Here is a 57671-nt window from a genome sequence, read left to right on the forward strand (position 1 = left end):
GATCCGTCCGCCGGCCGCATTCGATCCCAAAAGCTGGGAAGGCGAGTTCCGCATCGGCATGTGCGACAATCTCGAATCGGCTTTTTTCGGCCCGCTGGCCGCTCGTCTGCGGCAGTTCTCGCCCGGTTCGCGGCTGATCGGAGTCGCCTCGGACCGGCGTGACGTTTCGCGCATGCTGGATGACGGCGCGTTCGATTTCAGCGTCGCGGTGCATGGCGATCCGGCCTCCTGGCACGTCCGCGCACCGCTCTTCACCCAGTCGTCCGTCTGCGTCTACGACCCCGCGCAGATCAAGCTCAATGCGCCGCTCGGCCTCAACGACTACGCGGATGCGCCGCATGTGGCCGTCTCCTTCGAGGGCAATTCCTCGACCAGCATCGACGTTGCGCTCGCCCGTCACGGGAAAACCCGCAATGTCGTGGCGACTGTGCCGCGTTTTTCGGCGCTGCCGACGGCACTTCGGGCGATGCCGGCCATCGCCACTATTCCGGAATCGATCGCCCGCTGCATGGCCCAACTCCATAATCTAACGATCGACCTGCCGCCGATCAACCTGCCCGCCGAGCCGGTGAGCATGCTCTACCGGCGCGTCGACCATGCGGACAGCCGTGCCTCATGGTTCCGCACCCTCTTCGTGGAGGTCGCCGGCGCGGCGCTCGAAGCCTCCGGCTGCAAGATGGGAATCTCGCGGATCGCAGCTTAAGCCCGGATGGGCCAGTATCGCGATATGCCTAACATTCCGAGATGGCAATCAACGCATTGACCCGGCAATTTCATGCTCGCCTACCGCCATTCGAAATGGCACGTTGGAGGCGGGCGTCAAGTTTGATGCATGACCCTATCAGGGAGGTCACGACATGAGAGACTTCGAATTACCCGGCCGTTCGCTCGCCGTCGGCCGCACTGCGATGGCCGCAACCTCACAGCCGCTGGCGACGCTCACCGCCATCGACACCCTGCGCAATGGCGGCAATGCCGTGGATGCGGCGGTCGCCGCCTGCGCCGTGCAATGCGTGGTCGAGGCGGGTTCGACCGGCATCGGCGGCGATTGCTTCGCTCTCCTGTCGCTCGGCGGCACGGACGAGGTGCTGGCCTATAATGGATCAGGCCGCGCACCGGCTGCCACAACCGTCGCACATCTCCGTTCGCTCGGCGTCACCAGCCTCACCCGCACCTCGCCGCATACGATCACCGTGCCGGGCGCGGTGGATGCCTGGACGCGGCTGGTGGCCGATCACGGCCGTTTGAAGATGGCCGATATCCTTGCGCCGGCGATCAAGCTGGCGCGAGATGGATACGTCCTGCCTCCGCGCACGGCGCACGACCTTGCCGCCCAGGCGGAGTTCTTGAAGGGCGACCCGGCCGCGAGCCGCGTCTTCCTCATCAACGGTGAAGCGCCGCCGGCCGGTTCGATCCAGTATCAGAAACAACTCGCCGATACGCTCGAAGCCATCGGCCGGGAGGGCAGGGATGCCTTCTATCGCGGCCCGATCGCGGAAGGCATGGTGAGCTACCTGAACGGCATCGGGGCGCTGCATACGCTCGAGGATTTCGCCAACGCCCGTGGTGAATACGTAACGCCGATCAAGACGACATTCCGTGGCCACGAAATCCACGAATGCCCGCCGAACGGCCAAGGCATCATCGCGCTGATGATCCTCAACATCCTGTCGCATTTTCCCGGCAAAGGCGATCCGCTGGCGCCTGAACGCCTGCATATCGAGGTCGAGGCGACGCGTCTGGCCTATGCAGCGCGTAACCGTTTGCTCGCCGATCCGGCCAAGGTCGATGTGCCGGTCGATTACCTGCTCTCGGACGAACTCGCCAGTGAATTGGCTGGTATGATCGATCCCGAAAAAGCGATAGAGAACCTGCCGCCCTTCGACGAAGTGCCGCACAAGGACACGATCTATCTCTCGGTCGTCGATGGCGACCGCAATGCAATCAGCTTCATCAACTCGATCTTTTTCGTTTACGGCAGCGGCCACATGGACCCCAAGAGCGGGGTGATGTTCCACAACCGGGGTTTCAGCTTCTCGCTCGACCCGGACCATCCGAACGCGATCGCGCCGGGCAAGCGACCGATGCACACGATCATCCCCGGCATGGTGACGAAGGATGGCCGCGCGATTATGCCCTTCGGCGTCATGGGCGGCCAGTATCAGGCGATGGGCCACGCCCATTTCCTCTCGAAGGTCTTCGACTACGGCATGGACCTCCAGAGCGCCATCGACCTTCCGCGCCTTTTCCCGCTGCCCGGCACCAATCAGGTCGAAATGGAAGCCCGGCTGCGCAGCACGGTCAGCCCAGAGTTCACCAAGCGTGGTTTCGAGGTGAAGGCGCCAGAATCGGCGATGGGTGGTGCCCAGGCGATCTGGATCGACTGGGAGACTGGCGTGCTGAGGGGCGGCTCCGACCCTCGCAAAGACGGCATGGCGCTCGGCATCTGAGCCTGCCCTCCAACCCGATCAAGATATTTTGCGGAATATAACGCTAGTCAAAACCTCGCCAGCGAGATATCCAAAGGAATATCTCGCTCAAGGATTGGAGAGGAAATCATGAACATTGATCTGCATTCCTGGATCAGGCTCGCGGTGACGTCGGTCGCCGCCGCCTTCGTATCACTCGCCTCCTTTGCTGCTCCCGCAGGAGCGCAAGAAAAAGTTACCGTCTTTGCGGCAGCCAGCATGAAGAACGCACTCGACAACGCCAACAAGGGATGGGCCGCCCAGGGTGGCAGGGAAGTCATCGTTTCCTACGCCGCAAGTTCGGCGCTCGCCAAGCAGATCGAAAGCGGCGCGCCTGCCGATATCTTCATTTCGGCCGATCTCGACTGGATGAAGTATGTTTCCGACAGGAAGCTCGTCAAGGAAGACACCAGGTTCAACTGGCTCGGCAACAGCATCGTGCTGGTCGCCGCCAAGGATGCCGCCAAGCCGGTCGACATCGGGCCGGGCTTCGATCTCGCGGGCCTGCTCAAAGGTGGCAGGCTTGCCATGGGTGAGCCGAATGCGGTTCCGGCAGGCAAGTACAGCAAAGCCTCGCTCGAAAAACTTGGGCTCTGGTCGTCGGTCGAAAAGAGCATAGCAACTGCCGAAAGCGTCCGGGCGGCACTCGCGTTCGTCTCGCGCGGCGAAGCGCCTTACGGCATCGTCTACCAGACGGATGCGGCGGCCGATCCGGGTGTTGCCATCGTCGGCACCTTCCCAGCCGACACCCATCCGCCGATCATCTATCCGATCGCTATCCTGTCGGAATCGAAGTCCACGGATGCGGCCGCCTATCTCGACTATCTGAAGTCGGCCAAGGCAGCGCCGTTCTTTGAAAAGGAAGGTTTTACGGTTCTGAAGCAACCGTAAGGACTCCCGCAAGGGGTCATCGAAACGATCCCTCTCCGGGCTGCGTTTCGCTTGCCGTCGGCGGTTCTCAAGAGGGAGCCGGTCCGGTCAGCCTGACCCGAATCTCGATTTCAACCCATCTCACACGATCGTTTGTTCTCGAATCCCGAACATTCCGTTTGGAAATCAGACCCTAGCGACCTCGATCAGGCTCCCCATCTCCATGACCGGAAGCAAACAATGCGCTTCCCCAATACCACTTAGCGGACGCCGGCTCCCAAACGGCTCCGTCCATCAATTGAGGAATACGACAATGAAAACCGTTCTATCCACACTTGCCGCTGCCATGATCGCTTCGGCTTCCTTCGCCGGCGTCGCCCTTGCAGAAGGCGATTACTATCAGGGTGCGACTAAGGGACAGGCAGCGGTGCAGACCAACGACAAGGTCGACAATGTCAGGACCGGCAGCATCGACCAGGTTCGCACCAACGATAATCGCGGTGACCAGCCGATCTTCAGGCATGAAAGCCGCGACAACCGCTAACCGGCACAAACCGCAGCTCATTCAAGATACCGAACATCGTCCGCCAGGCAGGTCGCAAACTTGAGCCCCGGACGAACTCTGAAAGGACTAGGACAATGAAGACTTCCATCTCCGCTATCGCCGCCATGATCGCCGCCGCTTCCTTCGCAGGTTCGGCCCTCGCCGAAGGCGACTATTATGAAGGCACCTCGAAGACCCATGCTTCCGCCAGGGTCAACGGCGGCAATGTGGACAGCGTCCGCACCGGCAGCATCCAGATCCGCGACAACGATCGCCAGGAAAGCCAGTCGATCTTCGGCGACACGACCCGCGACAACCGCTAACCCGTCGCGCACGAGAACCGAGGCTCCACGGGCCTTCGTTCAGCAAACCATCTTGTAAATGCGATGGTGTAGGGAGAGCAGCGGTAGACCCGGCGCTCTCCCACCGCCGTTTCCCGAATCCTCCAGTAACTTTTCCGCCAGGACCTAGCCATTAGACCCGTCCCGATATATCCAATGCGATATATTGCATGGCGGCTACGGATGGGGATCGGCGTTTGGACTGGCTGGCATTGAGCGACGAGGAATGGACCGCGATCAGGCTCAGCCTGAAGGTTTCCGCCGTCGCGATGATCGTCAGCCTGCCGTTCGGCATTTTCGTCGCTTACCTGCTCGCCCGCGGAAAGTTCTGGGGCAAGTCGATCTTGAACGGCATCGTCCACTTGCCGCTCATCCTGCCGCCGGTCGTCACCGGTTTTCTGCTGTTGATACTGTTCGGACGACGAGGCGTCATCGGTGCCTTTCTCAGCGAATATCTCGGCATCGTTCTCTCCTTCCGCTGGACAGGTGCAGCACTTGCCTGCGGCGTCATGGGCTTTCCGCTGATGGTACGCTCCATCCGGCTGTCGATCGAGTCCGTCGACCGCAAGCTGGAAGAGGCGGCCGGCACACTCGGCGCAGGACCCGCCTGGGTTTTCATCACCGTGACGCTGCCGCTTATCCTGCCGGGCGTGATCGCCGGCATGATCCTCGCATTCGCAAAGGCGATGGGCGAGTTCGGCGCGACGATTACCTTCGTCTCCAATATTCCCGGTGAAACCCAGACCCTTTCCGCAGCGATCTACACGTTCACGCAGGTGCCGGGCGGAGATGCCGGCGCGATGCGGTTGACGCTGGTCGCGATCGCCATCTCGTTTGCCGCGCTGCTTGCCTCGGAGTTCCTGGCCTATCTGATTGGCAAGAGGGTCCATATCGAATGACCCTCACCGTCAAGGCACGGCAGACGCTGGGAGAGTTTGTCCTCGATGCGGGCTTCACCTCGGATGGCGGCGTGACCGCCCTGTTCGGACCTTCGGGCTCCGGCAAGACGTCGCTCGTGCGAGTGATCGCGGGACTGTCGAAGCCGGAACACGGGCGGTTGGTGGTCGACGGCGAAACGCTGCTCGATACTGAAAGCCGCATTTTCGTGCCGAAGCACAGACGGCGGTTCGGCTACGTCTTCCAGGAGAGCCGGCTTTTCCCTCACCTCTCGGTGCGTCAGAACCTCGCTTATGGCCGCTGGTTCGCGCCGAAGACAGCGGCGCCGGAAAATTTCGATCGGATCGTCGAACTATTGGGTATCGGCCTGCTCCTCGACCGGCGGCCGGGGAAGCTTTCAGGTGGCGAAAAACAGCGCGTCGCGATCGGGCGGGCGCTGCTCTCTGCTCCGCGTCTCCTTCTGATGGATGAGCCGCTCGCCGCGCTCGATGACCTGCGCAAGGCCGAAATCCTGCCCTATCTCGAACGCCTGCGCGACGAGACCTCGACGCCGATCGTCTATGTCAGCCATTCGGTTTCGGAAGTGGCGCGGCTTGCCGACAACGTGGTGATTATGAAGGACGGCCAGGTCGAGGCCGTCGGCACGCCGTCGGAGGTCCTCTCAATGCCATCGACGGAACGCCGCGATGCCGGGGTCGTGCTGACTGGCACGGTCGAGACGATCGATATCCCGCATCGGTTGGCGACGATCCGGCTTGCGCAGGCGCAGATCGTCGTGCCGAATGCTCGGGTCGAAGAGGGGAGAAGCGTCCGGGTGCATATCCCCGAACGCGACGTCATGGTCGCCACCCAGCGGCCGGAGGGGTTGAGCGCCCTCAACATCCTGGAAGGCGCGATTGCGGCGATCGAGCCGGACGGCGACGGCATGGTTCGCATCCGCATCCGCTGCGGCGGGGACATGGTGCTCGCCCGCATCACCGCGCTTTCGGCGGACCGCCTCGACCTGAGGCTCGAAAAGCCGGTATTTGCGGTGATCAAGACGGTGGCTCTGGAGCGGTAGCGTGGACTGATCTTCAGCGAGTTGTGAACTATGGATTACAAATGATCCAAGTTCGCAAAACGGCAGCTTTCTCAAAGTGGTTCGGGGAACTTCGCGACGATAATGCCCGAATGCGAATAGTTGCACGCATTCGCCGTACGGAGATTGGCAATCTTGGCGATGTGAAGCCCCGTCGGCGAGGGGTAGGAGGCGCGTATTGCTTACGGTCCCGGCTACCGGCTCTATTTCACTCAGCAGGGCCGAGAAATCGTTGTCCTGCTCTGCGGTGGGGACAAGAGCATCCAAAGCAAGGACATCGCTTCGGCAAAACAGATGGCGAAGGAGATATGACAATGCCTATCGAAACGGCGAAATGGGACGTTCAGGATTATCTGAAGACGTGTGAAGCGTCTTCTGAAACAAATTTTGCACACGCGTACATTTTGTCATCCGGGTGTTAAGGAGCGTCGCTAGACCGCTTCCTGTTGATGATCTTCAGCGCTTCCGCAGCTCCGGCCGATAGGCCTCTCAGGGTTCGGAAGAAGCCATTTCGCTCTTCGGGGAGTAAACCATGACTGTTCTTCCGATACTCAAGTCCGCCACGCTTGCGGCAGTTCTCTTCGCCTCGACCGCGGTCTTCGCCTCCGCCAAGGATGTAACCATTTCCGTCTGGTCCGGCGGTTCCGGGCCGAACGATAACTATCGTACCGATGCGTTCGACATCGCTGCCGATATTCTCGAACGCGAAGCCGCCATCCGCGGCGAGCAACTCAACATCATCGTACAGAAGACGCCGTATTCCGGCTGGGAGGATTTCAAGCAGGCCCTGACGCTCGCCGCCGAGGCCAAGAAGGCTCCGAACATTGTCGCCACCGGCCATGAAGACATCGGCCCCTGGGCGCAGGCCGGCCTCATCGTTCCGGTCGAGAATTTCATCGACCTCGATAGCTGGCCGATCAGCGATATCTATCCGAACCTGATGGAGATCACCTCCTTCAACGGCGCCGTCTACGGCATCCCGCAGGACGCAGAATCCCGGCCGTTCTTCTTCTGGAAGCCCTACATGAAGGCGATCGGTTATAGCGATGCGGATATCGAAGCTCTGCCGGCCAAGGTCGAAAAGGGCGAGTACACGCTGAAGAACGTCCTGGAAGACGCCAAGAAGATGCAGGACAAGGGCCTCGTCCAGGCCGGCTACGGCTTTTATCCGCGCACCAATAACGGCCCGGACTACTGGCAGTTCTACACGTCCTTCGGCGGCGTGATGGAAGAGGAAGGCAAACTCGTCTTCGACAAGGCTGCGATGAAGCGCACCTACCAGTATTTCGCCGATCTCGTGAAGGCCGGCGTCACCAAGAAGAACCATATCGGCATGCCGGGCGACCAGTGGTGGAAGGAAGTCGCCACCGGCAAGGCCGGCATCTGGCACGGCGGCACCTGGCATTATGCCCGTCTCGTCAACCAGGAAGGCCTGAAGGACTTCTTCGCCAACGTTCAGTTCACGCTGGTACCGGCCGGTGAAGGCGGCAAGGCCAACACGCTGACCCATCCGCTGGCCTACCTGCTGATGGCCGGCCATACCGAAGAAGAGACCCAGATCGCGGCCGACCTGATCAAGATCGCCTCTGAGCCGCGTATCAATGCGCTGCATGCGATCAAGTCCGCCCATCTCGGCATCTCGCCTTCCGAAACCAAGGTCGACCTCTATGCGGCCAACCGCTGGGCTTCGGAAGCCACCGAACGTCTTCTGCCGCATGCCAACGCCATGCCGAACAATGCCGATTTCGGCAAGTACTGGACGATCATGTGGAAGAATTTCGAAGCCTCCTGGACGGGTGCGAAGACGGCCGATGTCGCAGTCAACGATGCCGAAGCCGAGCTGAAGTCGGCGCTCGGCGCAGCGATCATCATCCGCTGATACCAAGCGGCTTATCTCGCTCGCACAGGGCAGGATAAGTCGTTGACTGTTCGGGCGAGACTCCTCGCCCCAAACTGTGGGCGGCGCTCGCTCCGCCGCCCATACCCCATCCGTCTCCCAAGGCTTCACCCATGCGAACGTCACGAACGCTCGGACTGGTGATGATTGCACCTGCTGCAGTCATGATCTCCCTGTTCTTCCTGATGCCGGTCATCCTGACCGCCATCTTCGCCATGACCAATATGAGCACCGCGACCGGCATTTCCGGCGGGGCCTGGCAGGTCACGCAAGGCGCCGTCAACCGCCTGAAGACCGCCATGCCGGAGCTCGCCAACGGTATTGCCGAGCCGCGCTTCGTGGTCGACGAGGAAGGGCTTGCAGCGCTGGAGGCCTTGAAGCTCAAGGCCGGGTTCACCACCGAACTGCGCACCAGCCACATGGGCGAGGTATTTCCCTCGCGGCGGGAGGCGGAGCGCGTGATCAAGGCGCTGAAGGACCGACCCTCGACCCGCGAGGTCAAGCAGATTTCCGACCTCTTCAATCGCTCGGTTCTCAATACCCGTTTCGAGACCCGCGACGAGCTGATGGCGAGCCTCAAGAAGCTCGGCTTCACGCTGACGCCGGCCGAACAGGATACGGTCGCCAAAGCCACCTATACCGGCTGGGTCTGGACGACGGAAAACTTCCGGATCATTGGCAATTCGCCGGACATGGCGCAGATCTTCTTGAACACCGCCTTCTATGTCTCGGTGACGCTGCTCCTATTCAACGTCAGCTACGCGCTCTTCCTCGCTATCACCACCCATTACATGCCGGCTTCGACCGCATCCATCTTCCGCGCCATCTGGCTGCTGCCGCGCATCACGCCGGTCGTCATCTATGTGCTGCTGTGGAAATGGCTGACCTGGGACAGCGGTTTCATCTCGATGTTCGTGGGCCAGTTCGGTTATCCGCCGAAAAACTACCTGCTCGACAGCGCCTATAACGCCTGGTTCTTCGTGATCCTGATCAACGGCTTCATCGGCGCCTCGATGGGCATGCTGGTCTTCTCTTCCGCGATCAAGGCGATCCCGCAGACTCAGTTCCATGCAAGCGAGGTGGACGGCGCCAGCCGCTGGCAACAGGTCCGCCACGTCATCCTGCCGCAGCTGCGCTGGCCGATCCTGTTCGTTACCTGCTACCAGACGCTGTCGCTCCTGGCGTCCTTCAACGAAATCCTCCTATCGACCCGCGGCGGGCCGGGGAAGGCGACGGAAGTCTGGTCTCTCGCCGCCTTCCACACCGCGCTCAACAACTATACCGGCAATCTGGAATACGGCCTGGGCGCCGCTATGGCGCTGGTGCTGGTGGTGGTCGGCATCGTGCTGTCGCTCATCTACCTGCGCATCTTCCGTTACGATACGCTGATCTCCAAGCCGCTGATCGAGGATTGACCATGGTCGAAAAACCACAAATTTCGTCAAGCATGGTCTCGGCGAATTTCTCGAGCCTCCCCGTGATCTTGCTGCTCGGCCTTTTCAGCCTGCCGCTGCTGGTAATGTATGCCTATCTCTTCATCGACACGATCAGCGATACGGAAGTCGGCTCGCTGATTCCGAGCGAGTTCACCCTCCGCCATTGGAGCTTCCTCTGGGAGACCAAGACCGGCAAGCCGAACATCTGGCTCGTCACGCTCAACACCTTCATCTTCGCAAGCTGCATCACCGGCGTCATCCTCATCGTCTCGTCGATGGCGGGTTACGTGCTCTCGCGCCTCAACGTGCCGGCGCGTGGCTTCTTCCTCGCCGGCGTCATGGTGCTGCACGCCTTTCCGTCGGTGACGCTGATCATCGCCATCTTCATCGTGCTGCAGTGGATCGGCCTCTACAATTCGCTGATCGGGGTGATCCTGGTGAAGGCTGCGGTCGAACTTCCGCTCGGCATCTGGCTGATGAAGGGGTTCTACGACACCGTGCCCTGGGAGATCGAGATGGCCGGGACAGTTGACGGCGCGTCGCGCTTCACGGTCTGGCGCCGGCTCGTGCTGCCGCAGATCAAGCCGGCGGTGATGGCGCTCGGGCTCTTTTCCTTCCTCACCGGCTGGAGCGAGTTCATCATGCCGCAGGTGCTGGCGCCAGGCGCGAAGGTGCAGGTCCTGTCGGTCTATCTGGCCAGCCTGATCATCGACGACAACAATTTCGATTTCGGCACCTTCAAGGCCGTCGGCGTCTTCTACGTCGTGCCGGTGCTGATCCTGTACGTCTTTTTCCAGAAGCATCTCATGAACATCTATGGCGGAGGCAGCAAGGGCTGATGCGTATCCTGCTCGACAAGTTTTCCAAGAGTTTCGGCTCCACCAATATCATCGAGGACATGAACCTCGAGGTCGGTTCCGGCGAAATGCTGGCCCTGCTCGGGCCTTCCGGCTGCGGCAAGTCGACGACGCTGTTTGCCGTCTGCGGCATCCACCGGCCGACCTCCGGCCGCATCCTGTTCGGCACACGGGATGTCACCGACCTGCCGAGCCAGGAGCGCAATGTCGGCGTCGTCTTCCAGTCCTATGCGCTTTATCCGCATATGACGGTCGAGGAAAACATTGGTTTCCCGCTGATGGTGAGGCGGATAGCCTCGGCAGACATCAAGAAACAGGTCGCCGATATCGCAGACCTCGTCCATATCGGCGATCTCCTGGGCCGGCGCCCCGCTCAGCTTTCCGGCGGCCAGCAGCAGCGCGTGGCGCTCGCCCGCGCCTTGATCCGCCGCCCGGATGTGCTGCTCCTCGACGAACCGCTCGCCAATCTCGACGCGAAACTCCGCCTCGAAATGCGCTCGGAAATTCGAAGGCTGCAGAAGGAGACCGGTATCACGGCGATCCTTGTCACCCATGATCAGGTGGAGGCGATGTCAATGTGCGATCGCATCGCCATCATGAAATCGGGCGAAATCGTCCAGATCGCCACCCCGTCGGAAATGTACAAGGATCCGCGGACATCCTTCGTCGCCAGCTTCCTCGGAAACCCACCGATCTCCTTCCTAAAGGGCAAGGCTCAGCAGGGGGCTTTCGTGCTCGGCGAAAATGGCCTGTGCCTGCCGATCGCCGCGCTTTCGGGCATTCCGGACGGCACGACGCTCAGCCTCGGCGTCCGCCCGGAGCATTTCGGGACGGCGGGAGGCATACCGGTCGAAGGCAAGGTCGTGTTTGCGGAAACGCAAGGACGCGAGAACCTCTACGACGTCGTTCTGCCGGACGGTTCCGTGCTGCGGTCGATCCAGCCGGTACGCGACGACGTGAAGCCGGGCGACAGCGTGCGCTGGAACCTCGACAGCGCCTCGACCTTCGTTTTCGCCGAAGACGGCCGGAGATTGTGATGGACGCTTTGACGCGCGACTTTTCCGCCTTCTTCGGCAAGTTCGGCTGGCCGGAAAACAAGGGCCGGTTGCCGTTCTGCATCGGCCATCGCGGCGCGAGCGGCCATGAGCGGGAAAACACGCTCACCGCCTTTCGCCGCGCCGCCGAACTCGGCGCCGAAATGTGGGAACTCGATACCCAGATGACATCCGACGGCGTGGTCGTCGTCTCCCATGACGACCATCTGCAGCGCGTCTTCCAGCAGGATCTGCATATCTCGCAGATGACCTTTGCCGAGCTGCGCGAGGCTGTGCCGGATGTGCCGAGCTTCGCGGAAGTCGCCGCACTCGGTCGCGAGACCGGCTGCGGGCTGTATGTCGAGCTGAAGCGTCCGGGAACCGGCCCTCTCTGCTGGCAACACCTGAGGGACATGAACCAGCGCTTCGCCTGCCTCGGTTCCTTCGATGTCGCACAAGTGCGCGAACTCCGCGACGTGGGTTGCGACTATCCGCTTTCGGTGTTGATCCGCGTCGGCCACGATCCGCACGCGGCAGGTGAGACGACCGGCGCCGATATCCTGCATCTCTGCTGGGAAAAGGCGAGCGACACGCCGCAGGAATTCGTCACCGAGGAACTGATCGACAGGGCTTTTGCGGACGGGAAGGAAATCGTGCTCTGGCACGAGGAGCGGCCGGATGTGCTCAAAGACATCATGGCTCTGCCCGTGCTCGGCATCTGCACCGACCTGCCGGATTTGATGCGTCCCAAAGAGACGAACGGCATGTCTCGCGAGCCCCGCCGCGTCACCTCCTTCGACGTCGCGCGTGCGGCGGGCGTTTCCCGAGCCGCGGTGTCGCGCGCCTTCACGCCGGATGCGAGCGTCTCGGAAAAAACCCGGCAGAAGGTGTATCAGGCGGCCAAGGAGCTCGGCTACCGGGTCAACTATCTCGCCCGCAGCCTCACCAACAAGCGCTCCGATTTCGTTGGCCTGGTGGCGGCCGGCCTCGACAACCCGTTCCGCACCCAGCAGCTCGAAAACCTGGCCCGGGCACTGATCGCCCGCAATTACCGGCCGATCCTGTTGCCGACCTCCAAGGAAGCGGACAGCGCCACCGTCATCGGCCAATTGCTGCATTACGCCGTTTCCGGCGTCATCATCACCTCGGATGCACCGCCCTCGCATATTTTCGAGGAATGCGCGGTCGAGGGCGTGCCGATCGTGCTGGTCAACAAGGGCGAGGATTTTCCCTTCGTCGATCGGGTCGTCTCCGATGACCGGATGTCGGGTTACACCGCCGTCGATCATCTCGTCGAAGCGGGTGCCAAGAAGCTCGCCGTCATCGCGGGCACGGCCGTTTCCTATTCCTCGCGCCGCCGTGCCGAGGCCTTTCAGAGCCGCTGCCAGATGCTCGGGCTCGACGCGCCGCTGATCCCGGTCGCCATCAACGACTACGCCCATGGCCAGGAGGCGGCACAGGCGCTGATCGACATGGGCATCGACGGGGTCTTTTCGGTCAACGACTACATGGCCTGCGGCGTACTCGACGGACTCGCAAAGGCTGGGCGGAACTACGGTTCGGTCAAAGTCATCGGTCATGACGACATCCCTCAGGCAAGCTGGTCGGCCTATGACCTCACCACATTCGTACAGCCCTGCGACGTGCAGGCGGAGCAGGTGATCGATCTCCTGACCAGCCGCATGTCAGAACCGGACGCCGTCGCGCGGGTAGAGTTCACACCGGTGACGCTGATCAAAAGAAGAAGTGCATAAATGGCATCTGCATTCGATCTCTCCTCCCTGCAAGCCCGCGCCAGGAGCGCAATCGAGGTTGCCCGCCGGGTCGGCATGGAGGCTGCCGCCTTCCGCGCCGAGGCTCTTCCCGAAACGCTCGGTGTCGAGAACAAGGGCCTGCAGGACTTCGTCACCGTCGCCGACAAACGGGCCGAAGAAGCGATCCGCGCAGCACTGCTCGGCGAATTCCCCGACGATTCCTTCATGGGCGAGGAGGGTGGGGGGCATTCCGGAGAACGCGGTACCTGGGTGGTCGATCCGATCGACGGCACCACCAATTTCATCCGAGGCTTTCGCCATTGGGGCGTCTCGATCGCCTTCGTCTCCAGCGGCAAGATCCTGGTGGGCGTGATCTATGACGCCGCGCAGGATCGGGTTTTCCACGCGATCCGCGGTGAGGGCGCCTTCAAGGAAGGCAAGCCGATCGCAGCAGCCAAGACCAGCGATCCCAACCACGCGATCGCCATTCTCGGCCATTCCCGCCGCACCGATTTCGAGGACTACCTCGCGATCTCCCGAAAACTCTACGAGCGCGGCATCGATTACCGCCGCATGGGGGCCGCCGCGATCGGCCTCATCCGCGTTGCCGAGGGTGTATCCGATCTCTATTACGAACGGCACCTCTCATCCTGGGACATGCTGGCCGGGGTGCTGATCGCCTCGGAGGCCGGCGCAACGATCGCCGTGCCGCCGCTGGGGGAGTTGCTTTCACGCGGCGGGCCGGTGGTCGCCTGCTCGCCTGGGCTTACTGGCGAATTCGCCTTCCTGATGGAAATGGAAGGCCTGTTCGTGGCGGCTGAATGAGGTGAAGATAGCAGGTGGATTGACCGCGCACATGTCGAGGTCGATGTATAGAAGGGATCCGTTCGGGTTCCTGATACCTCTGCTAAGTGATTTTGATGCCATTCGAAGACAAAAAGAAAAGCCGCGTGACGCTTCTCGACGTGGCGCGGCGCGCCAATGTCTCCCGCGCCACTGCCTCGCTGGTCATCCGCAAGAGCCCGCTGGTCGGCGCTGATACGCGGGCGCGGGTCGAGGAGGCGATGCGCGAGCTCGGTTATGTCTACAACATGGGTGCTGCCCGGCTCAGGGCCGAGCGCAGCCACACCGTCGGCGTCATCGTGCCCAATCTGACGAACCCGTTCTTCGCCGAACTGCTCTCGGGCATCGAGGCGGTGATCGATTCGGCCGGCATGGTGGTGATCCTTGCCAATAGCGGCGATCTCGTCGAACGGCAGGACATGGTGATGCGGCGGATGCGCGAGCATGGCGTCGATGGCGTCATCGTCTGCCCGGCGGCCGGCACCGAGCCGGCCTTCCTTCACCAGCTCGCAGAATGGGATCTGCCCCTGGTGCAGGTGCTCCGGCAGATCTCCGAGGAAGTCGACTATGCTGGTGCCGATTATGCGGCGGGCATGCGCCAGGCGGTTGATTACCTTGCCTCGCTCGGTCACCGGACGATCGCTTTTGCCGTCCAGGGGCCGATCCATTCCGCCTATCGCGAACGCGTCGAAGGGTTTTGCGACGCCATGCAGTCGCGCGGGCTCGATCCGAACCTGATCGTGCGCGTACCGACCCAGATCGGTGAAATCGCCGATGCGGCGCATCTTCTCTTCGGCCAAGTCGAACAGCCGTCAGCGGTGATCTGCTTCAATGACGTGATCGCGCTCGGCCTTTCCGCCGGCCTCTACGACCGGGGCGTTCAGGTAGGCCAGAATTTTTCGCTGATCGGTTTCGACGACGTGACCGACGCGGAGGCGATGCGGCCGAGGCTCACTTCCGTTTCCACCGCACCGGTGACGATCGGCGCGAATGCTGCCAGGCTTCTCCTCGATCGGTTGGCCGATCCCACTCGCCCGGCTCGAAGGGTTGTTAATGAAACGATTTTGCATATCCGCCAATCCTGCGGGCCGATGGCCATTTCGGCCTGACAACAATCCGCCAGCTTCCGGTTGACGTCCGGGCGAAAAGCTTTTAGATCGATCTAAATGGAAAGGCGCCGCAGAGGAGCGGCCTCTTTCGACATCGTTGGGGAGGTCCCAAGTTGTATAATTTCAATTTCGAACCCGTGTTTGCGGGTTTCGACCAGCTTCTGCTCGGCGCCTGGCTGACGATCCAGCTTTCGGTGGCGGCAATGATCATCGGCCTGATCGTCTCGATCGCCTGCGCTGCGGGCAAGACCTCGGGCATTGCGCCGCTGCGCTGGGTCATCGACGCCTATATCGAGATCATCCGCAACACGCCGTTCCTGGTGCAGATCTTCTTCATCTTTTTTGGCCTGCCGTCGCTCGGGATTTTTCTGACGCCGAACAGTGCGGCGCTCGTGGCGCTCGTAGTGAATTTCGGCGCCTACGGTACGGAAATCATCCGCGCCGGCATCGAATCGATCCAGAAGGGACAGATCGAGGCGGGCACCGCGCTCGGCCTCTCGAAACTGCAAATCTTTCGCTACATCATCATGAAGCCGGCTCTGCGCACCGTCTATCCGTCGCTGACCAGCCAGTTCATCTACCTGATGCTGACCTCCAGCGTCGTCTCGGCCATCTCGGCCGACGACCTCGCCGCCGCCGGTAACAATCTGCAGTCGCAGACCTTTGCGAGTTTCGAGGTCTATATCGTCATCACGATCATGTATCTCGTCATGTCCGTCGGTTTCTCGACGATCTTCTCGGCGATCGAGAAGGCCGCCTTCAAATATCCGCTGAGCCGATAGGAGCCTGACCATGCCATTGATCAGGCCTTTCGGCATCAACGAATTCTGGATCATCGTGCTTGCGGCGCAGTGGACGATCGCGCTGTCGGCGATCGCATTTGCGGGCGGCGGCATCGGCGGGCTGCTGATCGCGCTCATGCGCGTCTCGGATGCGAAATGGCCGCGGCTGATCGCCACCGGCTTCATCCGCGTCTTCCAGGGAACGCCGCTGCTCATGCAGCTCTTCCTGGTGTTCTTCGGCATGAACATCCTCGGGTTTGCCATCAATCCCTGGCTTGCCGCAACCGTCGCGCTCACCCTGCATGCCAGCGCCTTCCTCGGCGAAATCTGGCGTGGCTGCATCGAAGCCGTGCCGCCGGGCCAGCGGGAAGCCGCGACCGCGCTCGGCCTGCGCTACTATAACAGGATGCGCTACATCGTGCTCCCACAGGCCTCGAAGATCGCAGTGGCGCCGACGGTCGGCTTCCTGGTACAGCTGATCAAGGGCACTTCGCTTGCGGCGATCATCGGTTTTACCGAGCTCACCCGCCAGGGCCAGATCATCAACAATGCAACGTTCAGCCCGTTCATGGTGTTCGGCACGGTGGCAGCGGTCTATTTCGTCCTCTGCTGGCCGCTTTCGGTGCTGGCGCGACGCATGGAACTCAGATTTTCCCGCGCAACGGCACGTTGACGGGACCCGAGCCGGAGGGAGGAAAACCGGCGCAACAGAAAAGGGTAGGAAAATGAATATTTCTAGACGCATGGTTATGGCCGTCATCGGCGCAGGCCTGATGATGGGTGCCTCCGCCGCATCGGCCCAGACCGTCGAAAGCATCAAGTCCGCAGGCACCGTCAAGATCGGCATGCTGGTCGACTTCCCGCCATTCGGCATCATGAACACGTCGAATGAGCCGGACGGTTATGACGCCGACGTGGCAAAGCTGCTTGCCAAGGAATTCGGCGTGAAGGTGCAGATCGTTCCGGTCACCGGCCCGAACCGCATTCCTTACCTCCAGAGCAACCAGGTGGACCTGCTCGTCGCCTCGCTTGGCATCACGGAGGAGCGCGCCAAGAGCGTCGACTTCTCCCAGCCCTATGCTGGCATCTCGATCGGCGTATTCGGCGCCAAGGCGACCGAGGTCTCCAAGCCGGAAGACCTGTCCGGCAAGACGATCGGCGTCGCTCGCGCCTCGACCCAGGATACCGGCGTCACCAAGATCGCGCCGAAGGATGCCAAGATCCAGCGTTTCGATGATGATGCCAGCGCCGTCCAGGCCCTGCTGTCCGGCCAGGTTCAGCTGATCGGCGTCTCGAACGTCGTCGCAGCCCAGATCGAAAAGGCAGCTCCGGGTCGTTTCACCCAGAAGCTGCAGCTCAGCCAGCAGGTGCAGGGCATCGCTGTGCGCAAGGGCTCGGCGGAGTTGTTGACGGCCGTCAACGCCTTCATCGCCAAGGTCAAGGCCAATGGCGAGCTCGGCAAGATCCATGAAAAGTGGCTCGGCGCTCCGCTGCCGGACTTCGTCGCCAACGCCAAGTAAGACCAGAACTGACGATCGAAAGGGAGTTCCTCGCAATGACTGAGGTGAACGCAAACGCATCGGCCGCGGCCACGCGAGGAACTTCCGAACTCGCCGTCAGGATGGAAGGCGTCAACAAGTGGTATGGCGGCTTTCACGCGCTGAAGGACGTCGAATTGTCGGTCAATCGGGGGGAGCGGATCGTCATCTGCGGCCCTTCCGGCTCCGGCAAGTCGACCCTGATCCGCTGCATCAACCAGCTGGAAACGATCCAGAAGGGCACGATCGTCGTCGACGGACATGACCTGACCGCCGGCGGCAAGAATGTCGATATCGTCCGCCAAGAGACCGGCATGGTCTTCCAGCAGTTCAATCTTTTCCCGCATATGACGGTTCTGGAAAACTGCACGCTGGCGCCGATGAAGGTGCGCGGCATTTCCAAGGTCGAGGCGGAAAAGACCGCCCGCAAATACCTGGAGCGGGTGCGCATTCCCGAGCAGGCGGAGAAATACCCCGCCCAGCTTTCCGGCGGCCAGCAGCAGCGCGTCGCGATCGCCCGCGCACTCTGCATGAACCCGAAGATCATGCTGTTCGACGAGCCGACCTCGGCGCTCGACCCGGAAATGGTCAAGGAAGTGCTCGACACCATGATCGACCTCGCCAAGGAGGGCATGACCATGCTCTGCGTCACCCACGAAATGGGCTTTGCCCGCCAGGTTGCCGACCGGGTGATCTTCATGGACCGCGGCGAGATCCTCGAAACAGCGGCGCCGGAGGAATTCTTCGGCAATCCCAAGAACGAACGCCTGAAAATCTTCCTCGGGCAGATATCCTGAGGGCTTACGGCCATTCATAGAAATACGGAGTTCCGGACGTGAAACCAGATATCCTGCTTGTGGAACCGATGATGCAGTTCATCGAGGACCAGCTCGACGCCGCCTATACGGTGCATCGGATGTACGACCCGGCGCAGAAGGAAAGCCTGGAAGCGGCGTTGCCGAACATCCGCGCCGTTGCGACAGGCGGCGGCTCCGGCCTCTCCAACGAGTGGATCGGGAAGCTGCCGGCGCTCGGCGTCATCGCCATCAACGGTGTCGGCACCGACAAGGTGGACCTGAAATTCACCCGCAGCCGCAATATCGACGTGACCACCACGCCCGGCGTACTGACCGATGACGTGGCAGACATGGGCATCGCGCTGATGCTCGGCGTGCTGCGCCATATCGCCAAGGGCGACGCATTCGTGCGCGCCGGCAAGTGGGGCAGGGAAGGTTTTCCGCTGGGCAACAGCCCCAAGGGCAAGCGCCTCGGCATTCTGGGCCTCGGCCAGATCGGCAAGGCCTTCGGCCGCCGCGCTGAAGCCTTCGGCATGGATGTGCGCTTCTGGAACCGCTCACCGGTCAAGGACACCGCCTGGAAATCCTGTGCCTCGCCGGTAGCTCTGGCGGAAGACAGCGATGTGCTCTGCGTCATCGTTGCCGCAAACGCCGCGACCCAGAATATCGTCAATGCCGGGGTGCTGAAGGCGCTGGGGCCGAAGGGCATTCTAATCAACATCGCGCGCGGCAGCGTCGTCGATGAGGATGCCCTGCTCGCCGCCCTGAACGACGGCACGATCGCCGCCGCTGGCCTCGACGTCTATCTCAATGAACCGCGCATCCGCGAAGATTTCTTCACCGCGCCGAACACGGTGCTGATGCCGCATCAGGGCAGCGGTACGGTCGAGACCCGCGTTGCAATGGGCGAACTGGTGCTTGCCAATATCGCCGCGCACTTCGCCGGCGAAAAGCCGCCGACCACCGTCAACTGAGCCGGAGAAGCAGAATGATCATCCGTCAGGCCTTTTTCGAAGGCGCGATCCACACCGGCCAGGAAGACGCCTTCAAGACCTATGTGGCCGAGAAGCTGATGCCGATGTGGCTCGCTTTTCCGGGCATCAAGGAAGTGCGCGTGCTTTATAATATCGAACGCGACGAAGGTGCTCCGTCTTACCCGATGGTGCTGTCGACCATGTACGAAAGCCGCGAAGCACTGGCCGCGGCCCTGGAATCGCCGGTTCGCTACGAAAGCCGGGACATGACCAAGGGTCTGCTCGAAATGTTCGACGGACGCATCCATCATCACGTCTTCGATCTGGTCCCGAGCTGAATTCGTCGTCGGCCCGTCAAGCCCGGCAGTCTTTGTGCCCGATCCAGGGGCGCGATAAGCGGGCGTATTCGGCTTGAACGGTTCGATCAGGTTCCCCGACGGCTCTTCGAGCAGGATCTGTTTGCCGCCGGTCCCCTGGATGATCTCGTTGCGGAAGCCGCAGCCCGCCAGTTTCAGCCGCTCAACCATCCCTTCCCGGTTCTCGACGGTGCGATGGATGCGGGTCCAGCCGCTAGGCGTTTGCTGCTCTCCGGACGGCATGGGCGCGCCCCGCCACTCCCCGGGTTCGGCTGACTGAGATAGAGATACATGTCACCCCGCGAGATTTCCGCGAAGGGCGGGGCGGGTGGATATCCGAAACGGAAAGCCTGATACTCCCGCGACAGAGGGCAAGCGTCATCCGCCTTCCTCAGCAAGGGCCGCCGGACGCCTGCGGTGGACGCACGGCAACGGCATAAAGGTGTGGGGAAAGCCCGAAACTGCGGGTGAAGATGCGGGTCATATGGCTCTGGTCGGCAAAGCCGCTGGCCAGCGCCGCCTCCGCAAGTCCCGCCCCGCCGGCGATCAGTTTTCGCGCCAGCTGGACACGCCGCTGGATCAGGTAGGCGTGTGGCGTGAACCCGGTCGCCTTGTCGAAAGCGCGCAAGAGCTGGAATTGACTGAGGCCGGCAAGGCCTGCCAGAGTGGCAAGGCTGACCGCTTTGGCCGGATCGTCATCAATCCGCTCGCGCGCCGCCCGAATCCCTTGCGAAACCGGTTTCGGCTCCGGCACCTCCCGCATCGCCTCGGCCAGCAGCGTCAGCAGTAATTCCTGTCCGCGGAGTTCGGCGCCGGATTGCTCGGTGGTCATCGCCGTAAAGAGCTGCCGCATCGTCGCGACATGCGGCGGTTGCCGCAGCACCGGATCGGCAAACTCGAAATCGCCGGGCCGGCCCTGGCGGATATCCGCGACCGCGACCGCAATCACGTCCGGCTCGAAATAAAGCATCTGCCAGAAACGGCCCTCGTCCCCGATCGGCGCGCCGTCATGCACTTCGCCCGGGTTGACGGTAATGACGTCGCCTGGTCCGGCTTCCACCGGACCCCGTCCGCTTGCGGATTTCTGGGCTCCGCTCTCGATTACGCCGATGCCGAACTGGTCGTGGGTGTGACGGGCGAAATGGTGGTCGGAGCGAGCCACGACCGCCTGCACGCCGGCCATGCGGCATCGAAACATCCGAAACCCGTTTTGTCCCTTCGCCCGCATCCGCCCCTCACGTTGGGATGAGCATACCTTGATTGGAAAAAATCCCCAAGGCAGCTTGTAGACCGCCTCGGGCGGTCCAAGCCGACTAGCGGGCTCCTCGTAGAGAAGGTCGAGCCTGGCAGTCTTACAGGACGGTGCGCACCCGCCACAATTCGGGAAACAGCTCGACCTCCAGCATTTTCTTGAGATACGAAGTTCCCGACGTGCCGCCGGTGCCGCGCTTGAAGCCGATCACCCGTTCCACCGTGGTCACGTGATTGAACCGCCAGCGGCGGAAATAATCCTCGAAATCGACCAGTTTTTCCGCGAGTTCGTAAAGCTCCCAATGGGTGCCGGGTGAGCTGTAGACCTGTTTCCAGGCCTCCAGCACCTGCTCGTTCTCAGGGCGTTTCGCGCGCCAGGCGGTTCGTCTTGCGTCCTCGCCGATATCGAATCCGCGTCGGGAAAGCAGCATCAGGGCCTCGTCGTAAAGGCTCGGGCGGGCGAGGATGCCCTCCAGCATCTCGATGATATCAGGCCGATGCGCGTGAGGCCCGAGCATGGCAATGTTGCGGTTTCCGGCAAGGAACTCGATCGCCCGGTATTGATAGGACTGGAAGCCGGACGACTGGCCGAGCGAGGCGCGGAACTCCGTATACTCGCTGGGCGTCATGGTGCGCAGCACGTCCCAGGCATTGTTGAGCTGTTCGAAGATGCGGGCGACGCGGCTGAGCATCTTGAAGGCCGGCTGCGGATTGTCGTCGCGGATCGCTGAGATCGCCGAGGCGATCTCGTGGATCGCAAGCTTCATCCACAGTTCGGAGGTCTGGTGCTGGATGATGAAGAGCAGTTCGTCATGCGCCGCCGAAATCGGTGCCTGCGCGTCGAGCACTTTTTCGAGATGCAGATAGTCGGAATAGGACATCTTCTCGCGAAAGGACATTTCCGCGCCGTCTTCGCTGGGATCGTAGGGTTTCGAGCTCATGATGTCCGATATGTCTTTCGCCAGTTAGAATTCCACTTCCAACTCGACGATTTCGTCCGGTTCTGCAAGCGCGCCTTCGGTCCATTCGAGCATGAGCGGCCAGGCGAGAACCGTCTCCGCGTATGCCGCGAGCCTCGGCGAGAGTTCGACCGCGTAGGTGCGGAAGCGGGTGCAGACCGGCGCATACATGGCATCGGCGACAGTCGGATTTGCGCCGAACAGCCAAGGGCCGCCGCTTGCCTCCAGGCATTCGGCCCAGATCGTCTTGACCCGCTCAACATCCGGGCGCGCGCCGGAAAAGATCTTGAAGCGCTCGTGCCGGGCCTTGAGGTTCATCGGCAGGGCAGAGCGAAGATTGTGGAAACCGGAATGCATCTCCCCTGAAACCGCGCGACAGCGGGCGCGGTCGGCGATGTCGGCTGGCCATAGGCCGGCATCAGGCCTGATCTCGTTCAGGTATTCGGCTATCGCCAACGTATCCCAGACGATGACGCCATCATGGGTCAGCCGCGGCACCAGCACGGAGGGCGACAGGAGCAGCAGTTCCTGGCGCGCATCGTCGTTCATCTCGACCAGCAGTTCCTGGAAATCGAGGCCTGCCATGCGGCAAAGGAGCCAACCGCGAAGCGACCACGAGGAATAGTTTTTCGACGAAATCGTCAGTGTCGCCTGTACCATCGTTCAAAACTCCTGCCGGACAATCATGCATCCTATGACAATCTTCTCGCATCGCGAGACATATTGCACTAGCATTTTTGCACTGCCGCATATCTGCGGCGCGGGGGTCCATTCATGCTCTATCAGGCCTATCAACTCCAGGATGATTTCCTCGCTCCGATGCGCGATCTTGCCCGGCGCCTGCAACTGATGTCCTCCACCTTGTTCTTCGGCGCCGGCAGCGATATGGGTCGGCATGCCGCCGCGGCACTCGAGTTGATGTCGCGCTTCAAGATCACCCACGAGCGACCGGAATTCGAGATTACCTCGGTCACGATCGGCAATCGCGACGTGCCGATATCAGTCGAGACTGCACTCGACCTGCCCTTCGGCCGCCTCCTGCATTTCGTCGCCGATGTCGATACGCCCCGCCCGCGGGTTCTGGTGGTCGCGCCGCTCTCCGGTCATTTCGCGACGCTGTTGCGCGGCACGGTCCAGACGCTGTTGAAGGATCACGACGTCTATATCACCGACTGGGCCAATGCGCGGGACGTTTCCACGGCCGCCGGCCGCTTCGGCATGGACGATTATGTCGACTACATCATCCGTTTCCTGGAAGAGATCGGACCGCGCGGACACATCCTCGCAGTCTGCCAGCCCTGCGTTCAGGCGCTGGTTGCCGTCGCCGTCATGTCGGAGGCGAAGAACCCGGCAACCCCGCGCACCATGACGCTCATGGCCGGGCCGGTCGATACGCGCGAGAGCCCGACCAAGGTCAACGAACTTGCGGTCTCGAAGCCGCTGTCCTGGTTCAAGAGCGAGCTGATCACCGGCGTTCCGATGGGCTTTCCGGGCAGCGGACGGCGCGTCTATCCCGGCTTCCTGCAGCTCGTCGCCTTCATGAGCATGAACATGGAGCGCCATGTCGACGCGCACCGCAAGCTCTACCGCCACCTCGCCCAGGGCGAGACGGCCGAGGCGAACAAGATCAAGCATTTCTACGACGAATATTTCGCCGTGCTCGACATGACCGAGGAATTCTACATCGAGACCATCGACCGGGTGTTCCAGAGGGCGGAACTGGCGAGCGGCACCTACACCCACCATGGCCGGAAGGTGGATCCGAACCATATCCACGCCACGGCGCTTCTGACCGTCGAGGGCGGGCGCGACGATATCTGCGGGCTCGGCCAGACTTCGGCGGCCCACGAACTCTGTCACTCGCTGCGGCCGCACCTGCGCCGCCACCATCTGCAGGCCAATGTCGGGCACTATGGTGTCTTCAGTGGGCGCCGGTGGGAGAAGGAAATCTATCCCGTCGTGCGCAACCTGATCCTCGCAATGGAATGACGGCAAAGGCGCCGAGTCTCATACCTTGACTTGCATACGATCCTCTATCTGCTGTATGCAATGAACGGGTAGGAGAAAAAAGATGAGCAGCAGGGATCCGGTTTTTGGCTGGTGGGACGCTCCACCGTTTATCGGAGAGCTGATCCAGTCCTTGTCCGGTCGCGGCCGGGCCTTGTTCGGCCTCTCATCACCGCCGGTGCAGAACCGCGATCTCGTGGGGCTTGCGGAGATGATCCTGTCGCGCCGCGGCGAAGTCTCCGGCGCCATCCTCGCCGAAGCCTTCCTCGAGGCCTACCGACAGGTCAGCGCCTCGGACCGAGACGCCTTCATGCGCGCGCTTCTGGATCGTTTCGGCCCCGACCGAACGGTCTTGGATGGCGCGGCCGCAGCCTATAACACCGAGCCCAGCGCAGAAAATATTGCCAGGCTGCACGAGGCGGCTGAACCGCGCCGGCAGGAGCTTTTCCGCCGTATCAATTTCGCCAAGCGCGGCACCGCGACGTTGGTCGAGATGCGCGAACATCTGATGGACATGTTGTCCAAGGAGCCGGCGCTGCAGCCGGTCGACCTCGATTTCTGCCATCTCTTCTCCTCATGGTTCAACCGGGGTTTCCTGATGTTGCGATCGATCGACTGGACCACGCCCGCCAATATCCTGGAGGCGCTGATCCGCTATGAAGCCGTGCACGATATTGATGGCTGGGATGACCTGCGCCGGCGACTGGCGCCGGCTGACCGGCGTTGCTTCGGCTTCTTCCATCCCCAACTTGAAGACGAGCCGCTGATCTTCGTCGAGGTGGCGTTGACCGACCATCTGCCTGCCTCGGTCGATGCGCTTCTCGCCCGCGACCGCCAGCCGCTGGAAGTGCAGCAGGCGACGACGGCGGTGTTTTATTCGATTTCCAACTGCCAGCGCGGCCTTGCCGGCATTTCACTCGGCAATTTCCTCATCAAACAGGTGGTGAACGACCTGAAGCGCGACTTGCCGCGGCTCGAAAATTTCGTGACTTTATCCCCCATCCCGGGCTTCGGCGCATGGTTGCGCGGCGAAAGCCGCGTGACCGACAGCGAGGAGATCAGCCAAGAAAAGCAGCGGCTTATCGCCAGGCTTGAAGGTGACTGGGCCTCTGCCGGCGAACACGAACTCGACCAGGTCCGGCGCGCCATGCTGCCGCTCGGGGCACATTACCTGTTGAACGTCCGGCGCGGCAATGGCCGACCGGTGGATCCCGTTGCCCGTTTCCATCTCGGCAACGGGGCGCAGGCCGAGAGGCTCAATTTCCTCGGCGACCGGTCGCCGAAGGGCATGCGCCAGTCATACGGCCTGATGGTCAACTATCGCTACCGGCTCGGCGAAATCGAGAAAAATCACGAGGCTTATGCCGAAAACGGCCATATCGCGGCGACGCCGGCGCTGCGCAAGCTGGCCCAACCGGTTTCCCAGGAGGTGTTTTAATGGCTGGTAACCTCTACGACGCGCTGCTCGGCGGGCTCGACCGGGAGGATCGGCTGCTCCTGACGGACGAAACGGTGGGCACGATGAGCTACCGCGCCTTCGCCGATCAATGCGCGAAGCTTGCCGGAGCACTTCTCGAAGCCGGCCTGCGGCCAGGCGACCGAGTCGCCGTCCAGGCGGAAAAGTCGGTCGCGGCGCTGGCGCTGTATCTGGCGACAGTCCGCGCAGGCGGCATCTATCTGCCACTCAACATCGCCTACACGCCGGCAGAAATCGAATATTTCCTGACCGATGCCGAGCCCGCGATCTTCGTCTGCGACCCGTCGAAGCTCGATGCGCTCCAGCCGATCGCCAAGGCCGCCGGCGCGAAAATCCTGACACTCGACCCAGTGGGGAAGGGGACGCTGAGCGATGCTGCCGCCATCGCCACGCCGATTGCCGAAACCTCGGCGCGGGGCGGAGCGGATATTGCCGCAATCCTCTACACGTCCGGCACGACGGGGCGCTCCAAGGGCGCCATGCTCAGCCACGACAATCTCCTGTCGAACGCGACGTCGCTGGTCGAAAGCTGGCGTTTCACCGACAAGGACGTACTGATCCACGCGCTGCCGATCTTCCACACCCACGGGCTTTTCGTCGCGACCAACGTGGTGCTCGCCTCGCGCGCCTCGATGATTTTCCAGCCGAAATTCGATCCGAACAAGATCATGGAGGCGATGCCAAAGGCGACCGTGCTGATGGGCGTGCCGACCTTCTACACCCGGTTGCTGCAACATCCGGGGCTCGACAAGGGTAGCACCGCGCATATGCGCCTCTTTGTCTCCGGATCGGCGCCGCTTCTGTCTGAGACCCACGAGGAATGGCAGGCGCGCACCGGCCACGCCATCCTCGAGCGCTACGGCATGACCGAGACCAACATGAACACCTCGAATCCCTATGAGGGACGGCGTGTGGCCGGCACGGTGGGTTTCCCGCTGCCGGGCGTTGAAGTGCGGGTCACGGATCCCGAAACCGGTGCCTTATTCGGCACGGAAGAAATCGGCATGATCGAGGTGCGTGGCCCGAACGTGTTTTCGGGCTATTGGCGCATGCCGGAAAAAACGGCCTCAGAATTCCGCAAGGACGGGTTCTTCATCACCGGCGACCTCGGGAAGATCGACAAGGATGGTTATGTCCACATCGTCGGCCGCGGCAAGGACCTCATCATCACCGGCGGCTACAATGTATACCCGAAAGAGGTGGAAATGGAGATCGACGCCATGCCGGGCGTCACGGAAAGCGCCGTCTTCGGCGTCAAGCATCCGGATTTCGGTGAGGGCATCATTGCCGCGATCGTCCTGAAACCAGGTGCCCATTTGACCGAACAGGAGGTCATCAAGGCATTGGACGGCCGTCTGGCAGGCTATAAGCGCCCGAAAAAGGTGGCGTTCATGGCTGAACTGCCGCGCAATACGATGGGCAAGGTCCAGAAGAATATACTCCGCGATCAGTTTTCCGGAACTTTCGAGCCCGCGGCAATCGCAAAATAGGCGATCGTGATTTTAGGACTTGACGGCTGATGTATACGCGTGGACTATGAATTGCATACGAGCACGGATCATTTCGGGAGGAAATGGGATGTTGCAACAGGGGAAGCCGGAGAGCGCTCAGCCGCTTGCCACCGTCCACAACCCGATGGGTTATCCGCCAAAGGTCAGCCGCAAACAGCCGGCTGATCGGCCCGCCAGCCTCGACGGCAAGGTCGTCTATCTCGTTGACAGCCGCTTTGACGATTCGGTCGAGCTCCTGAAGGAGGTCGAGGCCTGGTTTGCACGCAATATGCCGTCCGTCGACATACGCATCCGCCAGATGGCGAACACCTATTCCAAGGACGATCCGCAGCTCTGGGAAGAGATCAGGGCGAACGGAGATGCCGCGATCATCGGCGTCGGCCATTGCAGCACCTGCGCACCGGCTGTCACCACCCACGCGATCACGCTCGAAACCAAATACGGCGTGCCGACCGCGGCGATCCATACCGATAAGTTCGACAAGGTGGTCCGCTCGGTCGCCAAGATGGGCGGGCTTTCCCAGCAGCCGCTCGTCTTCGTGCCGCAGCCGGTCATGGGTAAAACGCCAGAAGAGCTGCGTGCGTATGTGGAAGGCCTCGATCCGATCAGTGGCAAGCCGGTCATGAAGGAGATCGTCGAGGCACTCACCGTCGGGCTCTCGGCAAGCGCCGAGGACGCGCAGTTCGAGCGCAGCACGCCGCGTTTCGTCGAGCCGGACACCGAGGACAACCTCCACGCCGCCTTCCTGCGCAACAGCTGGACCGACAAGCTGCCGATCATCCTGCCGACCGATGCCCGCGTGGCCGACATGCTGGCCGGCACGAAACGTAAGCCGGACGAGGTCGTCGGGCACATGCAGCCGACCACCAATCGCGGCCTCTGGGAATATACGGTCGAAAAGGTCGCGGTAAACGCCGTCATGGCCGGCGCATCGCCGGAATATTTCCCCGTGATCCTAGCGCTGGCGGCGGCACAGGTCTCCGCCCGCGGATCGACCTCCAGCTCGGCTGCAGCGATGGCCGTCGTCAACGGGCCTGTTCGCAACGAGATCGGCATGAACTGCGGCGTCGGCGCGCTCGGCCCCTATAGTCATGCCAATGCCACGATCGGCCGCGCCTTCGGGCTCCTGTCTCAGAACCTGCAGGGCGGCTCGGTTGTGGGCGAAACCTTCATGGGGTCGCTCGGCAACAACTATACCTACAACAACCTCACCTTCGCGGAAAACGAGGAGCGCAGCCCGTGGGAGCCGCTGCATGTGCAGAAAGGTTTCGACGCCAAGGCGAGCACCGTCAGCCTCTTCCACGGCTGCCGTTCCACGACATTCAGCCTCGGCCTGCGCAAGGAATACTGGCGGGAGCACGTGCGCGACATGCTGCTCGGCACCGATGCGATCACAGCGCCCACGTTGGTGCTCGACCCGATCTGCGCAAGGCAGTTCATCGACCGCGGCGGGTTCGTCAACAAACAGGACCTGCTCGATTTCATCTACGAGACGGCGCAGATGCCGGCCGGCCGTTACTGGGACCTGCAGCTCGTCCAAAACTACATCTATCCCCGCGCCACGTTCGGCGAGGAGCCGATGGCCGGCAAGCTGAAGGCCGGCAAGGACGAGCTCATCCATATCTTCCGCCCGCAGGACATCAACGTCGTGGTCGTCGGTGGCGAGTCCAACGGCTACTGGCAGATCTACGGCGCGCATTACCGCACCACCGTTTCCATCGACGATTGGCGCTGAGATGGCGAACGACTACGACATCGCAGTCATCGGTGCCGGCGTGGCGGGCCTCAATGCGGCGATCGCCGCTGCCCGGCATGGAGCCCGCACGATCGTCATCGACATGCTCGGCGCCGGCGGCCAGGTGATCAATGTCGACCGCATCGACAATTTTCCGGGTCCGAGCGAGGGCATGTCCGGTTTCGAACTCGGCCCGATGCTGCAGATGCAGGCGGACGAGGCCGGCGTCGAATTCGCGCTCGACACGATCGAGATCGTCTCGAAGACGGATACTGGCTTCCGCATCGCCGGTGCCGATCTCGATCTTAACGTCGGCGCGGTGATCATCGCCGCAGGATCGGCCAAGCGCACGCTCGGCATTCCGGGCGAAACGGAATTCGAAGGCCGCGGCGTTTCCCATTGCGCCTCCTGTGACGGACCGCTGATGCGCGGCAAGGACGTTTGCATCGTCGGCGGCGGGGATTCCGCACTCGACGAGGCGCTGGCGCTTGTCCCGCACGCCGCCCGCATCACCGTCATTCATCGCGGCCCGCGCCTCGGGGCAAGCGCCGCCCTGCAGGCGAAAGCGCGGGAGGCCTCCAATATCGAAGTGAGACTCAACACGATGGCGACCGCAGTTCGCGGCGAAGGCGGCGTCAACGCCTTAACCGTCCGCGATCTTTCGACTGGCGCCGAGGACGACATACCCTGCCATGGCGTCTTTGTTTATGTCGGGCTGGAGCCTAATACCTCTTTCCTCGGCGATACGGTGACGCTCGCCCCGGACGGCAGGATCGTCGTCGATCTCGACATGCAGACGTCGGTGCCGGGCATTTTCGCGGCCGGCGACATCCGCGACCGCTCGGTTGCACATCTGGCGGCCTCCGCTGGTGACGGCGTGACGGCGGCAATTTACGCCGTGCGTTATCTCGCGGAACAGGGCGGGAATACCCAACAGGCGGAGCTGCTTTTTGCGGCGGTCGCATCGGCAGGATAGGCCTATGAACGTGCAAATCAAAGGCAAGCAGGGCAAACCAAGCGTTCGCGATGCGATCGAGCAGGATATCGTCACCGGATTCTATGCCCCCGGCGACCGGCTCGACGAGGCGGGGCTTGCCGCGCGGCATCAGGTTTCCCGCACGCCGGTGCGTGAGGCGCTGATCCAGCTCAGCACCATGGGTCTCGTCAAGATGGTGCCCAATCGCGGCGCTTTCGTCACTCAGCTGACGATCACCGAGCTTGTCGAAATGTTCGAGGTGATGGGCGAACTTGAGGCCATGTGCGCCCGGCTTGCCGCTCGCCGCATCCGCCCGGAACAGCTCAAACTGCTCGAGGAGGCGCAAGCTGCCTGCGCCACGGCCCAGCAGGCCGGCAATTCGGACGATTATTATTACGCAAACGCCGAATTTCACCGGGTGATCTACGAGGCGAGCGGTAACGGGTTTCTGGCGGAAAACGCCCATGCGCTGCAGCGCCGGCTGAAACCCTATAGGCGCCTGCAGTTGCGGGTCCCCGGGCGCGTCAACAGTTCGTTGTCCGAGCACGAGGAGGTGCTCGCGGCGATCCGTGCCCGCGACGACGCCCGCGCCCGGGATGCGATGCGCAACCACGTGGTCATCCAGGGCGAATATTTCAGCGACTTCCTGGCGCTGATGCGCCCGGTGGAACGCCAGTTGATCCCCGGTGAATGATGAGGAGCATAATCGGTGAGGATCGATTGCGGCGGAAGGAAAACATGAAGTTTTAAGCTCGGGAGGGTCGGGCTTTTTGCCGGCAATGGGCCGGATCAAAGGGAGGAGAGATCATGAAGCATGCCATTACCTATGTGGCTGGCCTGGTTCCGGCATTCTTGCTGGCGGCCGGTCTTGCCGGCGCGGCTGAAATGACGGCCGGCGAAAAACAGCTCTACGACGCCGCCAAGAAGGAAGGCTCCGTCACCTGGTACGTCTCCCAGACGACTACCGAGTTCGCCGACGGCATGTGCGGCCTGTTCAAGAAGAAATATGCCGGCGTCGAGTGCAACGTCGTGCGCGCCTCCGGCCAGGTCATCTTCCAGCGCCTCGTGCAGGAACTTCAGGCCAAGGCCGTCCAGGGCGACCTGATGTCGACCAATGACGACGGCCAGATGCTGCAGCTCAAAGAACAGGGCGCGCTTGCCCAGTTCGCACCGGAAAACCTCAAGGACATGGTGCCGGAACTTCGGGCGCTCGCCGACAAGGAAAACTACTGGATCACGTCGGGCGTCTCGCCTCTCGTCATCGCCTACAACACCAAGCTGGTGACCGAGGCGGAAGCGCCGAAGAACTGGACCGATCTTGCCGATCCGAAGTGGAAAGGCCAGGTCGCCATCGGCCATCCGAGCTTCTCCGGCAGCGTCGGGCTCTGGACGGTGCTGATGAACGATCTCTACGGCTGGGACTTCTTCAAGAATATCGAGAAAAACAAGCCCCAGATCGGCCGTTCAGTGGCCGACGGGCATAACCTCGTCGCCTCGGGGGAACGTAAGGTGGCGCTGGCACCGCTGCCGCTGATCCTGTCGGACGCGATCCTCAAAAAGGTGCCGATCGGCGTCGTCTACCCGACCGACGGTGCCCTGCTGCCGCCCTCGGCAACCGCAATCCTGAAGGACGCACCGCATCCCAACGCAGCAAGGCTGTTCGAGAATTTCCTGCTCGGACCGGAGATCGCCGAATACTTCGCCAAGGATTACCGCTATCCGCTTCGGGCCGGCGTGCCGCTGGCAGACGGCATGCGTCCGCTCAGCAGCTACAAGACGAAGTCGATTGCGACGGCCGATGGCATCAAAAAGCTGCCTGAGGTCCAGGAGAAGTTCCGCGACACGTTCGGGATCTGAACCGTAACCGGGAGGCCGGCACCTGCCGGCCTCCGCCCATCACGCCCGACGGCGTGATTTGTTTCCGACGCCTCCAGTGACAAAGCGAGCGCCGATCATGACGAGTGTTTCCCATTCCGCGGCGACCACCTGGTCGGAAGACCAGCCGGTGAAGATGCGTGTGCCCTGGCACCAGCGGCTGCAGCCGGCCAACCTGCTCTGGCTCTTCCTGGCCGGCATTCTGGTCGTTTTGATCGTCGCGCCGATGTGGACGCTCGTCGTCTCCAGCTTCACCGACGCCAAGACCGGCGGCTGGACGCTTCACAACTATGTCGAAGCCTATGGCAAGGAACGGCACATCACGGCGCTCACCAATACGCTGAAGATGGGCGCCGTGGTCGTGGTGCTGAAACTGGCCTTCGGCGTGCCGCTCGCCTGGGCCTGCACCCGCACCGACATGCCTGGGCGCAATTTCGTTCGCTACAGCGTGTTTGGCGCCTTCATCATGCCCCCCTATCTGGCAGGCGTCGGCTGGATCCTGCTCGCCGGCCCGAATACCGGCTGGATCAATCGCGTCTGGCACAGCCTTTCCGGTTCGACAGAACCGCTGGTCAACATTTTCTCCTTCGGTGGACTTGTGCTGGTCACCGCGATCGGCGGCTTTTTCCTCGTCTTCGTGCTGGTGAGCTCGGCTTTCGAGATGATCAATTCGGAGATGGAGGACGCGGCCAATATCCTTGGCGCGGGTCCGTTCAAGACAGCGATGAAGGTCACGTTTCCGCTGGTCATGCCGGCAATCATCGGCTCGGCGCTTCTGTCTTTCCTCGGCGCGATCGCGCTGTACGGCGTGCCGGCCTTGATCTCGATCCCGGCGCGATATCCGGTGGTGGTGATCCAGCTCACCGAATTTTTCTCGTTCCCGCTTAGAATCCAGGTGGCGGCCGCCTATTCGATCCCGCTGCTGCTGATCACTGCCGCGATGCTCGGGCTGCAGAAGCTGATCCTGCGCCGCAAGGGTTATGTCTCGGTCAGCGGCAAGGGCGGCGAGCGCCGCATCGTCAAGCTCGGTAGATGGCGCTGGGTGCTGTTCGGCTATTGCTTCGTCGTCGTCGCGCTGTCGGTGCTGATGCCTCTGTTCGTGCTGCTTCTCGCCGCCTTCTCCGACTCCTGGACGACAGGCTTCTCGTTCAGCAACCTGACGCTTTCCAATTTCCACTATGTGCTGTTCGAGCATTCGAGCTCGCAGAAGGCGCTGGTCGGCAGTATCGGCCTCGGCATTGTTGCGGCCACCGTCGCGATCACGCTGGCGCTGTTCATCGCTTATATCGTGCAGCGCAAGCTGATCCCGTTCTCGGGCCTGCTCGCATTCCTCGCGGTCTCGCCCTATGTGGTGCCCGGTATCGTGCTTGCCATCGGCTTCTACGCGGCCTACGCGCTGCCACCGATCGCCCTCTACGGCACCTATACGATCATGGCGCTCGCCTTTATCACTCGCTTCCTGCCGATCGCCTTCACCACCAGCTCGGCCGGTGTGCGCAGCATCCATCCGGAAATGGAGGAGGCGGTGCGGATCCTCGGCGGCGGCCGCGTGACCGCGCTCAGGCATGTGGTCGGCCCACTGTTGAAGCGCACGCTGGCCGGCGGCTGGCTGCTGATCTTCGTGCCGGCGGCACAGGAACTCTCGACCGCCATCTTCCTGGTCGGTCCCACCACGCGCGTCGTTTCCGTCGTGCTGCTCGATCTCAGCGAGGAGGGCGAGCTCGAAAAGCTCGCGGCGTTGGGCTCTCTGTTATTGATTATCATTGTCGCAGTCGTCGCCCTCGGGATGCGCTATCTCGGACGCGACTTCATGTTGAGGAGAAGCTAATGGACGGACTTGTCCTCAGGAAACTCGGCCGCCGCTTCGGTGCCGTCGATGCGGTTCTGGATTTCGACCTGCATATCAGGCCCGGCGAATTCGTCTCGCTGCTCGGTCCTTCCGGCTGCGGCAAGACGACGACGCTCAGGATGATAGCAGGCTTCATCGACCCGACCTCCGGTTCGATCGAGCTCGACGGCAAGGTGCTCTCGGCACCATCAGGCTCGGTGCCGCCGGAAAAGCGTGGCATGTCGATGATCTTCCAGTCCTACGCGATCTGGCCGAACATGACGGTCTCGCAGAACGTCGCCTTCGGTCTCAACCTGCGCAAATTGCCTTCCGACGAGATCAAGAAACGCGTCGGCGCGGTGCTGGAAACCGTGCGGATGAGCCATCTCGCCGACCGTTATCCGGCCGAACTTTCCGGAGGCCAGCAGCAGCGCGTGGCGCTCGCCCGTGCCGTCGTCATCCGCCCGGCGGTGCTGCTGCTCGACGAGCCGCTCTCGAATCTCGACGCAAACCTGCGCGAAGAAATGCGTTTCGAGATCAAGCGCATGCATGACGAATTCAAGATCACGTCGGTCTATGTCACCCACGACCAGGGGGAGGCGATGGTGACTTCGGACCGTATCGCCGTGATGAACAACGGCCGCCTTGAGCAGATCGACAGCCCTTACGCGCTCTACAGCCGGCCGAAGACCCGGTTCGTGGCGAGCTTCATCGGCCGTACGAATTTCCTCTCCGGCAATTGCGGTAACCACATGATCGACTTTGCCGGCTTCAGCGTGCCGCTGGCAATGATCGGTGAGGAAGTGACCAGCTCCGGACCGGTCACCGTCTCGATCCGGCCGCAGGCGATGAAGCTTTCGGCGACGGAGGCTCCCAAGGACAAGGCCATCAACCTGGAGGGTTTGGTTCGGCAGTCCGCATTCCTCGGCGAGACCTGGGACTACGTCTTCCAGCCGAAGGACAGCGGGCTGCAGTTCCGCGTCGCAGCGCCGCCGGCCGATGTCTTCCAGGTCGGCGCTCCGGCCTGGCTGCAGATCGATCCGACCCAGATCGTCCCGATCGCGGATTGAGGCCTGCCTCGCCCGCTATTTCACTTTGAAACCCATGCGTCGCACCACATCGAGCAGCACGTGCCGGCCTTTCAGGGCCGGTGCGTCGGCAATGCGGCTGGCGACGACGCTGGTCCAGCCGCGCACTGCCATGCCCTGCCCGATCTGAAAGGACCTCATCGTGGCATCGTAGGTGGCGAGATCCGCTTCCGGTGGCGCTGCCTGATATTGCTCGCGATGAAGCACGACGGATTTCGGCAGGCGCGGCTTGACCTCAGTCGCGACTGCCGGGTCGGGATAACCGACGGTCATCCCGAACACCGCGAAGGCTTCCGGCGGCAGGCCGAGGATTTCGCCAACATCGGCCGGATGGTTACGGATGCCGCCGATATAGCAGGAGCCGAGGCCGAGCGATTCCAGTGCTACCAGCGCATTCTGGGCGGCCAGCGACGCATCGATCGTCGCCAGCAGGAAACTTTCCAGGTAATCGAGACCTTCACCGGTCTTGCCGTGCTCGGCAGAAATTTTCCTCAGCCGCGAGAGGTCGGCGATCCAGACGAGAAACAACGGTGCCGAGATGATCTGCGGATTGGGGGAGGCGAATTCGGCGAGCTTTGCCCGTCGCTCCGCATCCTCCACCGCGATCACGCTCCAGGCCTGCAGGCTGGAAGATGTCGGAGCGGACTGGGCCGCCGCGACGATCAATTGCAGCACGTTTTCAGGCACTGGTTTCGGCAGGTAGGTGCGGACGGAGCGGTGTGAAAGGATGGCGTCGAGCGCAGCATTCCATTCCGGCGTCGCGGCCGGCTGATCCGAACCGTAGCGCTGGCGCACAAGATCGGCTGGGGTCGGAGAGTTCTCTAGGGCTGAAGCAAAGCGAGAGACGGACATCGAAGAACTCCTTTGAATAGGAAAAGGGACCAAGCCGGCATGCAGGGAATGCTGGCCAACAGTTTCCGCGTATAGGCATGGCTTGGAGCGGCGAGGATATTGCGGGTTTTACCGCTCTCGACGACCGGCCGCGTTCGAGACAGCCGCGCATTCAAGACGGTCGGATCCGAACGCCCCGTGTGATGCTATTGTAAATTGCGCACCCACCATAATGAGACTTGGTGTCGCCCTTTTCCATAATCGAAATAATCCACCGGCAGACGAGCCGCGAGCTTAGCATCCGACATTGCCTTTCTTTCGGCCATGCATGCGTTATCAAGCATTGAAGCGACTTTTTCCGCATCTTTGTTGGAAACGAGATACGATTTAGTGGACCGCTCCAAGCACTTGCCCAATGCGCTCCCGGCTGACCCGACACGGCGGATCTCTGGCGTGTCATAGGGTGAAGTAGCGCACGACGCTAGAGCCGTTACAAAGCTCAGAATAATGACCGTATATCGCAATGTTATTTCCGCTTAGATTGAAGTTGAGTCTCAGCGTTGCCATCGCTACCACTGAAGCCTATGTTTCAACACATAAATCGTTTGGCTGATCTTCGCCATCTACGAAACCCCTCACAACACGGTGCAATAAGCTCCCCACGCACCGCCGATATCGTGGAAGACTAGTATCAAAGTCCCTGTCAACTGGAAGGCTGGCGGAGGATGATTTTGGGCGCAAGCGGGAAACGCTCTTCGCCACTACCAAGGCATTGCGGAATTTTGTTCCAGCCGCTGGCGATTTCATTTGATGCCGGCTAAGGCATTGAGAAAAGACGGATTTGGAGAGTACCATGAGCGATATCGACCGCCGCTATGCGGAGCGCCTGATGGGGCAAGCCCGCCTCGACGCGCTGGTGATCTTCCAGCCTGAAGCCTTTCGGTACGCGATCGGCGCGGCGGCCGGCGTCGCGACCATGTGGGGCAGGGCGGGTGCGGCGATCGCGCTCGTACCGGCCGATGCCTCGGCGGGGCTTGCCGCAGTCGCCAGTGACCACGCCGCCGGATCAATCCGCAAGGCCGTGCCGGATGTCGATCTGCGCACCCATCGCGTCTGGATCGACATGCTCGATCTTACGGGGGCCGGGAACGTCGATCAGATCAACGAGGCCTATCGCCAGCTCGGCTCGGCCGGTCCGCGGCCGGAAACGTTCGATCGATCCGCCTGTTTTGGCCTGCTCGGTGATCTGCTGAAGGAGCGCGGCCTCGAGCGGTCAAAGATCGGCGCCGACCTCGAATTCATGCCGGCCGCCGATTTCGAGGCGTTGAAACTGGCTTTGCCGACTGTGAGCTGGGCTGACGGCTCGGAAGTGCTGCGGCGTCTGCGGGCCGTTAAAACGCCGGGCGAGATCGAACGCCTGCGCCGCGCAGCGAGAGCGGCAGAAGCCGGGCTCGTGCGGATGGTGGCGGTGGTGAAGCCCGGCGCATCGCTCGCCGAGCTCTCTTCCGCATGGAAGGCCGGCGCCCAGGCGGATGCGGCGGAAGGCGGCTTCGGCCTCAGCAGCCACTGGGATTTCATCTCGGTCGGCACCGACCTCTCCGACATGGCCGCGGTGGTGACACCAGGCGCACTGATCAAGGCGGATGTCGGGGCGCTGGTCGATGGCTATTCCTCCGACGGCGCGCGCACTTTTACCCATGGCCCAGCATCGCCGTTGGCGCGCGAAATCTTCAAGGCGCTGGAGAGTGCCTTCGCCGCCGGCCTCGATGAGCTTCGCCCGGGCAATACGTTCGGCGCCGTGCATGCAGTCATGCTGGCCTCGATGCGCAGGGATGGCTTTGCGGAATATTATCGCGGCCATTTCGGCCATTCCGTCGGCGGCAGCGTCGGTATCGAGGAATGGCCGTTCTTTTCCGCCGGCAATCCGGAAATCATCCAACCGAACATGGTGGTGGCGCTGGAGACGCCGTTCTATGGCCAAGGTATCGGCGCGCTGATGATCGAGGATCAGTTCCTGATCACCGAAACGGGGGCTGAATGCATGAATTCGCTGCCGCGGACATTGCGCGATCTTTCGGCAGAATAGGACAAGAGAAGGAAAGCGGCGTTGAACCTTTGTCGCCGGTCCTGTATCGGTGTCATACCTCCGGCGGTCTCGCCGGGAAGGATACCAGTCAGGCGGAATTTCGATCCTCAATGCTTACGAAAAAGGGAAAATACGGGCTCAAGGCGCTTGTCCATCTTGCCCAGCTTGAACCCGGCAAAACCGCCTTCGTCAGCGACATCGCCCAACAGAACAATATTTCCAAGAAATTCCTCGATGCAATCCTGCTCGAACTGCGCAAGGGCGGCATGCTGCGCTCCAAAAAGGGACCCGGCGGTGGTTATGCACTTTCCAAGCCCGCGTCGCAGATTTATGTCGGCCAGGCGGTCCGCATCCTCGACGGTCCGCTCGCCCCGATCCGCTGCGCCAGCAAGACGGCGTTCGAGCCTTGCGACGATTGCGATCACCCGGAAGATTGTCAGATCCGCCACTCGATGACGGAGGTGCGCGACGCGATCGCATCGGTGCTCGACAACATGACGCTGGAGCAGATGGTCGCCAAGCGCTCGAGCGGCCTTGACGACGCCCAGGTCAGCAGCAAGTAGATCGCAAGCCGCAGCGGACTTCTAGAACTGTCCGTTCGGCCGCGGCACATTGCCGTTCAGGTGAAAATCGCCGATCGCGTGATGTTTCCAGCGCACCGGATCGTGCACCGTATGGGTTCGGGCATTGCGCCAGTGCCGGTCGAGGTTGAGGTCCTCCTTGGTCGCAGAAGTTCCGGCAAGTTCGAACAGGCCGTTGGTCGCGTCAAGCGCGGCCTCCGTGGTCAGGATCTTTGCGGCAGCGACGATGAGCGATGCCTCGATCGCCGTCTCGGATGACGGGTTGATCTGGGCGACATCGACCTTGCGACCGGCGCGCTCAAGAACCGCACTTGCCGCCTCCAGCTTCACCGCGATCGAACCAGTCCGCGCGATGGTCAGAGGGTCGGCGCTCGCGACCTCCACGCCGACATTGCGGATACCCCGGGATTTGCTGCGCACGAAGCCGATCATGTCGGCAAAGGCGGCGCGTGCGATCCCAAGATCGACCGCAGCGTGCAGCAGCTGGCCGAGCGAGCCGAGAGGCGCGTGCCGCTCGAAACTCCGGTAATAGCTGATGACCGAATCCGGCGAAACGTAGACATTGTCGATCACCACGGTACCGCTTGCGGTGGTTCGTTGACCGAACCCATCCCAGTCGTCGATGATCGATAATCCTTCCGCATCGCGCGGCACGATCGCCATCACTGCTCTTCCCTGGGGGTCGAGACCGAAGACAGCCACCCAATCGGCAAACAACGCGCCGGTCGAATAATATTTGCGGCCGGTGATGCGATAGCCGAGCCCATCGGCTACCAGCCGGGTTTCGATGTCGCCGGCCGCCTTCGTTCCCGATTCCGCCAGGGCATTGCCGAAATGCTCCCCGGCCAGCGCCCGTGCAAAGAAGTATTTCTTCTGCTCCTCACTGCCGGAAAGGCGCAGGGCTTCAAGAATGGAATAATGGTTCTGCGGGATCTGTCCAACCGATGCATCGGCCTCGGACAGAATGGCGATCACCTCCGCCAGGAAGGCGTTGGAAATGTCGGCGCCGCCATATTCGGCGGGCACGGTGATCCCCAGCAGCCCCGATTGGGCTACCAGTTCCATCTCGTCGTGCGGAAGAAGCCGCTCCCGGTCGCGAAGGCTCGAACCTTCGGCGATACGCGCCGAAAGACCCGTCGCCACCTCGATCGCCTGGTCCTCTGTCGCGAGGTATGGAGCCACCGCCCTGATCTTTTCTGCCAAATGGAAAACCCTGCTCATGTACCGCCTCCCGGATCAAGTCTGTCATTGAGCCACGCCACGAAGGCCGGGAGAAGGAATAAAGCTTCAATTGCACGCGTCGAACGAAGTGAATTTTCTCTTTTCAGCGGCCACATCGAGAGATTCGCCGATTGTCACGCCAAGTTGAGCGGAAGAAGAGAGAATTTCTCCGGCGCGATGCAATCGGCGCAACAACTTTCCTTAGCGCACCGGACAGGAGTGCCTAGTTTATGGGACCTAGACCGTTTCTCCTCTCAACAGAGCAACTCCCATGGCAAGATCGCTACACCTTACCGCCTTCATGCGTCCCGTCAGCCTGCATACCGGAGCCTGGCGTTATCCCGGAGCCTATCCGGACGCCAATTTCAATTTCGGGCATATCAAGTCCTTTATCCAGAAGCTGGAGGCCGCCAAGTTCGATGCTTTTTTCATGGCCGATCACCTGGCTGTGCTGAACATGCCGGTCGAAGCGCTGAAGCGCAGTCATACGGTAACGTCGTTCGAGCCGTTCACGCTGCTGTCGGCGCTTGCCGCGGTCACCGAGAAGATCGGTCTTGCGGCGACCGCCTCGACCACTTTCGACGAGCCCTATCACGTCGCTCGCCGGTTTGCCTCGCTCGACCATATCAGCAACGGCCGCGCCGCCTGGAACATCGTCACGACCTCCAATCCGGATTCCGCCCGCAATTTCGGTCTCGACGAGCATGTCGAGCACGGCGAGCGCTACAAGCGGGCGCGTGAGTTCTATGACGTCGTGACCGGGCTGTGGGACAGTTTCGCCGACGACGCCTTTATCAGGGACCAGCAAAGCGGCATTTTCTTCGATCCGGAAAAGATGCATGTGCTCGATCATAGAGGCGAAGAACTCAGCGTACGCGGGCCACTCAACATTGCCCGTCCGGTACAGGGCTGGCCGGTGATCGTGCAGGCGGGGCAGTCGGAACCGGGACGCCAGCTTGCCGCCGAGACCGCCGAACTGGTCTTCTGCTCGCCACGCGATCTCGCAGCTTCCAAGGTGCTCTATGGGGATATCAAGGGCCGCATGGTCGCCGCCGGGCGAAATCCCGACCATTTGAAGATCCTACCGGCCGCCTTCATCGTCGTCGGCGATACGGCGGAGGAAGCGAAGGCCAAGCGTGCGGTGCTCGACAGCCTGGTGCATTACGACAGCGCTATCGCCTCGCTGTCGATTGCGCTCGGCCACGACGCGTCGGCGTTCGATCCGGACGGTCCGCTGCCGGACATTCCGGAGACCAATGCCAGCAAGTCCGGCCGCGCCCAGGTCCTCAAGCTCGCCGAGCAGGAAAAACTGACGGTGCGCCAGCTTGCCCAGCGTTATGGCGGTTATTCGGGCCTCGCCTTCGTCGGCACGCCGGCAACCATCGCCGACGAGATGCAGAGCTGGCTTTCGGAAGAGGCAAGCGACGGCTTTACGGTCGTCTTCCCCTATCTGCCGCAGGGTCTGGACGACGTCACGCAACGGGTCATTCCGGAACTCCAGCGCCGCGGCATCTTCCGCCACGACTATGAGGGAACGACGCTTCGGGAGCATCTCGGCCTGCCGCGGCCTGCCAACCGCTTCTTTGCCTGAGGGAATGCAACCGCAAGCTGGCAGAGATCTCTATTTCGCCGATTGCCACATTTTGGACATAACAATTTCAAATGTGTCAACGAATTAGTATAGAGTTTTGATAGACTACATTGACCGGAAGGGGGTTTGGCCTGAAAGTTGGGAGGTATGACGTTCAACCAACTGGAGGCTGACGATGATTGCTGGTGGCTTATCCCTGTTTGGATTTGATCTGTTCGGGGCGACTCGGCGCGTGCCGGATAAAACAGGCGTAGACAGCGCCGAACGCAAGCCCCTTGAAAAAGGGCGCGAGGATCGTGATGAAAACCGCGATCCTGACCGCGAACATTCGGAAAGCTTCTTCTGGGGCATGTATCCAGTCTATTGAGACAACGCGCTGCAAGGCGATATCCAGAAATACATAAAGGCCGGCGAAGCGATCCGCTCCACCGGCCTTTTACGTTTGATCCAACCGATATCAGGCCGTGGGCTGCTTGGTCTTGCGCAGGTAAGGCAGGACCGTGTCGAACGAACCGAAGCGGGTGATCGCGTCCTCATTGGAAACGGCGGCGGTAATGATCACGTCCTCACCCTGCTTCCAGTTGGCCGGCGTCGCCACCTGGTGCTTGGCGGTGAGCTGGATCGAGTCGATCGCCCGCAGGATCTCGTTGAAGTTACGGCCGGTGGTCATCGGATAGGTGAGGATCAGCTTGATCTTCTTGTCCGGGCCGATGACGTAGACCGAGCGGACCGTCGCGTTGTCGGCGGGCGTGCGGCCTTCCGAGCTTTCGCCGGCTGCGGCCGGCAGCATGTCGTAAAGCTTGGCGACCTTGAGGTCTCGGTCGCCGATCAGCGGGTATTCCACTTCGAAGCCGGTCGCGGTCTTGATGTCGTCCTTCCACTTGCCGTGGCTTTCGACCGGATCGACGGAGATGCCGATGATCTTGACGCCACGCTTTTTGAATTCGCCCTCAAGGCCGGCCATGGCGCCGAGCTCAGTCGTGCAGACCGGCGTAAAGTTCTTCGGGTGGGAAAACAGCACGGCCCAGCCGCTGCCGATCCAGTCGTGGAAATGGATCGTGCCCTGGGTGGTTTCGGCGGTGAAATCCGGTGCTATGTCGTTGATACGAAGGCTCATGTTTCAGCTCCCTTGAATTGTTGTGTCTGCAGCGATCGGGACTTCAAAGCCGGCCCGATCAAGCGGCCGGTTGGGTCGCCTGTCAGTTATAGAGTATTTCGCGGATGCCTGCCTGCTCTTCCGGCGGACCGCTTCCTATGGTTGGCCAAAAGCAAGGAGCGACCATTGAAAACTCCGGATCCGTGTCAGCGAGAAGGATATAGCCGCTCCAAGATTGCGGGCCGACGCAGTTTGTTCCAAAATGCCGGCAGGAAAGAGTGTAGCTTTCCAAATCACGCCGTACCTGCACCGGTTCCATCATCCGCATCAGAAATGAGCCTCAGCGACGGTATCCAAGCGCCCGGCTGATATCGTCGGCTGCACTGCGGACCATCAGCAGAAAGCCCTCGCGCTGCTCGTTGTAACGCACGGTCGGAACGCCGAGATTGAGGGCCGCGACGGCCGCGCCGTTGCCATCGAAGATCGGCGCGGCAATACCGGTCGAGCCGGTGACGAACTCCTGATCGTTCAGTGCGTAGCCGTCCCGACGGACCTTTACCAGCATCTCGCGAATGCGCTCGATATCGGTGACGGTATAGCGGGTATAGGAGAGAAGCTGGACACGGGAAAGATAGTGCTCCAGCGCCTCCCTCGGGGTGAAGGCGAGCAATACGCGGCCGGTCGCGGTGCAATAGGCGGCGATCGCCGCATCGAGGTTTACGTCGTAGCGTACACGATGGCGGCTGACGCATTTCGCCAGCCGCCTGATGTCGCAATGGGCGTTCATCGTCGCCAGCAGGATGGTCTCGCCGGACTCGTCGCGCAGCTTTTCCATGAACGGTTTTGCCACGACGACCAGCGGCTCTTCGTGGCGCCGGAACGGAAAGCCATGCCGGGTCGCCTCGACCAGCATGTAGCGGCCGGCGTCGTCCTGGACCACGTGGCCGCGCGCCGCCAGCGTCTGAACGAGGCCGTGCGCGCTGCTTTTGGGGAAAGAAAGATCGCGCACGATCTGGGCCAGCGGCACCGCTTCCCGCCTGGACGCCATGTATTCCAGCAGATCGAGAATCCGGCCGGCGCTTTTGATTTCGGAGTTCATATATGTGAACGAAACCCCCATTGATGGTTATCGGATCGGCTCATAACAATTCTGCCCAGAAAGCAGCCACTCATATTTTCGAGTGTCGCGCTGATAAGGACGAACGATCTCATGAATGCGCCGAATAAGCAAAACGATGCCTCCGAACCCTGGACCTGGCCGGATAGTGTCTGGCAGCAGAAGGTTCAGAAGGTGCGCGCGGGGCGTTCCTTAAGGCCTGCGAAGTGGAGAAACGGCGCACGCATGGCAGTCGCATTGTCTTTCGATTCCGATCACGAGACGATGGAACTGCGCAACGGCGGCACGTCCTTCGGCACGATGAGCCGCGGCCAGTATGGCGCCCGCGCCGGCATGCCGCGCATCCTGCGGATGCTCGAAAAATACGCCGTGCCGGCCTCCTTCTTCATGCCGGCCGTCTCGGCGATGATCAATGCGGAAGAAGTGAAGACTGTCGTCTCATCCGGCCACGAGCTCGGCATCCACAGCTGGATCCACGAGTTCAATTCCCGGCTCGACGAGGTGACGGAACGCGACCTGGCGCTACGCGCTTCGGACACGCTCGAACGCCTGTCCGGCATCCGCCCGGTCGGCATGCGCACCGCGTCCTGGGACTTCAGCCCCTATACGCTGAAGATCGCCCGCGAGATGGGATTGCTCTACGATTCCTCGCTGATGGCCGACGAAGAACCTTACGAGCTTCTGGAGGACGGCGAGCCGACCGGCGTGGTCGAAATCCCGGTCGAGTGGATCCGCGACGACGCGCCCTATGTGGCGATGGACCGGATGACCGGCGCGCGGCCTTATGGGGGGCCGGCCATGGTGCTTGACATCTTTGCCCGCGAACTCGAAGTGGCCTGGGACGAGGGCGGGCTGTTCCAGCTCACCATGCACCCGCACCATGTCGGCCACCGGTCGCGGATCTTCATTCTGGAAGAGATCATCCGGCTCGCCAAGTCGAAGGGCGACGTCTGGTTCTGCACCCATGCGGAACTGGCGCGCTACTGTGCCGACGAGGCCGGCCTCAAGACCGCAGAGAAGGCGGCGTAAGCAGTTCTTGAATACAGCAGCAACAACAATGAGGGTAAGGAACATGTCTGCCAAATTCGCATCCGTAGCCGCTATGCTACTGGCGCTCACCGCTTCGACTGCGCTTGCGCAAACCAAGGATACGCTGACCATCGATCTGCCGAACGATGCGGCGACGCTCGATCCGCATCTGCAGTGGAATACCGACAGCTATTCGATCTACCGCAATATCTTCGACAACCTGCTGACCCGCGATGTGAAGGGCGAGATCGTTCCGCAGATCGCCAAGTCGTGGAAATATCTCGACGACAAGATGATCGAGTTCCAGATCCGCGACGACGTCACCTTCCAGGACGGCACGAAGCTCACCGCCGAAGACGTCGCCTTCTCGATCAACCGCATCATCGACCCGAAGCTGAAGAGCCCGCAGCTTTCGCAGTTCGATCAGATCGCCAAGGCCGAGGCGGTGAGCCCGAACGTGGTCAAGATGACCACCAAGTCGCCCTATCCGGCGCTGCTCGCTCAGCTCGTCAAGCTGTCGATCGTGCCGAAGGCCTATGTCGAAAGGGTCGGCGACCAGGAATTCAACTTGAAGCCGCTCGGCTCCGGCCCTTACAAGATGGCCAACTGGCAGAAGGGCGTTCAGACCGAACTTGAAGCCTACGGCAGCTACTGGCGCGCCAAGCCGCCGTTCCAGAAGGTGGTCTTCCGCACCGTTCCGGATGTTTCGACCCGCATCGCCGACCTGAAGACCGGCAAGGCCGACCTCGTCCGCGACGTGCCGCCGGATCAGGCCGAGAGCATCAAGAACGACTCGAATTCGCAGGTCCTGTCGGTTCCGACCGAGCGCATCGGCTACCTGTTCATCAATGCCCAGGGCGGCGCCACCAAGGACATCCGCGTCCGCCAGGCGATCGCCTATGCGATCGACCGCGAGGCGCTCGTCGAAGCCCTGCTCGAAGGCTACGGCAAACCGGTGGAAGTGCTCGGTGCCGAACCGGTCTTCGGCTACACCGACAAGGTCAAGGGATACGAATACAATCTCGACAAGGCGAAGGAACTGGTGAAGGCCGCCGGCGCGGAAGGTGCGACCGTCGAATTCCTGACCTCTCCCGCCTATAGCCGCGCCACCGTGGAAGCCATCCAGCAGATGGTCAACGAAGCCGGCCTCAAGGTGGAGATCTCGTCCAGCGACCAGGCGACCTTCCTGAAGCGCCGCCAGGGCGACCCCGCCAATGCCGGCGGTCTTGCCTTCGGCGCATGGTCCTGCGCCTGCCAGGACGTCGACGGCGTGATCTTCCCGCTGTTCCGCACCGGCAGCATCTGGGCCAAATATTCGAACCCGAAGTTCGATGAAGCCGTCGACAAGGCACGTGTCATCCTCGACAAGAACGAGCGGCTGAAGCTCTATGAGCAGGCCTACCAGGTTATCAAGGACGACGTTCCGGGCCTCGGCCTCTACCAGGCCTATGCGCTCTATGGCGCGAACAAGAAGCTGAAGTGGCAGCCGACCGCCAACGAAGCCATGTTCGTCATGGACATGAGCTGGCAGCAGTAACAGACGGATAATACGATCATGTTGAGATACGCCGTCGAACGTTTGATACAGGCGATCATTGCGATCTTCGGCGTTCTCACCATCGTCTTCGTCGTCATGCATCTGTCGGGCGACCCGACCCTGCTGCTCGTGCCGCAGGACGCGTCGGCCGAGATGATCGCCCAGTTGCGCAGCCAGCTCGGTTTCGACCGGCCGATCTGGGTACAATATCTCGAATATCTGGGCGGCCTTTCCCATTTCGACTTCGGCATTTCCGTCGTTCAGCGGGTGCCCGCATTCGATATCGTCTTTTCGCGCCTGCCTTATACCGCGATGCTTGCCGCCGGCGCGCTGGTGGTTGCGATCGGCATGGGCATTCCGGCCGGCATCGTCACGGCGACCAGGCGCGGCGGCTGGCTCGAGCGGCTGCTGACCGCGATCGTCGTTACCGGCCAGAGCGTGCCGACCTTCCTGTCCGGCATCGTGCTGATCTTCGTCTTCGGCGTGACGCTGCGCTGGCTGCCCACCTCCGGCTCTGGCGATTTCGCCTCGCTGATCATGCCCTCTTTGGCGCTCGGAGCGATCTCGATGTCGACCTTCGCCCGCATGACCCGTATCTCGATCATCGACGAACTTGGCAAGGACTATGTCAGGGCAGGGCGCGCCCGCGGCCTGTCGCTCGGCTCCGTCGTGTTCCGCCATGTGCTGCGCAATGCAGCGATCCCGGTCATCACCATCGCCGCGCTCGAAATCGGCAACCTGCTTGCCGGTGCCGTCATCGTCGAGACCGTGTTCGCCTGGCCGGGCATCGGCCAGCTCGCCATCCAGTCCATCCAGTCTCGCGACTTCCTGGTTGTCCAGGTGATCGTGCTTTTGATTTCCTTCGTTTATGTGCTGACCAGCGTGATCGCGGATTTCGTCTACGCGCTCGTGGATCCGCGCATCCGTCTGGTTCGATAAGGAGAAGGCTTTGAGCACCGCCGTCCTCGCCCTTCGCCAACGCCTTCGCCGGGTCCCTCTCTCGGTCATCGTCGTATCGATCATCTTCCTGGTGATCGTGCTTCTGGCGATCTTCGCGCCCTGGGTGGCGCCGGCCGATCCCAATCGGCAGAACCTGCTCGGCCGCCTGAAGCCGCCAGGCTTCGAGATGCGCGGCATCACTTACTGGCTCGGCACCGACGATCTCGGACGCGACCTGCTGTCGCGCACGCTCTATGGGGCGGGCGTCTCGCTCTCGGTCGCCGTGCTGTCCGTGGTCGTCTCGTCATTGGTCGGTGTGACGCTGGGGATGATTGCCGGCTGGTTCCGGGGCAAGATCGAGATCCTCATCATGCGGCTCGTCGATATCATGATGTCGATCCCGGCGATCCTGCTCGCAGTGCTGACCGTCGCAGTGCTCGGTCCGGGCTTCCTGAAGCTGGTCCTGGTGCTCGGCCTCACCCGCTGGCCGCGCTATACCCGCGTCGCCTATGCCCAGACGCTGCAGGTGGCGAACCTGCCCTTCATCAAGGCTTCGGAGCTGGCGGGGGCAGGGGCGGCACGCATCCTTTTCCACCACATCCTGCCGAATATCGCCGGGCCGGTGCTGATCGTCGCAACCGCCGAATTCGGCCTGATGATCCTGATGGAAGCCGGCCTTTCCTTCCTCGGCCTCGGCATCCAGCCACCGGCCTCGAGCTGGGGCTCGATTATGAGCGTTGGCCGTCAATATATCGAACGAGCCTGGTGGATCGTTGCCTTTCCCGGTGTCTGCCTCTTCCTGCTCGTCTTTTCCGTCAACGTGCTTGGCGACTGGTTGCGAGACCAGCTCGACCCACGTTCCCGTACCCGTTGAACCGTTTGGCGCATTAAGGTTTCAAGTCATGGAATTCGAAAACAAGACCATCGTCATCACCGGTGCCGCCGGCATCTTTGGCCGCTGGATCGCCGCCTATTTCGCCCGGGAAGGCGCAAGGCTTTGTCTCAGCGATATCCGAATGGATGGACTGGAAAAGGCGGTCGCCGAGCTCGGTCTCGGCCGTTCCAGGGTTCTGCTGCATGCGACCGAACTGACCAGCGATGCCTCGATGCTCGAACTCGTCGATCTCGTGAAGCGTGAATGGAAAGCGCCGGACATACTCGTCAACAATGCCGGCATCTATACCCGCTTTAGCCTGCTCGACATGGAATTCTCCGACTGGGACCGCGTCTTCGGCGTCAACCTGCGCGCCCCCTTCGTGCTCTCTCGTGAGTTCGCAAAGCTGATGATCGCCGAAGGCAAGGCCGGCTCGATCGTCAACATCTCCTCGGGTGCTGCCCGCAAGATGAACCAGAATTCCGTCCCCTATTGTACATCGAAGACCGCGATCGAGCGGCTCTCCAAGGGGTTCGCCATGGAGCTCGCCGAATACGGCATTCGCGTCAACGTCGTCGAGCCGGGTTTTGCGCCGGGCAGCGAGGTGAGCGAGCTTTCCGATGAATACGTCACCAACATGCTGAAGAACATTCCGCTCGGCCGCGCCAGCGGTCCCGAGGATGCGCCGGGCGCCATCGCCTATCTCTGCTCGGACAAGGCCGCCTTTATCACCGGCGCCGTGATCAGCGTCGATGGCGGCAATTCGATCGGCAATTACAAGCGTCCCGAACGGGCCAGGACGACAGGCTGAGGAAACATGATGGACGCCGCTGCCAATCCATTGCTGACGGTCGATCGGCTCACCATCGATATCGGTGGCGCCAATGTCGTCGACGATATCTCCTTCACTGTAGCGCCCGGCAAAGTCATGGCGCTGGTGGGAGAGTCCGGCTGTGGCAAATCGCTGACCTCCTATGCCATGCTCGGCCTGCTGCCGCCCGCCGCCCGCCGCACCGCCGGTCGGATCATGCTCGAAAATACCGATCTTGCGGCCCTGTCCGAGCGACAGTTCCGCAAGGCGCGCGGCAAGGACATCTCGATCATCTTCCAGGAGCCGAGCGCCTCGCTCGATCCGCTGACGACGGTCGGCTCGCAGATTGCCGAGGCCTATCGCGCCCATCACGGCGTCTCGAAGGCCGAGGCCTATGAGAAGGCGCGGCAGATGCTGGTCGATGTCGGCATTCCCGACCCGACAAGGCGACTGGATCAATATCCGTTCGAACTGTCCGGCGGCATGTGCCAGCGCATCATGATCTCGATCGCGCTGATCTGCGGCCCGCGCGTGCTCGTCGCCGACGAACCGACCACGGCGCTCGACGTGACCATCCAGGCGCAGATACTCGACCTGATGAAGAAGCTGGTCGCCGATCGCGGCACGGCAATCGTGCTGATCACCCACGACATGGGCGTGGTCGCCGATATCGCCGACGACGTGGCGGTGATGTATGCGGGCCGCATCGCCGAAATCGCGCCGGTGCACGATCTCTTCCGGCAGCCCAAGCACCCCTATACGGCCCTTTTGCTGGCCAGCGTCCCCAAGCTCGATGATGCGCCGAAGGCGGACCTCGCGACCATCGAGGGGACGGTGCCGACGCCGAACGAATTCGGCGTCGGCTGCCGTTTCACCGAACGCTGTCCGCTCGCGACCGGCAAGTGTCGCACCGAACAGCCGCCTCTTTTCGATTGCGGCGGAAGCCATCGTTCGGCCTGCTGGCATATCGATCGCATGGCGGAAATCCGCGAGGTGGCGGCATGAGCGAGCGTCAGAACGTTCTCGAAATCCGCGACGTGGCGGTGCATTTCGGCGGCCGAGGCGGATTGCTCGGCAAAGCCGGCCCGGTGATCAAGGCGGTCAACGGCGTTGACCTCAATATCGCCCGCGGCGAGACCGTGGCGCTGGTCGGTGAATCCGGCTGCGGCAAGTCGACCCTTTCCAACACCATTGTCGGCCTGCAGGCTCCCATTTCGGGAAGCGTGCGCATCAGCGGCGACGAAGTGGTCGGCGCCAATCGCCGGCAGCTCAACGATATCCGCCGCAAGGTGCAGATGATCTTCCAGGATCCTGCATTGTCTCTCGACCCGCGGTCCACGGTGGGCGCCACCATCGGCGAACCGCTGATCGTGCGCGGCGTCGCCAAAGGCAAGGCGCTAAAGGAACGTGTCGCAACGCTGCTACAACAGGTCGGCCTGCGTCCCGAACATGCGGACCGATATCCGCACCAGTTCTCCGGCGGCCAGCGCCAGCGCGTAGTGATCGCCCGCGCACTTGCCCTGGAGCCGGATCTGCTGATCTGCGACGAGCCAGTCTCGGCGCTCGACGTTTCTGTTCGCGCCCAGATCCTCAACCTGCTGGTCGCCTTGCAGAAGCGCACCGGCGTCTCCTACCTGTTCGTCAGCCATGATCTCGGCGTGGTCCGGCACATCTGCGACCGGGTGGCGGTCATGTATCTCGGCCGGTTCGTCGAGATGGCCGACCGTGACACCTTCTTCGCCAATCCGAAACATCCCTATACCAAGGCGCTGATGTCGGCCGTGCCGGAGGCCGACCCAGAGGTGCAGCGCGCCAAACAGCGCTTCATCCTCAGCGGCGAGTTGCCAAGTCCTTCAAACATCCCGTCTGGCTGCGCCTTCCACACACGCTGTCCGCTTGCGACCGAAATCTGCTCGAGAGAGCGGCCGGAACTGACGCCACGCGCCGATGGCGCCCGTGTCGCCTGTCATCACGCGTAGGAGAATGCCATGAGCGATGTTCCAGGGAACGAAACACTCCGGCTGACCGGCCTGGATGCCCAAGCAGAAATCCGCATCGACCGCTGGGGCATCCCGCATATCAGGGCGGCAAGCGATAAGGACCTGTTTTTCGTCCAGGGGTTCAACGCCGCCCGCGACCGGCTATGGCAACTCGACCTTTGGCGCAAGCGTGGCCTCGGGCTTCTCGCCGCCGATTTCGGCCCTGGCTATCTGGCGCAGGATCATGCCGCCCGGCATTTCCTCTATCGCGGCGACATGACCCCTGAATGGATTTCCTATGCACCGGATACGCAGGCGATCTGCACCGCCTTTGCGGCCGGCATTAACGCCTATATCACGCTCTGCAAGGCGGAACCGGCCCGCCTGCCGCCCGAATTCGCCGTCTTCGACACCAGGCCGTCGCGGTGGGAGCCGGACGACGTGGTGCGCATCCGCAGCCACGCGCTGACCCGCAACGGCATTTCGGAAATACTGCGCGCCAACATCATGGCGCTTGCGGACGCCGAAACGGACCTGCTGCGCTTTGAACTCGATCCGCCCGTCTCTCTGAAACAGGCCGACGGGATCTCGCTCGCCGATATTCCGCTTGCCGCGACCCGTCTCTTCAAGCTTGCCACCGCGGCCGTCACCTTCGACAAGGCCCGGCTGGCGGCAGCACTCGACGACGTCTGGAAATGGACGGAGGTCACCGATCTCGGCGATATCGTTCAGGCGATCGCGGAGGAAGGGTCCAACAACTGGGCGGTGCACGGTTCGCGCACCGAAACCGGCCGGCCGATCCTTGCAAGCGATCCGCACCGGGCGCATGCAGTGCCGTCGCTGCGTTATCTCGTTCACCTTCAAGCCCCGGGCTTCAACGCCATCGGCACCGGCGAACCGACCGCGCCCGGCATCTCGCTTGGCCATAACGACCGCACCGCCTTCGGCCTCACCATCTTCGGCGCCGATCAGGAAGACGTCTATGTTTATGAGACGAAGGACGGCGATACGGAACACTATCGTTATGGCGACGGCTGGGAGAAGATCACCCGCGTGGAGGAGAATTTCGCGGTCAAGGGTCATGCCGAGCAGACGCTGACGCTCTCCTTCACCCGCCACGGCCCGATCCTCCACGAGAACCTAGAGATTCGCCAGGTCATTGCCATGCGCTCCGTCTGGCTCTCGCCGGGGTCGGCAGCCTATCTTGGCAGCCTGTCCTATATGCGCAGCGGTTCGGTTCAGGCGTTTTCGCAGACGCTCGGGTCTTGGGGCACGCCGTCCGTCAACCACGTCAGTGCCGATGTGGACGGCAATATCGGCTGGTTCACCGCCGGTTTCACGCCAGTGCGCCGCAACTGGGAAGGGCTGCTGCCTGTGCCGGGCCACGGCTCTCATGAATGGGATGGGTTCCTGTCGGCCGGCGATCTGCCGTACGCCTATAACCCGGCGGATGGCTTCGTCGCCTCCGCCAACGAAATGAACCTGCCGGCCGACCGCGACCCGACAGCCCCTTCCATCGGCCACGAATGGGCGGAGGTCAGCCGCGCCCAGCGCATCAAGTCGGTCCTGCGCGCCGATCCCAAACACACGCTACGGGCCTCGATGGCCTTGCAGACCGATATCTATTCCCGCCCGGCCGCGACCATCTGCGCCGTGCTTCAAAAAGTCGCCAGCCGTCAACCGCTGGATGACCGGCAGGAGCGCGCCATAAAGCTTTTCGACGGCTGGGAATACCGTCTTGAAGCGGGGAGTGCACCGGCCACGCTCTTCGAAGTCTGGTGGATGAAACACCTGCGGCCGGCACTGTTGGCGAGGTTCGCACCGAACCCGACCGTCCGCCAACTGCTGCTGCCCGGCGATGTCGACCGGATGCTGGTGCTGCTCAGCGAACCCGGCACACTCTGGGACGCCGCCGATCGCGACGCCATGCTGCTATCGACGCTTTCCGCCGGCTTTGCCGATTGCGAAATCCGGCTCGGCCCTGATCCAGCCGCCTGGCGCTGGGGCGACCTGCACCGCGCGCTCTTCGAACACGCGACCAGCCGTATCAAGGCCGAAGGCGCCACTGACTGGAATGTCGGCCCGCTGCCGCTGGGAGGCAGCCGCTCGACGCCGATGCATGCCGCCTATCGGATGGGCGATTTTAGCGTCAACGCCGGCGCCTCCGTCCGCCTCGTCATGGATGTCGGCGACTGGGACAACAGCGTCTGCATCAACACCCCCGGCCAGTCCGGCGATCCGCGCTCGCCGCACTATCGGGACTTGGCCAGCATTTGGTCGAAAGGCGAATACGTGCCGCTCCTCTACAGCGACGACCGCATCGCCGAGGAAACGATCCACCGCATTATGCTTCTGCCGGCTTGAGCGGGCGAGACCTGTACCTTTACCCGAGCTGCATCTGAGTGGGCGCACCTTGCTGAGATTGGAAAAGTGGTGGGCCACGCGGGAATAGCCGTTGAGATCCGAAATGGCCTTGTCGACGACGCGGCAGCAGATCGCACCTGTAGTGACGGCGGGCAGGGGTCTTGTTGATATTTTTGGGGCGACTAACGTGCCAGCCGCCGAAAAATTCGCTCTTACTAAATCAAAAATCCTGATACAGATGAAGGGCAACAGCATGATCTGAAGTATGAAGCCGAATTTTCTCACAGTTTCCGCTGGTACCGGCAGCTTGGTTCTAAAGGGCCTGGCTTCACCCATTCGAGTCAACATTCTTCAGCTTCTCCATGATCGGGGAAAGCTAAACGTCAATGAAATTAGCGCGGCCTTGTCGCTGCCGCAGTCGACAGTTGCCGTGAACATTCTGACTCTTGAAGAGGCCGGTCTCATCGAGACTTCTTCAGTCAAGGCGACCAAAGGCAATCAGAAGATTTGCAGCGCCAAATACGACGAGATCATCGTCAGGTTCGACACCGCTGAAAAAGCAACCAGGAACAACCAGATCGAGGTCGCGATGCCTCTAGGGCTCTACACGAGCTGCGAAGTTTCCGCACCCTGCGGGCTTTGCTCGCCAGACGGCGTCATCGGCCTGCTGGATGTTCCCGATTTTTTTCTGGATCCCGGCCGGGTGCAAGCAGCGTTGATCTGGTTCGGGCGCGGTAATGTCGAATACAAATTTCCAAACAACGCCAAGCTTGTGAAGTCAGCGGTCGAGGCAATCGAATTTTCCATGGAGCTTTCGTCGGAAGTGCCGGGGACGAACGTCAACTGGCCATCCGACATAACGCTGTGGATCAACGAACATCGCATTGGGACGTGGACGTCACCCGGTGACTACGGCGACAAACGCGGGGTCTATACGCCACAGTGGTGGAAGCTTGAAGGCTCTCAATACGGAAAGCTGAAGACTTGGCGCGTAACCAAGCAGGGATCGTTTATCGACGGCGTATCGATCTCCAACGTCACAATCGACGACATCGGCTTGGCCGAGCATCATTCGATCAGGATGAAAATCGGCATAGAAGAGCATGCCCCCCACCCAGGGGGCATCAACATCTTCGGTCGCGGCTTCGGCAACTACGATCAGGACATCATCATGCGGCTCTATCTCGCCTGACGAGGGCTAGGACAAGCACGATCCGTCCTCGACCTCGGCTTCACAGGGAAGCGCCAAACTGAACGACGTTCCATGACGCCGGGGGAACGGTGACCGTGACACTGCCGCTCGTCACCTCTATGTCCCTCAGATTGTGAGGGGCCACCTTGTCCGGCTCATTCTTGGTGTTGCTCGCCTTGAGGTCATCGTGATGCAGCGAATGTGCTCGCTGCAGCTTTAGCCCGCCAAAGCCGGTTGCCGCGATATCAATCTGCATGTCGTCGGAAAGGTGCCGGTTCAGGATAAAAAGGGTGACTGTCTTGTTCTCTTCGGAATGCACTGCCGAGAACTTGAGGTAGGGAACCGCGTCGATCTTGTCGTACAGGTCTTCCGTGTGCGTGGGGTCGTAGTAGCGAGTGGCATAGGTCGGCGTATCCACGCGAGTTCTGAGAACACTGCCCCTGCCAAGATTGCTGAAGTCCGAGAAAGGCCAAAAGATCGTTTGCCGCCAGGCCGGACCACCGGTTTCCGTCATGATGGGGGCAATGGCGTTTACAAGCTGGGCGAGGCATCCGGCCTTGACGCGATCGGCGTGATTGAGGAGTGAGATGCATGCGCCGCCGAAGGCAAGCGCATCCTGCATGTCGTATTCCTCCTCCAGGATGGGTGGAGCAACGGGCCATCCTTCCTTGACGCGGTTATGTTCGCCGCGCCGGGTGCGATACCAGACATTCCACTCATCGAAACTCAGCATGATGCGCTTGCGGGAGCGACGGCGCGCCGCGACGGCATCGGCAATCGAAACCACTTCTTCGATGAAGCTGTCCATCAGGTCAGGGCTTGCGAGGAACGACGGCGTATCGTCGGCATAATTATTGAGATAGGTGTGCAGCGATATGAACTCGACATGATCGAACGTGTGTTCGAGGACGATCCTCTCCCATTCGCCATATGTCGCCATTTTTCGTCCGGAGGATCCGCAGGCCGCCAGTTCAATGGTCGGATCGGTCATCCGCATCATCTTTGCGGTCTCGGCGGCGATGCGACCGTATTCCTCGGCAGTCTTCGCCCCCATCTGCCAGCCGCCGTCCATCTCGTTGCCCAGGCACCAGAATTTGATGTCGTGCGGTTTCTCCCAGCCGTGCTGTTGGCGCAGGTCGGAAAGGTGGGTGCCGGAAGGATGATTGCAGTATTCAAGCAGATGGCGGGCTTCGTCGGGTCCGCGCGTACCGAGGTTGACAGCCAACATCGGTTCGATGCCGGCAACCCGGCACCAGTCCATGAATTCGTTGGTTCCGAAATGATTGGTGTCGACGGATTTCCATGCGAGATCGAGGCGGCGTGGGCGCTGCTCGACCGGCCCCACTCCATCTTCCCAATTGTAACCGGAAACGAAGTTGCCGCCCGGATAGCGCATGATGGTGGGATTGAGCTCGCGCACGAGCTCCAGAACATCCCGCCTGAACCCTTTTTCGTCAGCCGTTGGATGGCCAGGTTCGAAAATGCCGCCGTAGACGCAGCGGCCAAGATGCTCGATAAACGCGCCGAACAGACGGTTGTCGGTTTCACCAATGATAAAGTCCCGGTCGAACCGGGCTTGGGCCTTGATCATCTCAAATCTCACTTTGCTTCAGGAAATGGATAATTCGCCGCTAATACGACTGCGGCTCTGTCTCGAGGGCGGCTGGGTGGGGCGATGCACGCGCTTGCTGAGACGCGGCGCTGTCGCCGGTCAGCACGCCGCGGCCGTTCGGGTCGGGAGAAAGGATGGCGGACTTCAGGAGCTGGGAGTACGGATGCTGGGGGTTATCAAGAACGAGGCGCGCCGCACCGCTTTCGACGATCTCCCCCTTGCGCATGATGACGATCCTGTCGCTCACGTAATAGGCCGTGGCAAGATCGTGCGTGATGTAAATGATGGAAACCTTGAGATCGTCGCGCAGTGCACGGAACAGATTGACGATGGACATTCTCAGCGAGGCATCGACCATCGAAACCGGCTCGTCCGCGATAAGCATCGACGGGCCGGGGATAAGTGCCCGGGCAATCGCCACTCGCTGGAGTTGGCCTCCTGAGAGTTCATGTGGAAAACGGCCGCGGACTTCAGCAATCGTAAGGCCGACGTTGTTCAGCGCCTTGTCAGCAACGGCTTCCACCTGCGCGGGTGATCGAGCCTCAGTGAAGTTCTTTGCTGTCATGAACAGATAGCGATCGACGCGTTTTAGAGGGTTGAACGCCTCGAAAGGATTCTGGAAGATCGGCTGAACCTCTTTCATGAACCTTCGCCGCGCCCCAGTCCCGCGGATCGAAGCCAGGTCCCGACCCTTGAAGAAGATCGTCCCCGCGCTTGGTCGGACCATATTGAGGATCATCCTCGCAAGCGTCGTCTTGCCGCTTCCGGATTCGCCGATAATCGTGAAGATTTGAGGTTCATCGCCCTCCAGGCGGAACGACACATTGTCGACCGCCCGGAATTCCTGACGGCCAAGCAAGCCCCCCCGTTTGTAGAGCCTGGAGACGCCGTCGAGGTGCAGAAGAGGAGCCGTCATCGCTCGACCTCCAATGCCTCGGGCTGGTTCGGCTTCCCATCAGCGATCGGCAGGACGTCCGAACTCGCCGCAAAACATGCCACCCTGTGATCTTCTGCGAGGGTGGTAAGGGCGGGGTTCTCGTGTCGGCAAATCTCCATCGCCAGTGGGCATCGCGGATGGAAACGACACCCTTTTGGAGGATCGGCCAGGTTCGGCGGGGTTCCGTGAAGCCCGTCGCGTGTATGCCTGTCGCCGATCGTCGGAAGGCTGGCGATCAGATGGGCCGTGTACGGATGCAAAGGATTGGCAAAAACGTCAGCCGTTCGCCCTTCTTCGACAAGCCGTCCGGCATACATGATGCCGAGCCTGTCCGCGATATTTGCATGAACCGTCAGGTCGTGGGTCACGAAGATCATTGACGATCCGAATTCATGTTGCGTTTCCCGGATCATCGCGAGGACGTCTTTCTGGACGACGACATCGAGCGCGGTCGTCGGTTCGTCGGCGATGATGAATTCCGGCTTACAAAGTGTCGCGAGCGCGATACAAACGCGCTGTCGCATCCCGCCCGATAGTTCGTGTGGATAGGAGCGAAGTATCTCAGCAGGAAGGCGCAGCCGCTCCAGATGGCGCCGCACCTCCTGGTCGAATTCGGCGCGTGGCAAATGCATGTGCCGGAACGCGAAATCCTCGAAGGTTTTGTGAATGCGACGAACGGGATTGAGCACGTTCATCGAGCCTTGCAGGATGTAGGAGAGGTGTTGCCAGCGTATGGCGGTGCGTCGTGCCGGGGACAAAGCGTAGAGATCGTCGTCGATGAAGCTGTAGTTTACCTGCCCGCCGACAATTTCCAGCGGGGGTCTGATCGCAGCGGCGATCGCTTTGATGAACGTGGTTTTGCCGCAACTGGATTCGCCTGCAATGCCATAGATCTCGTGCTTGCGCACGTGCATCGAGATCCCGTCAACAGCCCTTACTTCGCGGTCGATCCCAAAATATTTCATCCGGTAGTAGGCGCGAAGGTCACTCGTTTCCAGGACGTGCGCGTTTCCGTGACCGGCTGAGGCGGAGATCTGCGTCATCAGGAATTCCCCATCCGATCGAGCCGGCTGCGCGGATCGATGTATTCATTCATCGAGATGGCCAGAAGGAAGAGTCCGATGAACGTCAACGTCACGAAAAGGGTTGGGAAAAAGTACCACCACCAGACGCCGGACACCATTGCACTGTGCTGGTTGGCCCAGAAGATCATGCCGCCGATGGTCGGCGTATCGACATCGGTAAAGCCCAAGACCGCAAGCGTGACTTCGAGCCCGATCGACCAGTTCATGTTGTTCATGAACGTCGAGAAGACGATCGGGAGCACATAGGGCAGATGTTCCTGCGTGACGATCCTTGGCATGGACATGCCGGAGAAGACGCTGGTGTTGGTGAATTCACGGGTTCTGAGGCTTATCATGACTGATCGAATAAGCCGCGCATCATAGGCCCATCCGAGGCCCGCCATGACGAGTGCAAGCACGAACCAGGTCATGTCGTCACGCAACACAAAATAGAGCAGGACCAGAAGCGGGAAGAGTGGGATGACGATAAACGTATCGTTGATCGACATCAGGATACGGTCAACGATC

At 61.6% G+C, this 57671-nt stretch carries 56 protein-coding genes and 1 pseudogene (2 of these 57 cut by a window edge); 45 read left to right on the forward strand and 12 right to left on the reverse strand.

The genetic code is table 11. From position 1 onward, the window contains the following. From J2857_RS21625 to J2857_RS21730, 22 genes and pseudogenes are all read left to right on the forward strand, one after another. On the forward strand, positions 1-703 hold the 3' portion of the coding sequence (locus J2857_RS21625) for a LysR family transcriptional regulator (protein WP_210012458.1). 260 nt of this gene lie to the left of the window's left edge; only the last 703 of its 963 coding nucleotides appear in the window; its start codon lies beyond the left edge, outside the window; its stop codon occupies positions 701-703. A gap of 154 nt (positions 704-857) precedes the next feature. Next, positions 858-2450 (forward strand): gamma-glutamyltransferase, encoded by a 1593-nt coding sequence (gene ggt, locus J2857_RS21630; RefSeq protein WP_210012145.1) that lies wholly within the window; start codon positions 858-860, stop codon positions 2448-2450. Between the two features lie 108 nt (positions 2451-2558). Continuing rightward, entirely contained in the window at positions 2559-3359 is an 801-nt protein-coding gene (gene modA / locus J2857_RS21635) for a molybdate ABC transporter substrate-binding protein (RefSeq protein ID WP_210012146.1), read from the forward strand. Positions 3360-3651: 292 nt separating this feature from the next. Then, positions 3652-3882: a hypothetical protein gene (locus J2857_RS21640; RefSeq protein ID WP_210012147.1), complete on the forward strand. Its 231-nt coding sequence runs from the start codon at positions 3652-3654 to the stop codon at positions 3880-3882. A gap of 95 nt (positions 3883-3977) precedes the next feature. Next, the gene (locus J2857_RS21645; protein WP_210012148.1) at positions 3978-4205 is read left to right on the forward strand and encodes a hypothetical protein; all 228 of its coding nucleotides are present in this window, start codon (positions 3978-3980) and stop codon (positions 4203-4205) included. Positions 4206-4420: 215 nt separating this feature from the next. After that, positions 4421-5122 carry a molybdate ABC transporter permease subunit gene (modB, locus tag J2857_RS21650; protein ID WP_210012459.1) on the forward strand — a complete coding sequence of 234 codons (702 nt, stop codon included), beginning with the start codon at positions 4421-4423 and terminating at the stop codon, positions 5120-5122. Continuing rightward, a complete protein-coding gene (gene modC / locus J2857_RS21655) occupies positions 5119-6180 on the forward strand; it encodes a molybdenum ABC transporter ATP-binding protein (RefSeq protein ID WP_210012149.1) in 1062 nt (353 codons plus the stop codon). Before modB ends, modC begins: the two co-directional genes overlap by 4 nt. 246 nt (positions 6181-6426) lie before the next feature. Then, a complete protein-coding gene (locus J2857_RS31430; protein WP_306868634.1) occupies positions 6427-6510 on the forward strand; it encodes a hypothetical protein in 84 nt (27 codons plus the stop codon). Between the two features lie 220 nt (positions 6511-6730). Next, the gene (locus tag J2857_RS21665; RefSeq protein WP_210012150.1) at positions 6731-8077 is read left to right on the forward strand and encodes an extracellular solute-binding protein; all 1347 of its coding nucleotides are present in this window, start codon (positions 6731-6733) and stop codon (positions 8075-8077) included. 131 nt (positions 8078-8208) lie between these two features. Beyond that, positions 8209-9510, forward strand: a complete 1302-nt coding sequence (locus J2857_RS21670; protein ID WP_210012151.1) for a carbohydrate ABC transporter permease — start codon at positions 8209-8211, stop codon at positions 9508-9510. Between the two features lie 2 nt (positions 9511-9512). Next, positions 9513-10370, forward strand: coding sequence for a carbohydrate ABC transporter permease (locus J2857_RS21675; protein WP_210012152.1), 858 nt, complete (start codon positions 9513-9515; stop codon positions 10368-10370). After that, positions 10370-11425, forward strand: coding sequence for an ABC transporter ATP-binding protein (locus J2857_RS21680; protein WP_210012153.1), 1056 nt, complete (start codon positions 10370-10372; stop codon positions 11423-11425). Before J2857_RS21675 ends, J2857_RS21680 begins: the two co-directional genes overlap by 1 nt. Before the next feature lie 8 nt (positions 11426-11433). Beyond that, a pseudogene (locus J2857_RS21685) lies at positions 11434-12171 on the forward strand (glycerophosphodiester phosphodiesterase); the annotation flags it as partial. Between the two features lie 15 nt (positions 12172-12186). Next, complete coding sequence (locus J2857_RS21690; RefSeq protein WP_210012460.1) at positions 12187-13176, forward strand: LacI family DNA-binding transcriptional regulator; 990 nt, start codon at positions 12187-12189, stop codon at positions 13174-13176. Then, positions 13177-14001 (forward strand): inositol monophosphatase family protein, encoded by an 825-nt coding sequence (locus tag J2857_RS21695; protein WP_210012154.1) that lies wholly within the window; start codon positions 13177-13179, stop codon positions 13999-14001. It begins immediately after the preceding gene. Positions 14002-14096: 95 nt separating this feature from the next. Continuing rightward, the gene (locus J2857_RS21700; RefSeq protein ID WP_210012155.1) at positions 14097-15128 is read left to right on the forward strand and encodes a LacI family DNA-binding transcriptional regulator; all 1032 of its coding nucleotides are present in this window, start codon (positions 14097-14099) and stop codon (positions 15126-15128) included. 113 nt (positions 15129-15241) lie between these two features. Beyond that, entirely contained in the window at positions 15242-15910 is a 669-nt protein-coding gene (locus tag J2857_RS21705; RefSeq protein WP_210012156.1) for an amino acid ABC transporter permease, read from the forward strand. 16 nt (positions 15911-15926) lie between these two features. Beyond that, positions 15927-16583, forward strand: coding sequence for an amino acid ABC transporter permease (locus tag J2857_RS21710; RefSeq protein ID WP_080952390.1), 657 nt, complete (start codon positions 15927-15929; stop codon positions 16581-16583). A gap of 52 nt (positions 16584-16635) precedes the next feature. After that, a complete protein-coding gene (locus J2857_RS21715; protein WP_210012157.1) occupies positions 16636-17430 on the forward strand; it encodes a transporter substrate-binding domain-containing protein in 795 nt (264 codons plus the stop codon). A 101-nt stretch (positions 17431-17531) separates the two neighbouring features. After that, positions 17532-18245, forward strand: coding sequence for an amino acid ABC transporter ATP-binding protein (locus J2857_RS21720; protein ID WP_210012461.1), 714 nt, complete (start codon positions 17532-17534; stop codon positions 18243-18245). A gap of 68 nt (positions 18246-18313) precedes the next feature. After that, the gene (locus J2857_RS21725) at positions 18314-19219 is read left to right on the forward strand and encodes a 2-hydroxyacid dehydrogenase (RefSeq protein WP_210012462.1); all 906 of its coding nucleotides are present in this window, start codon (positions 18314-18316) and stop codon (positions 19217-19219) included. Positions 19220-19233: 14 nt separating this feature from the next. Beyond that, entirely contained in the window at positions 19234-19557 is a 324-nt protein-coding gene (locus J2857_RS21730) for a hypothetical protein (RefSeq protein ID WP_210012158.1), read from the forward strand. A 409-nt stretch (positions 19558-19966) separates the two neighbouring features. Here the strand turns inward: J2857_RS21730 and J2857_RS21735 are convergent, their stop codons facing one another. The 3 genes from J2857_RS21735 to J2857_RS21745 all read right to left on the reverse strand — a co-directional run bounded on the left by J2857_RS21735 (position 19967) and on the right by J2857_RS21745 (position 22445). Beyond that, positions 19967-20758 carry an AraC family transcriptional regulator gene (locus J2857_RS21735; protein ID WP_245363652.1) on the reverse strand — a complete coding sequence of 264 codons (792 nt, stop codon included), beginning with the start codon at positions 20756-20758 and terminating at the stop codon, positions 19967-19969. A gap of 169 nt (positions 20759-20927) precedes the next feature. Then, on the reverse strand, positions 20928-21767 hold the full coding sequence (kynA, locus tag J2857_RS21740; RefSeq protein ID WP_210012160.1) for a tryptophan 2,3-dioxygenase: 840 nt from the start codon (positions 21765-21767) through the stop codon (positions 20928-20930). A 24-nt stretch (positions 21768-21791) separates the two neighbouring features. Continuing rightward, a complete protein-coding gene (locus J2857_RS21745; protein WP_210012161.1) occupies positions 21792-22445 on the reverse strand; it encodes a glutathione S-transferase in 654 nt (217 codons plus the stop codon). Positions 22446-22559: 114 nt separating this feature from the next. On the opposite strand from J2857_RS21745, the gene J2857_RS21750 reads away from it, so the two are divergent. From J2857_RS21750 to J2857_RS21790, 9 genes are all read left to right on the forward strand, one after another. Next, positions 22560-23774, forward strand: coding sequence for a polyhydroxyalkanoate depolymerase (locus J2857_RS21750; protein WP_210012162.1), 1215 nt, complete (start codon positions 22560-22562; stop codon positions 23772-23774). 82 nt (positions 23775-23856) lie between these two features. Beyond that, a complete protein-coding gene (locus J2857_RS21755) occupies positions 23857-25230 on the forward strand; it encodes a malonyl-CoA decarboxylase (protein WP_210012163.1) in 1374 nt (457 codons plus the stop codon). Continuing rightward, on the forward strand, positions 25230-26759 hold the full coding sequence (locus J2857_RS21760) for a malonate--CoA ligase (RefSeq protein ID WP_210012164.1): 1530 nt from the start codon (positions 25230-25232) through the stop codon (positions 26757-26759). Before J2857_RS21755 ends, J2857_RS21760 begins: the two co-directional genes overlap by 1 nt. A gap of 88 nt (positions 26760-26847) precedes the next feature. After that, positions 26848-28515 carry a UGSC family (seleno)protein gene (locus tag J2857_RS21765; protein WP_210012165.1) on the forward strand — a complete coding sequence of 556 codons (1668 nt, stop codon included), beginning with the start codon at positions 26848-26850 and terminating at the stop codon, positions 28513-28515. Between the two features lies 1 nt (position 28516). Further along, positions 28517-29491, forward strand: coding sequence for an NAD(P)/FAD-dependent oxidoreductase (locus J2857_RS21770; RefSeq protein ID WP_210012166.1), 975 nt, complete (start codon positions 28517-28519; stop codon positions 29489-29491). A gap of 4 nt (positions 29492-29495) precedes the next feature. Next, positions 29496-30185, forward strand: coding sequence for a GntR family transcriptional regulator (locus J2857_RS21775; RefSeq protein WP_210012167.1), 690 nt, complete (start codon positions 29496-29498; stop codon positions 30183-30185). A 113-nt stretch (positions 30186-30298) separates the two neighbouring features. After that, positions 30299-31348, forward strand: coding sequence for an ABC transporter substrate-binding protein (locus J2857_RS21780; RefSeq protein ID WP_210012168.1), 1050 nt, complete (start codon positions 30299-30301; stop codon positions 31346-31348). Positions 31349-31445: 97 nt separating this feature from the next. Further along, complete coding sequence (locus J2857_RS21785; RefSeq protein WP_210012169.1) at positions 31446-33194, forward strand: ABC transporter permease; 1749 nt, start codon at positions 31446-31448, stop codon at positions 33192-33194. Beyond that, positions 33194-34264, forward strand: coding sequence for an ABC transporter ATP-binding protein (locus J2857_RS21790; RefSeq protein ID WP_210012170.1), 1071 nt, complete (start codon positions 33194-33196; stop codon positions 34262-34264). Before J2857_RS21785 ends, J2857_RS21790 begins: the two co-directional genes overlap by 1 nt. A 15-nt stretch (positions 34265-34279) precedes the next feature. Here the strand turns inward: J2857_RS21790 and J2857_RS21795 are convergent, their stop codons facing one another. After that, positions 34280-35134 carry an NADPH-dependent oxidoreductase gene (locus J2857_RS21795; RefSeq protein WP_210012171.1) on the reverse strand — a complete coding sequence of 285 codons (855 nt, stop codon included), beginning with the start codon at positions 35132-35134 and terminating at the stop codon, positions 34280-34282. After that, positions 35104-35289: a hypothetical protein gene (locus J2857_RS21800; protein ID WP_210012172.1), complete on the reverse strand. Its 186-nt coding sequence runs from the start codon at positions 35287-35289 to the stop codon at positions 35104-35106. The genes J2857_RS21795 and J2857_RS21800 overlap by 31 nt, the downstream gene beginning before the upstream one ends. Positions 35290-35966: 677 nt before the next feature. Between J2857_RS21800 and J2857_RS21805 the strand changes: the two genes are divergently transcribed. Together J2857_RS21805 and J2857_RS21810 are read left to right on the forward strand one after the other, a co-directional pair. Further along, positions 35967-37199, forward strand: a complete 1233-nt coding sequence (locus tag J2857_RS21805) for a M24 family metallopeptidase (RefSeq protein ID WP_210012173.1) — start codon at positions 35967-35969, stop codon at positions 37197-37199. Positions 37200-37309: 110 nt separating this feature from the next. After that, positions 37310-37762, forward strand: a complete 453-nt coding sequence (locus J2857_RS21810) for an RrF2 family transcriptional regulator (protein ID WP_210012174.1) — start codon at positions 37310-37312, stop codon at positions 37760-37762. 21 nt (positions 37763-37783) lie between these two features. Here the strand turns inward: J2857_RS21810 and J2857_RS21815 are convergent, their stop codons facing one another. After that, on the reverse strand, positions 37784-39001 hold the full coding sequence (locus J2857_RS21815; protein ID WP_210012175.1) for an SfnB family sulfur acquisition oxidoreductase: 1218 nt from the start codon (positions 38999-39001) through the stop codon (positions 37784-37786). A 271-nt stretch (positions 39002-39272) separates the two neighbouring features. On the opposite strand from J2857_RS21815, the gene J2857_RS21820 reads away from it, so the two are divergent. Both J2857_RS21820 and J2857_RS21825 read left to right on the forward strand, forming a co-directional pair. Continuing rightward, complete coding sequence (locus J2857_RS21820) at positions 39273-40592, forward strand: LLM class flavin-dependent oxidoreductase (RefSeq protein ID WP_210012176.1); 1320 nt, start codon at positions 39273-39275, stop codon at positions 40590-40592. A gap of 175 nt (positions 40593-40767) precedes the next feature. Then, positions 40768-40959: a hypothetical protein gene (locus tag J2857_RS21825; protein ID WP_210012177.1), complete on the forward strand. Its 192-nt coding sequence runs from the start codon at positions 40768-40770 to the stop codon at positions 40957-40959. Between the two features lie 90 nt (positions 40960-41049). On the opposite strand, the gene J2857_RS21830 is transcribed toward J2857_RS21825, so the two are convergent. Both J2857_RS21830 and J2857_RS21835 read right to left on the reverse strand, forming a co-directional pair. Continuing rightward, positions 41050-41709 carry a peroxiredoxin gene (locus tag J2857_RS21830; RefSeq protein ID WP_037083730.1) on the reverse strand — a complete coding sequence of 220 codons (660 nt, stop codon included), beginning with the start codon at positions 41707-41709 and terminating at the stop codon, positions 41050-41052. Positions 41710-42028: 319 nt separating this feature from the next. Then, positions 42029-42787, reverse strand: coding sequence for an IclR family transcriptional regulator (locus tag J2857_RS21835; protein WP_037079159.1), 759 nt, complete (start codon positions 42785-42787; stop codon positions 42029-42031). Positions 42788-42898: 111 nt separating this feature from the next. Between J2857_RS21835 and J2857_RS21840 the strand changes: the two genes are divergently transcribed. The 10 genes from J2857_RS21840 (at position 42899) to J2857_RS21885 (ending at position 53530) form a co-directional block, all read left to right on the forward strand. Further along, positions 42899-43834: a polysaccharide deacetylase family protein gene (locus tag J2857_RS21840; protein ID WP_210012178.1), complete on the forward strand. Its 936-nt coding sequence runs from the start codon at positions 42899-42901 to the stop codon at positions 43832-43834. A 43-nt stretch (positions 43835-43877) separates the two neighbouring features. Then, the gene (locus J2857_RS21845; protein WP_210012179.1) at positions 43878-45371 is read left to right on the forward strand and encodes an ABC transporter substrate-binding protein; all 1494 of its coding nucleotides are present in this window, start codon (positions 43878-43880) and stop codon (positions 45369-45371) included. A gap of 18 nt (positions 45372-45389) precedes the next feature. Continuing rightward, on the forward strand, positions 45390-46310 hold the full coding sequence (locus J2857_RS21850) for an ABC transporter permease (protein WP_037078643.1): 921 nt from the start codon (positions 45390-45392) through the stop codon (positions 46308-46310). 10 nt (positions 46311-46320) lie between these two features. Continuing rightward, positions 46321-47184, forward strand: coding sequence for an ABC transporter permease (locus J2857_RS21855; protein ID WP_037078640.1), 864 nt, complete (start codon positions 46321-46323; stop codon positions 47182-47184). Between the two features lie 28 nt (positions 47185-47212). After that, positions 47213-47995, forward strand: a complete 783-nt coding sequence (locus J2857_RS21860) for an SDR family NAD(P)-dependent oxidoreductase (RefSeq protein ID WP_210012180.1) — start codon at positions 47213-47215, stop codon at positions 47993-47995. Positions 47996-48001: 6 nt separating this feature from the next. Then, positions 48002-49000, forward strand: coding sequence for an ABC transporter ATP-binding protein (locus tag J2857_RS21865; RefSeq protein ID WP_210012181.1), 999 nt, complete (start codon positions 48002-48004; stop codon positions 48998-49000). Then, entirely contained in the window at positions 48997-49974 is a 978-nt protein-coding gene (locus J2857_RS21870) for an ABC transporter ATP-binding protein (RefSeq protein WP_210012182.1), read from the forward strand. The genes J2857_RS21865 and J2857_RS21870 overlap by 4 nt, the downstream gene beginning before the upstream one ends. 9 nt (positions 49975-49983) lie before the next feature. After that, positions 49984-52338, forward strand: coding sequence for a penicillin acylase family protein (locus J2857_RS21875; protein WP_210012183.1), 2355 nt, complete (start codon positions 49984-49986; stop codon positions 52336-52338). A gap of 103 nt (positions 52339-52441) precedes the next feature. Then, entirely contained in the window at positions 52442-52600 is a 159-nt protein-coding gene (locus tag J2857_RS21880) for a hypothetical protein (protein WP_210012184.1), read from the forward strand. Positions 52601-52603: 3 nt separating this feature from the next. Then, complete coding sequence (locus J2857_RS21885) at positions 52604-53530, forward strand: ArsR/SmtB family transcription factor (protein WP_037078626.1); 927 nt, start codon at positions 52604-52606, stop codon at positions 53528-53530. Between the two features lie 40 nt (positions 53531-53570). Here J2857_RS21885 and J2857_RS21890 read toward each other — a convergent pair whose 3' ends face one another. The 4 genes in view from J2857_RS21890 to J2857_RS21905 are tightly spaced (at most 43 nt apart) and all read right to left on the reverse strand, a layout consistent with a single transcriptional unit that may run on beyond the window. Next, positions 53571-55118, reverse strand: a complete 1548-nt coding sequence (locus tag J2857_RS21890) for an alpha-N-arabinofuranosidase (protein ID WP_373426779.1) — start codon at positions 55116-55118, stop codon at positions 53571-53573. A 43-nt stretch (positions 55119-55161) separates the two neighbouring features. Beyond that, positions 55162-56058 (reverse strand): ABC transporter ATP-binding protein, encoded by an 897-nt coding sequence (locus tag J2857_RS21895; protein ID WP_210012186.1) that lies wholly within the window; start codon positions 56056-56058, stop codon positions 55162-55164. Continuing rightward, positions 56055-57122, reverse strand: a complete 1068-nt coding sequence (locus J2857_RS21900; protein WP_210012187.1) for an ABC transporter ATP-binding protein — start codon at positions 57120-57122, stop codon at positions 56055-56057. Before J2857_RS21900 ends, J2857_RS21895 begins: the two co-directional genes overlap by 4 nt. Continuing rightward, positions 57122-57671: the 3' portion of an ABC transporter permease gene (locus tag J2857_RS21905; RefSeq protein ID WP_037078620.1), read on the reverse strand. Its footprint extends 311 nt past the window's final position; the window shows 550 of its 861 coding nt (coding positions 312-861); its start codon lies beyond the right edge, outside the window; the stop codon is at positions 57122-57124. The genes J2857_RS21900 and J2857_RS21905 overlap by 1 nt, the downstream gene beginning before the upstream one ends.

Source organism: Neorhizobium galegae (assembly GCF_017877055.1).
GTDB classification, from domain to species: Bacteria; Pseudomonadota; Alphaproteobacteria; order Rhizobiales; family Rhizobiaceae; genus Neorhizobium; species Neorhizobium galegae_D.

Excerpts from the sequence above, each read along its gene's own strand:
- ggt (WP_210012145.1), top strand. The coding sequence starts at position 858 with ATGAGAGACTTCGAATTACCCGGCCGTTCGCTCGCCGTCGGCCGCACT.
- modA (WP_210012146.1), top strand. The coding sequence starts at position 2,559 with ATGAACATTGATCTGCATTCCTGGATCAGGCTCGCGGTGACGTCGGTC.
- J2857_RS21640 (WP_210012147.1), top strand. The coding sequence starts at position 3,652 with ATGAAAACCGTTCTATCCACACTTGCCGCTGCCATGATCGCTTCGGCT.
- J2857_RS21645 (WP_210012148.1), top strand. The coding sequence starts at position 3,978 with ATGAAGACTTCCATCTCCGCTATCGCCGCCATGATCGCCGCCGCTTCC.
- modC (WP_210012149.1), top strand. The coding sequence starts at position 5,119 with ATGACCCTCACCGTCAAGGCACGGCAGACGCTGGGAGAGTTTGTCCTC.
- J2857_RS21665 (WP_210012150.1), top strand. The coding sequence starts at position 6,731 with ATGACTGTTCTTCCGATACTCAAGTCCGCCACGCTTGCGGCAGTTCTC.
- J2857_RS21670 (WP_210012151.1), top strand. The coding sequence starts at position 8,209 with ATGCGAACGTCACGAACGCTCGGACTGGTGATGATTGCACCTGCTGCA.
- J2857_RS21675 (WP_210012152.1), top strand. The coding sequence starts at position 9,513 with ATGGTCGAAAAACCACAAATTTCGTCAAGCATGGTCTCGGCGAATTTC.
- J2857_RS21680 (WP_210012153.1), top strand. The coding sequence starts at position 10,370 with ATGCGTATCCTGCTCGACAAGTTTTCCAAGAGTTTCGGCTCCACCAAT.
- J2857_RS21690 (WP_210012460.1), top strand. The coding sequence starts at position 12,187 with ATGTCTCGCGAGCCCCGCCGCGTCACCTCCTTCGACGTCGCGCGTGCG.
- J2857_RS21695 (WP_210012154.1), top strand. The coding sequence starts at position 13,177 with ATGGCATCTGCATTCGATCTCTCCTCCCTGCAAGCCCGCGCCAGGAGC.
- J2857_RS21700 (WP_210012155.1), top strand. The coding sequence starts at position 14,097 with ATGCCATTCGAAGACAAAAAGAAAAGCCGCGTGACGCTTCTCGACGTG.
- J2857_RS21715 (WP_210012157.1), top strand. The coding sequence starts at position 16,636 with ATGAATATTTCTAGACGCATGGTTATGGCCGTCATCGGCGCAGGCCTG.
- J2857_RS21720 (WP_210012461.1), top strand. The coding sequence starts at position 17,532 with ATGGAAGGCGTCAACAAGTGGTATGGCGGCTTTCACGCGCTGAAGGAC.
- J2857_RS21725 (WP_210012462.1), top strand. The coding sequence starts at position 18,314 with ATGATGCAGTTCATCGAGGACCAGCTCGACGCCGCCTATACGGTGCAT.
- J2857_RS21730 (WP_210012158.1), top strand. The coding sequence starts at position 19,234 with ATGATCATCCGTCAGGCCTTTTTCGAAGGCGCGATCCACACCGGCCAG.
- J2857_RS21735 (WP_245363652.1), bottom strand. The coding sequence starts at position 20,758 with ATGGCCGGCGTGCAGGCGGTCGTGGCTCGCTCCGACCACCATTTCGCC.
- kynA (WP_210012160.1), bottom strand. The coding sequence starts at position 21,767 with ATGAGCTCGAAACCCTACGATCCCAGCGAAGACGGCGCGGAAATGTCC.
- J2857_RS21745 (WP_210012161.1), bottom strand. The coding sequence starts at position 22,445 with ATGGTACAGGCGACACTGACGATTTCGTCGAAAAACTATTCCTCGTGG.
- J2857_RS21750 (WP_210012162.1), top strand. The coding sequence starts at position 22,560 with ATGCTCTATCAGGCCTATCAACTCCAGGATGATTTCCTCGCTCCGATG.
- J2857_RS21755 (WP_210012163.1), top strand. The coding sequence starts at position 23,857 with ATGAGCAGCAGGGATCCGGTTTTTGGCTGGTGGGACGCTCCACCGTTT.
- J2857_RS21760 (WP_210012164.1), top strand. The coding sequence starts at position 25,230 with ATGGCTGGTAACCTCTACGACGCGCTGCTCGGCGGGCTCGACCGGGAG.
- J2857_RS21765 (WP_210012165.1), top strand. The coding sequence starts at position 26,848 with ATGTTGCAACAGGGGAAGCCGGAGAGCGCTCAGCCGCTTGCCACCGTC.
- J2857_RS21770 (WP_210012166.1), top strand. The coding sequence starts at position 28,517 with ATGGCGAACGACTACGACATCGCAGTCATCGGTGCCGGCGTGGCGGGC.
- J2857_RS21775 (WP_210012167.1), top strand. The coding sequence starts at position 29,496 with ATGAACGTGCAAATCAAAGGCAAGCAGGGCAAACCAAGCGTTCGCGAT.
- J2857_RS21780 (WP_210012168.1), top strand. The coding sequence starts at position 30,299 with ATGAAGCATGCCATTACCTATGTGGCTGGCCTGGTTCCGGCATTCTTG.
- J2857_RS21785 (WP_210012169.1), top strand. The coding sequence starts at position 31,446 with ATGACGAGTGTTTCCCATTCCGCGGCGACCACCTGGTCGGAAGACCAG.
- J2857_RS21790 (WP_210012170.1), top strand. The coding sequence starts at position 33,194 with ATGGACGGACTTGTCCTCAGGAAACTCGGCCGCCGCTTCGGTGCCGTC.
- J2857_RS21795 (WP_210012171.1), bottom strand. The coding sequence starts at position 35,134 with ATGTCCGTCTCTCGCTTTGCTTCAGCCCTAGAGAACTCTCCGACCCCA.
- J2857_RS21805 (WP_210012173.1), top strand. The coding sequence starts at position 35,967 with ATGAGCGATATCGACCGCCGCTATGCGGAGCGCCTGATGGGGCAAGCC.
- J2857_RS21810 (WP_210012174.1), top strand. The coding sequence starts at position 37,310 with ATGCTTACGAAAAAGGGAAAATACGGGCTCAAGGCGCTTGTCCATCTT.
- J2857_RS21815 (WP_210012175.1), bottom strand. The coding sequence starts at position 39,001 with ATGAGCAGGGTTTTCCATTTGGCAGAAAAGATCAGGGCGGTGGCTCCA.
- J2857_RS21820 (WP_210012176.1), top strand. The coding sequence starts at position 39,273 with ATGGCAAGATCGCTACACCTTACCGCCTTCATGCGTCCCGTCAGCCTG.
- J2857_RS21825 (WP_210012177.1), top strand. The coding sequence starts at position 40,768 with ATGATTGCTGGTGGCTTATCCCTGTTTGGATTTGATCTGTTCGGGGCG.
- J2857_RS21830 (WP_037083730.1), bottom strand. The coding sequence starts at position 41,709 with ATGAGCCTTCGTATCAACGACATAGCACCGGATTTCACCGCCGAAACC.
- J2857_RS21835 (WP_037079159.1), bottom strand. The coding sequence starts at position 42,787 with ATGAACTCCGAAATCAAAAGCGCCGGCCGGATTCTCGATCTGCTGGAA.
- J2857_RS21840 (WP_210012178.1), top strand. The coding sequence starts at position 42,899 with ATGAATGCGCCGAATAAGCAAAACGATGCCTCCGAACCCTGGACCTGG.
- J2857_RS21845 (WP_210012179.1), top strand. The coding sequence starts at position 43,878 with ATGTCTGCCAAATTCGCATCCGTAGCCGCTATGCTACTGGCGCTCACC.
- J2857_RS21850 (WP_037078643.1), top strand. The coding sequence starts at position 45,390 with ATGTTGAGATACGCCGTCGAACGTTTGATACAGGCGATCATTGCGATC.
- J2857_RS21860 (WP_210012180.1), top strand. The coding sequence starts at position 47,213 with ATGGAATTCGAAAACAAGACCATCGTCATCACCGGTGCCGCCGGCATC.
- J2857_RS21865 (WP_210012181.1), top strand. The coding sequence starts at position 48,002 with ATGATGGACGCCGCTGCCAATCCATTGCTGACGGTCGATCGGCTCACC.
- J2857_RS21870 (WP_210012182.1), top strand. The coding sequence starts at position 48,997 with ATGAGCGAGCGTCAGAACGTTCTCGAAATCCGCGACGTGGCGGTGCAT.
- J2857_RS21875 (WP_210012183.1), top strand. The coding sequence starts at position 49,984 with ATGAGCGATGTTCCAGGGAACGAAACACTCCGGCTGACCGGCCTGGAT.
- J2857_RS21880 (WP_210012184.1), top strand. The coding sequence starts at position 52,442 with ATGGCCTTGTCGACGACGCGGCAGCAGATCGCACCTGTAGTGACGGCG.
- J2857_RS21885 (WP_037078626.1), top strand. The coding sequence starts at position 52,604 with ATGAAGCCGAATTTTCTCACAGTTTCCGCTGGTACCGGCAGCTTGGTT.
- J2857_RS21895 (WP_210012186.1), bottom strand. The coding sequence starts at position 56,058 with ATGACGGCTCCTCTTCTGCACCTCGACGGCGTCTCCAGGCTCTACAAA.
- J2857_RS21900 (WP_210012187.1), bottom strand. The coding sequence starts at position 57,122 with ATGACGCAGATCTCCGCCTCAGCCGGTCACGGAAACGCGCACGTCCTG.